Raw genomic sequence first — 57,671 nt, 5'->3', positions numbered from 1 at the left:
ACCGGCGAGGCCGCCTTCGACCGGGCGCACGGCACCGACTACTGGAGCCACCTGGCCGGAAACCCGGACGAGAGCCGGCGGGTGGACCGCTGGATGCACGCGATCACCCGACTGCACCTGCGTACCGTGCTGCCCTGTCACCCGTGGGGAGAGTTGGCCCACGTGGTCGACGTCGGCGGAGGTGACGGCGGGTTCCTCGGCGGCCTGCTCGCGCGGTACCCCGCGATGCGCGGCACCCTCCTGGACCTGCCGCACGTCGTTGCGGCCGCGGAGCGGGTGCTGACCGAGGCAGGGGTGCGCGACAGGTGCGAGATCGTCCCCGGCAGCTTCTTCGACGCGCTGCCCGCCGCCGCTGACGCGTACCTGCTCAAGACCGTGCTGCCCGGGTTCGGCGACGACCAGGTGGTGGAGGTGCTCCGGCGGGTCCGGGAGGCGATGCGACCGGACAGCCGCCTGCTGCTGCTGGAGGCCGTCCTGCCGTCCGGGGACACCTTCGACGTGGCCAAGCTGTACGACGTGCACACGCTTGTGCTCACCGGCGGCACCCACCGTACGGCCGAGGAGACCGCGACCCTGCTCGACCGGGCCGGGCTGCGGCTGGACACCGTCCGGCCGACAGCCACACTCACCATCCTGACCGCCACCCCGGCCTGATCCGGCCCCGCCCGGCGGCCCGGCTGGTCGGAGGATCAGCCGGGAAGCCGGGCCCGCCGGCCATGCCCGTACCGCCCGGCGCGGCGCGCGGCCGTGGGGGCCGGGCCCGCCGGGCGGCCACAGGCGTCAGGCGGGCCGGACGGCCAGCGGCACGTTGGCGAAGGCGCGGAACGGCGTGTCGGTCTCCCGGACCAACTCGCCGGCCTGCTCCACCGAGCGCGTGCGACGCAGCACCCAGTCGAAGGCGACCTGCGCCTCCGTGCGGGCCAGGAACGCGCCCAGGCACAGGTGACCGCCGCCGCCGAAAGTGACGTGCGGGTTCGGGTCGCGGGTGACGTCAAGCGTGCCGGGGGAGCGGAAGACCGCCTCGTCGTGGTTGGCCGAACCGAGCATCAGCACCAGCACCCGCCCGGCCCGTACGGTGCGCGACCCGATCTGCACAGGTTCCCGCACCAGCCGGGCGGTGCCCTGGATGGGCGCCTCGAAGCGGAGGAACTCCTCCACCGCGCTGGGCACCAGGCCGGGGTTGGCGCGCAGGAGGGCGAACTGGTCCGGCGCCCGCAGCAGCGCGGCGAACCCGTTGGTGATGAGGTGGACTGTGGTTTCGAAACCGGCGAAGAACGAGAAGACGGTGTTGTCCACGATCTCGTCGTGGCTGAGCCGGTCCCCGTCGTCCTCGGCCTGCAACAGCGCCGACAGCAGGTCGTCCCCGGGCGCGGCGCGCCGCTCGTCGAGCAGGCCACCGATGTATTTGCGCAGCCACTCGACGGACTCGTGCGCCGCACCCCGGGAGGCCTCGGGAACGATGGCGCTGAAGGCCCGCCCGAGACTCATGGCGTGTTGCCGGACGTCGTCGTGAGCCTCGGGCGGGATGCCCATCAACGTGGACACCACCAACACCGGCAGCGGGTACGCCAGGTCGCGCACCACGTCGCAGGTGCCGGTCTCCAGCGCCGGGGTCAGGAGCTGGTCCACGGTCTGCTCGATGTAGCCGCGCATCCGCCGCACCACGGCCGGGGTGAAGGCGCCACCCATCAGCCGCCGGAGCCGGACGTGGTCCGGCGGGTCGCGGTAGAGCATGATGCGCTGGAAGAACTGGCTGGCCGGGCCCTCGCCAACCGACAGGTGGTGGTAGGGCTCGGGAAACTCGCTGCCGAGGCGGGGGTCACGCTGCAACGCCACGACGTCGGCGTGTCGGGTGACGCCCCAACTGCCGGGGCCGATCCGGCACAGCGGCCCGGCCTCGCGCAGCTGGGCGTAGGTCGGATAGGGGTCTTCCAGGACGGCGGGGTCGAGCGCGTCGAACCTGGGCGGCAGACCAGAGGCAACCATGCCTTCCAGTCTTGGCCCGAACCCGCCACCCGGGCAAGTGTTTACGCGTGTTTGTCGAGAACCCTACGCCGACGCTTCACGGGGCAGGTAGCTTCCGAAGCTCCAGACGTGACCCTCAAGGTCGTAGACCCCGTAGTCGCGGGAGCCGTACGAGGTGTCGTGCAGCTCGTAGACCAGCTTGGCGCCGGCCTGCACCGCCCGCTCGTGGTGCTTGTCGACGTCCGCCGCGTCGCCGACGCAGATGTAGATGCCACCGCTGGTGGCGGGCAGTTCGCGTGGGCTGACCATGCCCAGCGTGTCGTGTGGACCGCCGCCACCGAGCTGGATGGTGGAGGTGCCCCAGCTCAGCTCGGCGTGCACCACCTTGCCGTCGACCTCGGTGACGTCGAAGCGCTCCAAGCCGAACGCGTTGACGAGCCAGTCGACGGCAGCCGTCGGGTCCTGGTAGCGGAGGAAGGGGATGACCGGAGAGAACGAACGTTCCGACATGAAGCCTCTTCTCGCGTGTTGATCAATCCGTGCGATGGGGTTCATCATAGGTGACTCGCCTCTGTACGAGGGTCAACATCACGCTCGACAACCGACAGTGGGCGGCCGAGGGTCGCCAGCGCGCCCCGGTAGTCGTCGCCGACGGCCAGGTCGAGCAGGTGCACGCCGATCTGCGGCGGCGGCCGGTTATCCCAGCTCAGAAGGCGTGCGGGGGCATCCGGGGCGCTGACGGTGAGGTCGGCCGGCGACGGCACGAGGCCGTCCCCGGTCGCCTTGAGGATGGCCTCCTTGCGGGTCCAGTACCTGACGAACGCGGCGAGTCGCCGCGGCTGCGGCAGGTCGGCGAGCACCCGACGCTCGACAGGGGAGAGTGCCGAGACGGGGATCCGGTCACCGCGTAGGGCCACCCGCTCGATGTCCACTCCGCAGACCGTGTCCCGGGCGATCGCCACCAGGATCCGTTCGGCCGAGTGCGACACCGACACGTGCAGCACACCCGCGTGGGTGTGCACCTCCAGCCGGCCGTGTGGGCCGGTGCAGTGTCGGCACGTCGAGGAGAAGACGACCTCACGTGGAGTGGTGTCGGCGTACCTGGCGGCCAGCAGCCGCGCCGCGACACGGCCCGCCACGAAGCGGTTACGTGCCACGTCGTGGCCCAGCCGTCGCGCCCGTGCCCGCTCGGCGTCGTCGAGCAGGGCGTGCAGCCGCTCGGGGACCGGCCCGGCCGGGCATCGCCAGACCAGGCACTCACCGCTGCCGAGCCCTTCGCCCACGCCGTCCCCCGTCCGTCGGCGGTCCCACCCTCGTCTTTGTGACGAGTCTTTCCGAGTCTTAGCGACTATCTCTGGACCCGAGTCGCAAGTCGCTGATAGCTTAGCGCCAGCCGAGCGGAGACGTGGTAGAGGCTTACTGAGGAGACGCGACATTGGACGTTGCCGTCGACACCGATCCGACCCTGACCCTCGACCGGATTCGAGAGGACGTCGCGGAGGCCCTCGGCTGCCCGCCGTCACTTGTGGGGGACGACGACGACCTGCTGATGCTCGGCCTCGACTCGATCGCGCTCATGCGGCTGGCCAGCCGCTGGCACAGTCAGGGCGTCCCGGTCACCTTCAGTGAGCTCATCGAGTGGCGCACCCTCGCACAGTGGTGGCACCTGATCGAGGAGCGCGACGCCGAGGCCCGACCGGCGCAGTTGCCGCCGGTGGTCGTGGACGAGTCCGCGCCGTTCGGCCTGGCCACGATGCAGCACGCGTACTGGGTCGGCCGGGCGGACGGGCAGCCCCTCGGTGGCGTGGGCGCCCACTTCTACAACGAGTTCGACGGTGCCGGTGTCGACCCCGACCGGCTCGACGCCGCCGTCCGCGCGGTCCTGCGTCGGCACGGCATGCTGCGGGCGGAGTTCCACACCGACGGCACCCAGCGGATTCTTCCGGAGAGCCGGTGGCCGGGCCTGACAGTGCACGACCTGCGTGAGCTTTCGCCGCAGCGGTGCGAGGAGGAGTTGGCCCGGCTGCGCCACCTGCTGTCCCACCGGCGGCTGCGGGTGGAGGAGTCGGAGACCTTCGACATCCAACTGTCCCTGCTGCCCGGCGGTGCCACGCGGGTGCACGTACACGTCGAGATGCTTGTCGCCGACGCGCACAGCTTCCGGCTCATCCTGTCGGACCTGGCGGCCTTCTACCGCGACCCGGGCCGGCAGATGGCTCCCGTGAGCCTCAGCTACCCCGCCTACCTGGCGACCGTCGCCTCCCGTCCCGACGAGGCCCGGGATCGGGCCCGCGAGTACTGGCGCGACCGGCTGGACACCCTGCCCGGCCCGCCCCAACTGCCGACCGCCGTGGACCCGGCCACCGTGGAGGGTCACCGCGTGGTCCGCCGCTACCACTGGCTGACCCCCCAGCAGCAGGCGGAGCTGGAACAGCGCTCTGCTGCGGCGGGAGTCACCCTGTCGATGGTGTTCCTCGCCGCCTTCGCCGAGGTGCTGGCCGCGTGGAGCAGCAGCGGCCGATTCGTGCTGAACCTGCCGATGTACGACAGGCGCCCCGTCCATCCCGAGGTCGGCGCGGTCGTCGGCGACTTCACCAACCTGATCCTGCTGGAGATCGACACGACCGGACCGTCCGGCTTCGTCGACCTCGTCCGTCGGCACCAGGGGCGGCTGCGCAGCGACGCCGCCCACTCGGCGTACAGCGGGATCGACGTCATGCGCGACCTGTCCCGCGCCCGGACCGGGCAGCCCGTCGGTGCGCCGGTCGTCTTCACAAGCGCGTTGAGCCTCGGCGAGTTGTTCGACGCCGAGGTCCGGGACTGCTTCGGCCTGCCCGGCTGGACCATGTCGCAGACCCCACAGGTATGGCTCGACTATCAGATCACCGAGCGCGAGGACGGCCTCTACCTCAACTGGGACGTCGTCGACGAGTTGTTCCCCGACGGGTTCGTCGACGACATGTTCGCCGCCTACCTGGGGATCGTCGACTGGCTGCTCGACCCGGCCACGGACTGGTCCGGGCGCGCGCCGATCGCGTTGCCCGCCCACACACTCGCCGCGCGGGCGGCGGCCAACGACACCGCCGGCCCTACCGCCGACGGGCCGCTGCACGGCGACGTGTTCGCCTGGGCTGCCCGTGAGCCCGACCGGCCTGCGGTGCTGGCCGGGCCGGACCAGGCGGGCGTGCTCACCTACGGCGAGCTGGCGGGCCGGGCGCAGGCGCTTGCCGACGAACTGACCGCCCGTGGCCTGGCACCCGGTGACGCCGTCGCCGTCACGCTGCCGAAGGGCCCCGACCAGATCGTGGCGGTGCTCGGCGTGCTGCGGGCCGGCGGCGTGTACGTGCCGATCGGCGTCGACCAGCCCGACGCCCGGCGTGAGCTGATCCAGGCCACCGCGGCGGCCCGGTTCACCGTCACCGCCGCCGCGAACGGGTCGGTCGACTCCTCGACCACGCTCACCGTCCCCACCGTCGGCGTGCCGGTGCGCGACGACGCGCCGCTCGTCGACCCCGAGCAGGACGCCTACCTGCTGTTCACCTCCGGCTCCACAGGCCGGCCGAAGGGGGTGCGGGTGCCCCACCGGGCGGCCCGGAACACCCTCGACGACCTCGTACAACGGTTCGCGATCGGCCCGGACGACCGCGTCCTCGCGGTCTCGGCCCTCGACTTCGACCTGTCCGTGTTCGACATGTTCGCCCTGCTCGGCAGGGGCGGCGCCGTCGTCACCGTCACCGAGGACACCCGCCGCGACCCGGCGGCCTGGCTGCGCCTGGTTAACGAGCACCGGGTGACGATCTGGCAGTCCGTCCCGGCACTGCTCGACCTGCTGCTGACCCAGGCCGAGACCGGGGCGCCGGGTGGGGTCGGGGCGTTGCCGCTGCGGCTCGCCGTGCTCGGCGGCGACCGGGTCGGCCTCGACCTGGCCGGTCGGCTGGCAAGTGTGGCCCCGGGCAGCCGGCTGTACGGCCTCGGCGGCACCACCGAGACGGCGATCCACTCGACGGTGCAGTCCGCCCCGGTCGACCCGCCGCCGCACTGGCGGTCGGTGCCCTACGGCGTGCCGCTGCGCAACCAGCTCATGCGGGTCGTCGACGAGCACGGCCGGGACCGGCCCGACTGGGTGCCCGGCGAGCTGTGGATCGGCGGCCGATCGGTCGCCACCGGCTACGCGGGCGACCCGCAGCGGACCGCCGACCGGTTCGTCGAGCATGCCGGGCAGCGCTGGTACCGCACCGGTGACCTGGCCCGGTACTGGCCCGACGGCACTGTGGACTTCCTCGGGCGTACCGACTTCCAGGTCAAGATCCGGGGACACCGGATCGAGCTGGGCGAGATCGAGGCCGCGCTGGAGCGCGACCCGGACGTCTCCCGCGCGGTGGCACAGGTCGTCGAGGGGGCCACCCTCGCCGTCGCCGTCACCGTCACCCGGGCTGACGCCGACCCCCAGGCGATCCGGCAGCGTGCCGCCGAACAACTGCCGCCGTACATGGTGCCGGCCGTCGTGGTGGTCCTCGACGCGTTCCCGCTGTCGGCCAACGGCAAGATCGACCGTGCCCGGCTGCCGGACCTGGTCGCCGCGCGGCCGGCGGTCGCCGGCACCGCACCCCGGGGCGAGGTCGAGACGGCGGTGGCAGCCCTCTGGTCGGAGCTGCTCGACGTGCCCGAGGTGCACCGGGAGGACAACTTCTTCGCCCTCGGCGGCGACAGCCTTGTCGCCACCCGACTGCTGGCCCGGCTGCGGGAGACCGGCATCGCCGGCGCCGAACTGCACCACCTGTTCCACGCCCGAGACCTCGCCGGCTTCGCGGTGCGGCTGCGAACCACTGACACGGCGGGCGCATCCGCCGAGCGCCGTGCGCTGACCGCCGACCCGGCCCACCGGCACGACCCGTTCCCGCCCACCGACGTGCAGCGCGCCTACTGGATGGGGCGCACCGCGGACTTCGCGCTCGGCGGGGTCGGCTCCCACTGGTACTGGGAGTTCGACGGCGGGGACGTCGACCTCGACCGACTGCGCCGGGCGGTCGACACGCTCATCGCCCGGCACGAGATGCTCCGCGCCGTCTTCGACGACAACGGCGACCAGCGGATCCTGCCCGAGGTGCCGCCGTTCACCATCACCGTGCACGAGGGGCGGGAGAGCCTGGCGACGCTGCGCGAGCAGCTGTCCCACCGGGTCCCGGACCCGTCCCGGTGGCCGCTCATCGACATCCAGGCCGTGCGTCATCCCGGTGGCACCCGCGTCGCGTTCAGCTTCGACTACATAGTGCTCGACGCGCTGAGCATCGTCGTCTTCTTCTCCGAGCTGTCCACCCTCTACCGCGACCCCGACGCCGAACTGCGCCCGCTGGGGGTGTCGTTCCGCGACTACGTGCTCGGCGCGGCGCCGCCGCCGGAGGCAGTCGAGCGGGCGGGGGCGTACTGGCGGGGACGCCTTGACGACATCGCCCCGGCTCCCGCGCTGCCGCTCGCCGTCGACCCCGAAACCCTTGTCGCCCCACGGTTCGTCCGCCGCGAGCGCAGCCTCACCCCGCAGCAGTGGGCGGCGATCAACAGGCGTGCCCGGGACCACCGGCTCACCCCGGCGGCCGTCCTCGCCACCGCGTACGCCGAGGTGCTCAGCGCGTACAGCGGGCAGGACGAGCTGACGCTCAACCTGACCATGTTCCAACGCCACGACGTGCACCCCGACATCGGCGCGATCCTCGGCGACTTCACCTCGCTGATCCTGGTCAGCTACCGAGGGGCCGCGGGGCAGTCGTGGCGGGAGACCACGCACCGGTTCCAGCAGGACATGTGGGCCGGGCTGGAACACAACGACGTCTCCGCCCTGTGGGTGCTGCGGGAGCTGGCGCGCCGGCGCAGCAGCGGCACGGTCAGCATGCCGATCGTGTTCACAAGCGCGCTCGGCGTGGCCGCGGACCTGGTCAACATGCGGTTCCCGTTCGGCGAGCTGACCTGGGGCATCTCGCAGACCCCGCAGGTGTGGCTGGACAACCAGGTGATGGAACGCGACGGCGGGCTGACCTTCAACTGGGACAGCGTCGACGAGCTGTTCCCCGACGGGCTGCTCGACGCCATGTTCGACGCCTATCACCGGCTGCTGTGCTGGCTCGCCGACGGCGACTGGGACCGGCCGCTGCCGGACATGCTGCCGCCGGGCCAGCGCGCGGTCCGGGCCGCCGTCAACGCCACCGACGCCCCGGCGCCCGCACACACCCTGCACGGGCCGTTCTTCGCCCACGCGGCCCGCGACCCCGACCGGCTCGCCGTCGCGTACGGCGAGACGTCGATCAGCTACGGCGAGCTGGCCACCCGCGCGCTGCGGATCGCCGGGGCGCTGCTGCGCGCCGGTGTGGAACCGGGCGACGCCGTCGCCGTAACCGTGCCGCGCGGGCCGGACCAGGTCGCCGCAGTGCTCGGCGTGCTGGCCGCCGGCGCGTCGTACGTGCCCGTAAGTGTCGACCAGCCCGCCGTCCGCCGTAATCGGATCCACGCCAAGGCGCAGGTGACAGCAGTGGTGGGCCGTCACGATGGGCAGCATCTGCCGACCGTGGCGGCCGACGTGAACGGGCCGCGGCTGCGCGGGCCGGTGACTGTCGCCCCAGATTCGCTGGCGTACACGATCTTCACCTCCGGCTCCACGGGCGAGCCCAAGGGGGTGGAGATCACCCACCGGGCCGCCGTCAACACGGTGACCGACATCAACTCCCGGTACGGCGTCGGACCCCAGGATCGGGTGCTCGCGGTGTCGGCGCTGGACTTCGACCTGTCCGTCTACGACATCTTCGGGCTGTTGGCGGCCGGCGGCGCGCTTGTCGTGCTTGCCGACGAGGACCGCCGGGAGGCACGCCGCTGGGCCTGGCTGGCCCACCGATGGGGTGTGACCGTCTGGAACTCGGTGCCCGCGCTGCTGGACATGCTGCTCGTGGCGGCCGGCGACCACCCGCCCGCGAGCCTGCGGCTGGCACTGGTGTCCGGTGACTGGATCGGCCTGGACCTGCCGGACCGGCTGACGCGGGTCGCCCCGCACGCCCGGTTCGTCGCCCTCGGCGGTGCCACCGAGGCCGCGATCTGGTCGAACGCCTGCGAGGTCGCGTCGGTGCCGGAGCACTGGCGCTCCATCCCGTACGGCCGCCCGCTGCGCAACCAGCGCTACCGGGTGACCGACTCACGCGACAGGGACTGCCCGGACTGGGTGCCCGGGGAACTGCGCATCGGCGGCGCCGGGGTGGCACTGGGCTACCGCAACGCCCCCGAGTTGACCGCCCGGCAGTTCGGCGTCGACGACGAGGGCCGCCGCTGGTACCGCACCGGCGACCTCGGCCGGTACTGGCCGGACGGGACGTTGGAGTTCCTCGGCCGGGTCGACTTTCAGGTCAAGGTGCGCGGGCACCGCATCGAATTGGGTGAGATCGAGGCCGTCGCCGAGGCCCACCCGCTCGTCGGGCGGGCGGTGGCGATGGTCGTCGGTCAGGCGCCGACACAGCACATCGGCCTCGCTGTCGTACCCACCACCGGGGGTACGGAACCGGACCTGGCCGGCTGGCTGGCCGAGCGGCTGCCCGCGTACATGGTGCCCGAGTACGTCGTGACCGTGGACCAGTTGCCGCTAACCGCCAACGGCAAGGTCGACCGCCAGCGGCTCGGAACGCTGCTGCGCGCCGACCCGCTCGACGACACTGCCGAGCCGCCCAAGGGGCCCACCGAGGAACTTCTCGCCACGCTCTGGTCGCAACTGCTCGACCACCCGGTCGACGACCGTCGGCACAGCTTCTTCGCCCTGGGCGGGGACAGCATGCTTGCCACCCGCCTGCTGGAGGCGCTGCGCCAGCGGCTCGGCGTGGACATGACATTGCGACAACTGTTCGCCGTACCCGTGCTCGCCCAGCTCGCGGCCGCCGTCGACGAGCAGCTCCGTACGTCGGCCCACGACGACGTCGAGGAAGGTGTCATATGAGCAACGACCCCCGCATCCCCGTCGATCGGCTGGTCAGCGACCTCGAACGGGCCGGTCTGCGGCTGTGGGTCGAGGACGGCGCGCTGAAGTTCCGCGCGCCCGCCGGCTTCATGACCGACGAGCGGCGCACGCTGCTGCGGGCCCGCCGCGACGAGATCCTCGCCCACCTGGCCAACGGCCGGATGCCGCGCGTCGTGCCGGACACGGAGCACCGCCACGACCCGTTCCCGGTCACCGAGGTGCAGTCGGCGTACCTGCTGGGCCGCGGCTCCACATTCGCCTACGGCGGTGTCGCCTGCCACGGCTACGGCGAGCTGCACTACCCGGACCTGGACCCGGAGCGGATGACACGCGCCTGGCGGGCGCTCATCGCCCGGCACGACATGCTCCGCGCGGTGATCGACATCGACGGTTCGCAGCGGGTCCTGCCGCATGTCGACGACTACCACGTCGCCGTACGCGACATGCGCGGGCGCGACCGCGACGAGTTCGACAGCGGCGTGGTCGAGGTGCGGTCCGAGATGGACCACAGGGTGTTCCGCCCCGACACCTGGCCCCTGTTCGAGGCGCGCGTGACCCGTGGCGACGACGAGGCGGTGCTGCACGTCTCGGTGGACTTCCTCATCGCCGACTTCGTCAGCATCCAGATCATCCTCGACGAGCTGCACCGCCTCTACCACGACGACGGGCCGCTGCCCGAGCTGGAGATCGGCTTCCGGGACTACCTGCTGGCCGAGCGGAGCTGGACGGCGGGCCACCGGGAGGCCGACCGTGACTACTGGCTGCGCCGCGTGGACGAGCTGCCGCCCGGCCCGGAGCTGCCACTTACCGGCCGCGCCCGGCAGACCGAGGGCCGGTTCCGCCGGCTGGCCGCCAGCCTGGAACCCGAGCTGTGGGAGGGCCTGCGCAAGCACGCCGGCCAGCACGACGTGAGCCCGTCCTGCGCGGTTCTGGCGGCGTACGCGCACGTCATCGCCGCGTGGAGCCGCCGTCCCACGTTCACCCTCAACGTCACGCTGCTCAACCGGCTGCCCCTGCATCCCCAGGTGCCGGCCGTCGTCGGCGACTTCACAGGTGTGGAACTGCTCGCGGTCGACCAGGGCGAGGCGGACACCTTCGACCGCTGGGCTCGGGGCGTGCAGGCCCAGCTCTGGCAGGACATGGACCACCGGGCGTTCTCCGGCATCGAGGTGATGCGCGAGATCACCCGTCGACGCGGCGCCGACGCGGCGTTGTTCCCCGTCGTCTTCACAAGCGCCATCGGTCTGGGCGAGGCCGGTGCCACGGCATCGGCGTCGCAGGGGCAGATGGGCTACGGGATCAGCCAGACCCCGCAGGTGGCCATCGACTGCCAGAACTCCGAGCGTGACGGCGGGCTGTCGACCAACTGGGACGTGCGTGAGGGTGTGCTGCCCGACGGCGTCGTCGACGACATGTTCGCCGCCTTCGAGCAGTTGCTGCGTCAGCTTGCCACCGACGACCAGGCGTGGCAGCGGGTCCCGTCGAGCCTGCTGCCGCAGCGGCAGCGCCGCCGCCGCGAGGAGATCAACGCCACCGCCGCCCCGCTGACCCGCGCCCGCCTGCACGATGCGGTCTTCGCCCAGGCCCGTCGTACCCCGGACGCCCCTGCGGTCATCCACGGCACGACCACGCTCACCTACGCCGACCTGGCCGCCCGCGCCACAGGCGTCGCCGCCCGGCTCGCCGAATCGGGCTGCGGGTCCGGCGACCTCGTCGGGGTGACCCTGGAACGCGGCCCCGGGCAGGTCGTGGCCGTTCTCGGCGCGCTGCTCGCCGGCGCGGTGTACGTGCCTGTGGACACCGCGCAGCCCGTGGCCCGGCGCGAGACGATCCTCACCGGCGCGGGCGTACGGCACGTGCTGACCTCCCGTGACCTGGCCGGCGGGTCCTGGCCGTCCGGGGTGGTCGTCGTCGCGCTTGACGAGGTGCCGCCGGCCGACCCGCCGAGCGAGCCGGGTGGTTCGCGGCCCGAGGACCTCGCGTACGTCATCCACACCTCGGGCTCCACAGGCACGCCGAAGGGCGTCATGATCACCCACGAGGCGGCGTTGAACACCGTCCTCGACATCAACGCACGGTTCGGCGTCGGTGAGCGGGATCGGGTGCTCGCCCTGTCCCAGCTCGGCTTCGACCTGTCGGTCTATGACATCTTCGGCCCGCTCTCCGTCGGCGGGGCGCTTGTCGTCCCCGACGACGAGCGGCGCGCGGACCCGTCGCACTGGGCCGACCTGGTGGCCGCCCACGGTGTGACGGTGTGGAACTCCGTTCCCGCCCAGCTCCAGATGCTCTCCGGCTATCTCGGGGTGGCCGGCGCCGCGCTGCCCACCCTGCGGCTGGCGATGCTCTCCGGCGACTGGATCCCGGTGGCCCTGCCCGACCAGATCCGTGCCCAGGTGCCCGGCCTCGACGTGGTGAGCCTCGGCGGGGCGACCGAGGCGTCCATCTGGTCGATCCACTACCCCGTCGGGACTGTCGGCGAGGACTGGGCAAGCATCCCGTACGGCCGGCCGCTCGCCAACCAGACCTTCCACGTCCTCGACCCGCTCCTGCGGCCCTGCCCCGACTGGGTGACCGGAGAGCTGTTCATCGGCGGCGTGGGCCTCGCACGCGGCTACCTGCACGACCCCGAGCGCACGGCAGAGCGGTTCATCGTGCACCCCGCCACGGGCGAGCGCCTGTACCGCACGGGCGACCTGGGCCGCTACCTGCCCGACGGCGACATCGAGTTCCTCGGCCGGGAGGACCACCAGGTCAAGATCCGTGGCCACCGGATCGAGCTGGCCGAGATCGAGACGGCGTTGCAGAGCCATCCCGACGTCGCCGCCGCGGCGGTGCTCGTCGCGGGCGACCAGCCGATGGAGCGTACCCTCGTCGCCTTCGCGCAGCCCGCCGCCGCGACGCCGCCGGCCGCTGACGTGGCCGACCTGGACGGCGTCGCGGCACGGGCCGGCGACGCCGCGCTCGACGGCGTCGACCCGGACCGCTACCTGGAGTACGCCCACCGGCTCGACCAGGTGGCCCTGCCCGCCATGCTGGACACCTTCCGCCGCGCGGGAATGTTCGCCACGCCCGACGACCGGCACACCGCCGCCGAGATCGTGGCCGCCACCGACGCCGCGCCCCGGCACCACAGGCTGCTGCGCCGCTGGCTCGCCGCCCTGGTCACCGAGGGCCTGCTGGCCGTCGACGGCGACCACTACCGGCTGGTCGACGTCGTCGCATCCGACGCGCTCGACGTCGCGTGGGCGGCCGTCGACGCGGCGGCGCTGCCGGGTGAGGAACGCCTGCTGGACTACTTCCGGGGGAGCATCCGCCACCTGCCAGCCCTGCTCCGCGGGGACGAGGACCCACTTCAACTGCTCTTCCCCGAGGGCCGGCTCGACGTCTCGCAGCAGCTCTACGAGGAGGCGGTGTTCAACAGGTGGGCCAACCGGGCCGCCGGTGCCGTCGTGGCGGAGCTCGGCAGCCGCCGCCGGCACCCCGGCCCGCTGCGCGTGCTGGAGGTCGGCGCGGGTGGCGGCGGCACCACAGCCGCGGTGCTCGACGCGCTCGCCGGGCACGACATCGACTACCTGTGCACCGACCTGTCGCCCTACTTCGCGGGGCAGTCGCAGGCCCGCTTCGCGGAGGTGCCAGGGGTCCGGTTCGGCCTGTACGACCTGGACGCCGACCCCACCGAGCAGGGCCTCGCGCCGAACTCCTTCGACCTCGTCGTCGCCGGGGACGTGCTGCACGCCACCGCCGACGTCGACCGGGTCCTGGATCGGCTGCGCGGGTTGCTCGCCCCCGGCGGATGGCTTGTGGCCCTGGAGATGACCCGGGACCACTACCAGATCATGACGTCGCTGGAGCTGCTGGTCCGGCTCGACGACGCCACCGGCGACTTCACCGACGACCGCGCCGGGACCGGAACGGTGTTCCTCGCCCGCGACAGGTGGCGGGACATCCTCGACCGGGCGGGTGCCGACACAAGCGTCTGCCTTCCGGCGGAGGACACATTCGTCGGGCGGATGGGCATGTGCGTGCTCGCGGCCCGGTTCAAGGCCGACCGCGCACCCGTGCACCCACGGGCGCTCACCGACCACATGCGTGCCCGGCTGCCCGAGTACATGGTGCCCGGCACCGTGGAGATCCTCGACGAACTGCCGGTCACCGACAACGGCAAGATCGACCGCCGGTCCCTCGCGGGGCGGCTGGGTCGCCGGCAGGGCGGGGCGCGGGCCGGGCTTGCCGGCGCGGCACCCGAGACCGAGCTGGAACGGGACCTGGTCGCGATGTGGAGCGAGGCCCTGGGCACGCCTGTCGGTCGCGACGGCAACCTGTTCGAGCTCGGCGGGGACTCGCTTGTCGCCGCCCAGCTGGCCGGGCGCATCATCGAGGAACTGCCACCGGCACGCGCGCTGTTCTTCGACGAGGTGCTGCGCAACCTGCTCGAACTGGCGACCATCGCTCGGCTCGCGCAGTGGCTGACCACCGCCGCCGACGCCGCCGGGGAGCAGCCGCAGGAGGCCGGCCAGCAACGGTCGGCCGAACTGCTCGTCGCCGTGCACGCCGAGGGCACCGGCGTGCCCCGGATCTTCCTGCCCGACGAGTCGGGATCGTCCGACGGGGTGGGGCCGCTCGCGGCCGCGCTGCACCCGGCCGCCCCCGCCTGGGTGTTCACCGGCGCCGGGCTGGAGCTGCTGCCCTCGGTGGACAACGCCGCAGCCGCGTACGCCCAGGCGGTCGTCGACGCCGACCTGCCCCAGGTGGAACTGCTCGCCCACGGACCGATGGCGGTCCTCGCCGTAGAGGTGGCCCGCAACCTGACCGAACGGGGGGTGCTCGTCGAAGGGCTGCGCCTGTTCGCTGGCCACCGGCCCGGACCGGGCAGCGCGGACGATCCCGCCGCCGGAGTGCGCGACGCCCTCGCACGCCACGAGCCATCCATCTACGCCGGCGACATCACGCTTGTGCAGCCGGCACGGGACGCGGAGATCGAGTTCTGGGAGGACCTCTGCCTCGGCAACCTCGACGTGGTCGACACGGCGCTGCCTGCGGAGCGGCTGCGCTGGTCCGCGGAGCCCGCCGCGCTGGCCGCCGCGCTCGCTGCCGCGCCCGGACCGGCGTGATGAACAGGCCCTCGCCCGACGCCGGGCACGATCGGGGAGGTCTCCGGTGACCGGGCTGGCTCCCGTGGTGGGCGTCGTCGGTGCGGCAGGTGCCGTCGGTGCCGCCGCCGTGGCGGAGCTGCACCGCAGGGGCCGGCACGTGCTGCGCCTCGCCGGCCGCCGCCGCGCACCCCTCGACGCGCTGTGCCACGGGCTCGCCGCCACCGGCGGTCCCCCGCCCACCGTCGAGGTCCTCGACATCAACGACACCGAGGCGCTGCACCGCTTCTGCACCGGCTGCGACGTCGTGCTCAACTGCGCCGGCCCGGCCTACCTCGTCGAGGACCGGGTGGCGCGGGCGGCGCTCGCCAGCGGTGCCGACTACGTCGACGCCGCAGGCGACGACGTCCTGTGGGAGCAGGTGGAGGCACTGGTGGCGCGGGTGCCGGGGCGGATCGCCGTGATCTCCGCCGGCATGATGCCGGGGCTGAGCGCACTGCTGCCCCGCTATCTCGCCGCCACCCTGTCGGACCGGCCGCGCCGGCTGCTCGGCTACCTCGGCGGTCGCGACCGGTTCACCGCCACCGCCGCAGCCGACTACCTCCGCGTGGGAGAGGGATTCGGTACGGCCGGGGCGGCGTTGACAGGGGGCGTACGCGCGCGGCAGCCGCTGCCCACACGTACCGACGCCGAGTTGCCGTTCTTTCCGGAGCTGGCAACTGCCGTGCCGTACCTGAGCACCGAACTGGAACGGGTGGCCCGGTCGCTTGGTGTCACGGACGCCACCTGGCACTCCGTCTTCGCCGGCCCGCACGTCGCGCAGGTGCTGCGCCAGCCGCCGGCCGGTGTGGACGCCCCCGAGGCACTGCGCCGCGCCGCCGAACTCGACGCCTTCGGGCACGCGACCTACCAACTGATCGTCGTCGAGCTGACAACCGTCGCCGGTGACGCACAGACCCTCGTGCTGCGCGGCGACAACGCCAGCGCGCTCACCGGCGCGTTCGCCGCCGTCGCCGTGGCGGCGCTCACCGAGGGAACCCTTGCCGTCGGCCCGCACCACGCGGGGGAGGCGCTCGACCCGCGCGTCGCGGTGGACCTGCTCGCCGGCTCGGCAGCGGTGAGCGACCTGACGGTGTTCGACGGTGAAGCCGCCGACGTCGGCGGCCACGTGGAGGAGGCACTGTGACGCAACGTCCCCGGGTCGTCGTGTGCGGCGCCCGATTCGGCCAGGTCTACCTGGAGGCGTTCCGCAACCCGGACCTGCCCTTCGAGTTGGCCGGCGTGCTCGCCGCCGGCAGCGAACGCTCCCGCGCCTGCGCCCGCCGCTACGGCGCGCCGCTGTACACGGACCCGGAGCAGCTGCCCGACGACATCGACATGGCGTGCGTGGTGATCCGAGGCGGCCTGCTTGGCGGCCGGGGCTCGGATCTGGCCCGCGCGCTCATGGCCCGTGGCATCCACGTGCTCCAGGAACACCCCCTGCACCACGACGAGCTGGCCGAGAACCTGCGCGCGGCCCGCCGGCACGGCGTCGTCTACCACCTGAACCCGTTCTACACCCACGTCGCCCCGGTACGCCGGTTCGTCGCGGCGGCGCAGGAGTTGACGCGGCGGCAGCGCCCGCTCTACATCGACGCGGCGGCCGGGTTCCAGCTCGCCTACTCCCTGCTGGACATCCTCGGGCAGGCCCTCGGCGGGGTGCGCCCCTTCGCCTTCGGTGACCTGCCCGTGTCGGCCCCCACGGTGCGCGCCGCGACGACCCTTGACATCCCGTTCAGCAGCCTCGACGGCGTGCTGGCCGGGGTGCCCACAACCCTGCGCGTGCAGAACCAGATGGACCCCGCCGACCCGGACAACTACGCCCACCTGATGCACCGCATAAGCATCGGCACGGAGGCCGGGAACCTCACACTCGTCAACACCCACGGGCCTGTCGTCTGGTCGGCCCGCCCCGACTTCCCCCGGGAGGTCGCCGACCCCAACGCCGACCCGCACTACGCCACAATGCCGGACGACGCGCAGACGCCCAGCGCCGTCGTGCTCGGGCCGGCCACCGTGCCGTCGTACCGGCACATCTTCCGCAGCCTGTGGCCGGCGGGCATCGCGCACGCCCTCACCGAGCTGCACCAGGCGGCCCAGGAACGGCAGGACCCGCTGCGTCGCGGCCAGTACCACCTGTCGCTGTGCAAGCTGTGGCAGGACCTGACACTGCGGCTCGGGCCTCCGGAGCTGCTGTCCTCCACCCCGCCCCAGCCGCTGACCGACGACGACCTCAAGGCCATCGCCGCCGCCGGTGACGAGGCGGCGCGGCCGTGAGGGCGACCGCGGAGGCCGCGTCCTGGCTGCGCCGATACCGGCCGCGTCCGGCCGCGAGCCTGCGCCTTGTCTGCTTCCCGTTCGCAAGCGGCAACGCGACCTTCTACCGACAGTGGGCCGTGCGGCTGCCCGCCGAGGTCGAGGTCGTGGCGGTGCAGTATCCCGGCCGGCTGGACCGGATCCACGAGCCGTGCGTACGGGACATGGCCTCGATGGTCGACGGGATCGTCGCCGCGCTGCAACCGCTGCTGCACACCGACTTCGCTCTGTTCGGTCACAGCATGGGCGCCTCGGTCGCGTACGAGGTGGCGCACCGGCTCCAGTACGGCCTCGGTGTCACGCCGCGCCGGCTCGTCGTCTCCGGTCGCCCGGCTCCACAGCACCACCGGCCGGGTGTCAAGCACCTGGGCAGCGACGACGAGTTGTGGGACGAGCTGCGACGCCTGGGCGGCACCACCGACGAGGCGTTGGTGCACCCGGAGTTGCGGGCCGCGCTGCTGCCCACGCTGCGGGCCGACTACCGCCTCGTCGAGACGTACCGGCCCACCTTCGGCGCGCCGCTGTCGCTGCCGGTCACCGCGATCACCGGCGACGACGACCCCGAAGCGCTGGTGCCCGAGGTCGCCGACTGGCGGCGGTGCACCACAGGGGATTTCCAGCTCCGGGTGCTCCCCGGGCACCACTTCTATCTGATCGACAAGCAGGCCGAGGTGCTCGATCACCTCCGCGAGGCGCTCGGGCTGCCCGCCGACACGCCCCGCTGACCGGCCGCCTACCTCGTGGCGAGCACCCCTGCCGACCCGTCGGTCGCAGGCCCGTTCGTCGCCGGCTCGCGCGTCGCAGGCCCGTTCGTCGCTGGCTCACCGAGGCCGAGCCGGCCGGCGAGGTAGTCCTGCCACATGAGCCGACGGCGGGGCTTGCCGCTGCTGGTGCGCGCCACCGCGCCCACCGGCACGACAATCGGCTCCACAGGCACCCCCTCCGCCACGACCTCGGCCGCTGCGCACGCCGCCGGTAGCCAGCCCGGCTCGGGCCGGGCCAGCAGCAGCACCACCCGTGGTTCGTCACCGACCTGCCCGAGCAGGGCGGTGATCCGCCCGACCGGGGCGCCGCAGGCCGCCACTGCGGCCGCCTCGACGTCCTCGGCGAGCAGCATCCGGCCGCGCACCTTGACGCCGTCGCCGAGGCGGCCCAGCACGAACAGTTCCCCGTCGGCGACGAAGCCGGCATCGCCGGTGCGCACCTCCCCGTCGACAATCCGTGTCCTGCTTGCGGTGTCGTCCCCGGCCGCCGGCAGGTAGCCAGCGGCCACGGACGGGCCGCGCACCACGATCTCGCCGACCGTCCCGTCGGGAACGGCCCGACAGTCGTCGTCCACCACTGTCACCTGTGCGCCGGCGAGCGGCCGTCCGCAGCCCACCACCTCGGCCTGCTCGACGGTGGCGGTGCGCCAGCCGGTGTCCAGCGGCAGGCCTGTCACCGACAGCGTCGCCTCGGCCAGCCCGTACGCGGGCAGCAGCGCCTCGCGGCGCAGCCCGTGCGGTGCGGTGAAGCGGGCGAACTCCGCCAGCAGCGCCGGCCGGATCCGTTCCGCGCCGACGATCACCGCCCGCCAGGCCGAGAAGTCCAAACCGGTCAGCGCCTCGGGGGGCACCCGCCGGACGATGTGGTCCAGCCCGAAGGCCGGCATCGCGGTCAGCCGGGCGCCCCGCCGGCCGAAGCACTCCAGGTAGCGCAGCGGTCGACGGACGAAGTCGCCCGGCGACATCAGCCACAGGTCCGACCCGGTGGCCACCGGCGCCAGCAGGCAACCCACCAGGCCCATGTCGTGGTGCACGGGCAGCCAGGAGGCGGTCGGATCGTCGGGCGTCATCCGCAGCCACCGCTGGATGCCTGCGACGGTGGCCGCCAGCGCCGCGTGGGGCACGCGCACCCCGCGTACCCGGCCGCTGCTTCCCGAGGTGAACTGCACGAGCGCCAGTCCGTCCGGTCCGGGCGGCGGCGGGGGACCGACGGCGGCGGCTGCGCAGGCGAGCAACCGCTCGCCGTCGTACGCCGGCACGCCCGCCTCGGCGCACACCTCGGCCACCAGCGACAGCGCCGGGTCGTGCACGACCAGTCGTGGCGTGCTGGCCCGCAGCACGCCACGCAGGTGCTCGGCCCAGCGTGCCCGGTCCCCGAAGGGCGGCGGTGGCGCCACCGGCGAGGCGGCGCCACCGGCGAGCATGGTGCCGAACAGCAGTCCCACGAAGCGCGGGCCGGTGGTCTCCACTATCGACACCACGTCGCCCGCGCCCACCCCGGCATCGCGCAGCGCCCCCGCGTACCGGCGCACCAGGTCCGCCAACTCGGCGTACGACCACAGCCGCCACGACCCGTCGGGCTCGGCGAACCGGATGCCGCGCCGCTCGTCGGGGCGGTCCAGCCAACCGAGCGGGCCGGTCACGCGGGCGCTGCCTCGATGATCGGGAACATCGGGGTGGAGACGCTGCGCACCAGCCGTAGCCCGGCCCGGTCCAGCAACTCGCTCTGCTGATCGAGGGTCCGCGCGCCGCCCGCGGTCAGGGTGTGCATGAGCAGGTCCATGCGGCGCGCCAGGGCCGGCACTTCGGCCTCCTGCCGCCCGGCCTCCATGATGAACAGTCGGCTGTGTGGCTTCATCGCGGCGCGGACGCGACCGAGAATGCCCACCACCTCGTCGTCGCTCCAGCTGTAGAGGATGCGCTTGAGCACGTACGCGTCGCCGCCGGGCGGGATGGGCCCCTCCAGGAAGCTGCCGGGCACCACCTCCACCCGGTCGGCGACACCCGCGGCGGCCAGGACCTCGGGGGCGTTGGCCACGACACCCGGCAGGTCGAACAGCACCCCCTGGGCACCCCGGACCCGGCGCAGGAGGCTGGACAGGAAGCCGCCGTTGCCGCCGCCGACGTCCACGATGCTGGCGAAGCGCCCCCAGTCGCAGGACCGCAGCACGGCCAACAACTCCATGCCGGTGACCCCGCTCATCACCCTGTCGAACGCCTCGCCGTCCTCGGGATGGGCGCTCAGGTGCTCCCACATGGACCGGCCGTGCACCACGTCGAACGCGGGCCCGCCGGTGCGGATCGAATCGGCGAGCCCCTCCATCGCCCGGGTGCACGCCACCGGGGAGAGGAAGATGTCGCGCGCCGAGTACGGATGCTCCTCGCGCAGCAGGTCCGACAGCGGGGTCAGCGCCACGCTGTCCGGTTCCACAAGCTCGAACAGGTCCCGGGTCGCCAGGTACTCGAGCGTCTTGCGGAGGGTGGGCTCGTGGGTCCCGGTGACCTGGGCCAGCCGGGACATCGGCACCGGCCCGTCCACCAGGTGGTCGGCCACGCCGAGCAGGCAGGCCGCCCGGATGGTGTACGGCAGAAGGTAGTCGCCGAGTTCGAGGAGCTTGAAAATCGAATCAGCGTCGATGGTGCGCCTGGTGCCCACGTGTGTCTCCGTCCCTTCGCGTGAGGCTCCGGTGGCAGCTGGCCACCGGAGTCGCGTGGCGGGGTGTCAGGAATCGGCCTCGTCCAACTCGGCCTGCAATTTCCTGGACGCGAGCCGGCGCCACGCATCGGTGATCAGCTCTCGCAGCTGTGTCGGGTCGACAGTCGCCAGTTCGACGAACGTCCAACCGCTCTGCCCGTACTTGTTGTTCGGCGCCGAGAAGGTCGCCGGGTCCTCGCTGATGAGCGCCGCCTGCTCGGCGACGTCGATCCGCATCCCCATCACTCCGGGCTTGGGAAGGGTGCAGAAGATCTTGTTGTTGACTCGGAAGTCGGTCACGTCGAAGTGCGCCGCCTGGCGCGCTCCGGGAAGTGCCAGGGCGATGCTGCTGACGGTCTCGGGGCTGACCACTGCGGCCTCCTCGGTTGTCGACGGAAAGCGTCACGCTAACGCCCATCGGGCGTGCCGGGGTTGATTCCGCCTGTGTCACCGGGCCGCAGCAACTGCTCGGCCACCCGACCGTGCGGGTCGTCGCCGAACCCCGGGAAGGCCTCCAGCCAGAGCGCCCGGCGCAGCCACCGGTGCAGCGGGTACTCCCACGTCACACCCATGCCGCCGGTGACCTGGATCGCGGTCTCGCAGGTCCGCACGGCCGCGCCGCGCGCCACAAGCACCGCCTCGTCGACCGCCTGCGCGCACGCCGGTGACCCCTCGGGGTCGTTCTGCACAAGCCAGGCGGCCCGGTACGCAAGCGACCTGGCCAGCTCGGTGTCGACGTACGCCTCCGTCAGTTGGTGCGCCACGGCCTGGAAGCTGCCGATCGGCCGCCCGAACTGCTCCCGCTGGCGGGCGTGCGTGACGGCCATGTCCAGCGCGCCCGCCGCGACCCCGACCGCCTCGGCGGCCAACAGCACGCCGCCACGCAGTTGGGTCCGCCGCGCGGCCTCCGCCGTGCGGGTCGGCTCGACGAGCAGCCGGGCCGGCGTGCCGTCCCACCGGACCAGGGCCATCCGGCGCAGCGTGTCAAGCGTCGTCAACTCCTCCACGACCAGCCCTGGTGACCCGGTGTCGCAGGCGAACACGGCGGGCCCCTCATCGGTGTGGGCGCGTACCACCACGCAGCGCACCGCGCCCGCCTGCGGCACCGCCGGCACCTGCCCGGTGAGGGTCCAGCCCTGCGGCGGGCGGGTGGCCCGCACCGTCCCGGCGCCGGGCGTCGCGGTGCCGTCCGGTGCGCCGTCGGCGAGTGTCGCCGGCACGGTCAGGGCCTCGCCGGCGGCCGACGCGTACGGTGCGGCAAGGGCGACAGTCGTCCACCACGGCGTCGGGTGCAGGCACCGCCCGCTCTCCTCGGCCAACAGCGTCAGCTCGACCATGCCGAGGTCGTCGTCCAGCCAGCCCTGCCGGATCAGCTCGGGCCAGGCGCCCGCCTCGCTCCCGCCGGGGCCCTCCGCCAGAGCGCACACACGCGCCGCCGGATAGTGCCGCTCCAGATGGTCACGGGCAGCCCGACGGATCTCCCGCTGCTCATCGGTGAGGGCAAAGTCCATGGTCTTCTCCGTGTCGTCGCGGGCCGGTGGTCACTGGCGGGATCTGGGCAGGCCCAGCACGCGCTCGGCGACGATCCCGCGAAGGATCTCGGAGGTGCCGCCCTCGATCGTGTTCGCCCGGCTGCGCAGCATCTGCCGCTGCCAGTACCCCTGCCAGACGGCGTCGCCGCCGTCGAGCAGCGCCGTCGGGCCCTGCACGCGCAGCGCGAGCGCGCAGACCCGCTGGTGCAGCAGCGACCATTCGAGCTTGAGGATGGATGCCTCCGCACCGGGCTCGCCGGAGCGGCGCAGCGCGGCCAGCGACCGGTAGCCCGTATACCGCAGCCCCTGCAACCGTGCGTGCAGCGCGGCCAGCTCCCGACGGACGGCCGGGTCACCGTCGGCGCCGACCTCGCACACCAGCCGCAGCAGCCTGTCGAACTGGGCGACCAGCCGGGCGGTGAGGGTGATCCCGAACGTTCCCCGCTCGTGGGCCAACGTGGACAGCGCCACCGACCAGCCCTTGCCGACCTGGCCCACGACGTCCGCGTCGCGAACCTGCGCCTCGGTGAGGATGATCTGGTTGAAGTCGGTGTCGCCGTTGAGCTGCCGCAGGGGCGACACCTTCACCCCCGGCGCCCGCATGTCCAGCAGGAAGCAGGTGAGCCCCTGGTGCTTCGGCTCGCTGGGGCCGGTGCGGGCCAACAGCAGGCAGTGGTCGGCCAGGTGGGCGTAGGAGGACCAGACCTTCTCGCCGTCGAGCAGGTAGCCGTCCGGCTCCGCCCGCCGCGCCGACGTGCGCACCGCCGCCAGGTCGGAGCCGGCCTCCGGCTCCGAGAACCCCTGGCAGAACAGGGTACGACCGGACAGGATGCCGGGGAGGTAGCGCGACTTCTGCTCGTCGGTGCCGTGTGCGATGAGCGTCGGGCCCACCATGTTCATTCCGATGATGTTGATGTGGTCCGGTGCGCCGGCGCGGGCGGTCTCCTCGACGAAGATGGCCTGGTAGGCGGCGGTCAGCCCGCGGCCGCCGTACTCCTTCGGCCAGGTGATGCCGGCGTAGCCGGCCTCGGACAGGTCGCGGCTCCACTCGCGCAGCTGCGTGGTGCTCCACACCCGGGACGGGTCGTCGTCCGGCAGGCGGGAGCGGAGCCACTCGCGCAGCCCGGCGCGGAACGCGGCCTCGGCCGGGTCGTCGTGCAGGTTCAACGCCGTCCTCGCTTCCTGGCGGCCGGGTCCGGGCGCCTCGTGCTGGTCACCGTCACGCCGGACGCACCGCGAGCGGCACCTGGTCGTAGGTGCGGAAGTTGAAGCGCGGCCGGCGTACCGGCTCGCCGTCGAACTCGATGGCGCTCGTACGCCGCAGCAGCCTGTCGAACACGGCGACTCCTTCGGCGCGGGCCAGGGCGGCGCCGAGGCAGTGGTACACGCCGGCGCCGAAGCTGAGGTGCGGGTTGGGCCGGCGGCCGACGTCGAAGCGGTCCGGCTCGTCGAACTGCTCCGGGTCCCGGTTTGCCGACCCGACCAGCAGGTAGAGGACGCGGCCGGGGCGGATGACCCGGCCGGCGACCTCCACCGGCTCCAGCGGGCTGCGCATGGTCACCTGGATCGGCGCCTCGTAGCGCAGCATCTCCTCGACGGCGGTGGCGGTGTCGGCCGTGCCCGCGCGAAGCCGGGCGAGCTGGTCGCGGTGCTCCAGCAGGGCGACCATGCCGTTGGAGATCATGCCCATCGACGTCTCGAAGCCGGCGTAGAAGACAGTTATGGCGTTGTCGACGATCTCCTCGCGGCGCAGCCGCTGCCCGTCGGACTCCGTCCGGGCCATCCGGCTCAGCAGGTTGTCGCCGTCGGGGCCGTTCTCGACGAGGTCGCCGAGGTACGCGCGCAGCCAGCGCAGTGAGCGGACCGCCTCGTCGATGCCGTGGTCGTCGTGGAAGGCCACGTCGCTGAAGGCCCTGACCAACTGCGCCGCGTGCGGCCACAGCAGGGACCTGTCGGCCGCCGGCACCCCGAGCAGGTCGCAGATGACCATCAGGGGGAAGGGCAGCGCGAGGTCGGCGACCAGGTCCATCCGACCGGTCGCGAGAACGGGTTCGAGCAGGTCGTCCACGAGGGAGGTCATGCGTTCGTCGAGCCGTCGGACCAGGCCGGGGCTGAACGAGCTGACCAGGACCCGGCTGGCGAGCCGGTTGCGCTGGCCGAGGTTCTGCCCGGACAGGAAGCCGCTCAACTCCGGGTCACCGACGGTGAAGCGGTAGTACTGCTCCGGCAGGGTCTTGGTGAGCCGCTGGTCCTTGAGCAGGGCGGCGACCTCGCGGTAGCCGGGGACCACCCACTGCCCCGGCCCGTTGCTCAGCACAGCGCCGGTGCGGCGCAGCCGCTCGTACGTGGGGAAGGGGTCGGCAAGCAGTTGCGGGTCCGAGACGTCGAAGGTGACCCGTGGCGCACGAACGGCTGTCATAGGGGCCTCCCGACGGACCGGTACGGCGTGCACGCCCCGCGTCCGCCGCCGATTATTCGGGCTTTCCGAAACTCGTGTCAAGGAGTGTCTTCGGAGACTGTCGAAGTATCTTCAGGACACTCGTAACCACGCGCTTGCTGCGGTAGCGTCGCCGCATGCGAGAGGAACCGGCTTCGGTGGGTCAACGCCTCCTGTGGCTGATGGACCACTATCGAGGACAACAGCACTCACTAAACGAGCAGGTGGTGTGGCACCTGCGCGGGGACTGCGACGTCGCAGCCCTGCGCCGTGCCGTGGACCTGCTGCACGAGCGGCACGAGTCGCTGCGGACGACGTTCGTCGCCCGGCGCCGCCAGCTCGTCCAGGTGATCAATCCGCCGCGACCTGTCGAGTTGCTGCGCGTGGACGTGTCCGGGCACGCCGATCCCCGCCGGGCCGCCCGCGAACACATCGCCACCGAGTTGACCACAGCAGTCCAGTTCGGCGTGTGGCCCACCCGGCCCACGCTGATCACCATCGGCCCCGAGCACCACGTCTTCGTGCTGACCATGCACCACTACGTCAGCGACGACTGGTCCAACGCGCTGCTGTCACGCGACATCCGCGCGCTCTACCAGGGCGAGGAGCTGCCGGAGGTCGGATGGCAGTACGCCACGTGGGCGGCATGGCAGCGGGAGCGGATCTCCGGGCCGGATTCGGGGGCACTGTCCGACCACTGGCGTCGGCAGCTCGACGGCGCGCGGCTGGTGCGCCTGCCCGAGCGCGCCGAGGTCCTTCGGGGCCCCGACGAGCCGGCCTGGGTGTCGGTGGAGCTGACAATCGACCCGCACGTCGCGCACGGGCTGCACCAGCTCGCCCGCCGGCAACGCACCACGCTCTTCCCGGTGATGCTCTCGCTGTTCTACCTGGTGCTGCACCGGGCCACCGGCCAGTCGGACCTGACTGTGGCGTCGCTGTTCGCCAACCGCAGCCGGCCCGAGGTCCGCGACACGGTGGGCTTCTTCGTGTCGATGGTGCTGCTGCGGGGTCAGGTGGTCGCCGCCGAGCCGTTCACCGACCTGCTGCGGCAGGTGCGCAACGTGGTGATGGAGGGCCTGCGCCACCAGGAGCTACCGGCGCAGCTGCTGCCGCCCGGGTCGGTCACCGGGGAGGGCCGCACCGACGACGTCATGTTCCAGTTGCTCGGGTCGTTCGTGCCGAGGGCCGACATGAGCGGCGACGAGCTTGACGACCTTGAGGCGCAGTTGGAGCGCAGCAGGTTCGCGCTGGAGTTCGTCGTCGTACCGCAGGGCGACACGCTCACCGCCGTCCTCATGTGTGAACGCGACAGGTTCACTCCGGCCTGGGCCGGGCAGTTCGTCAAGGACTACGTGGAGTTGGCCGCGGCGGTGGTGACCGACCCGCAGCGGCTGCCGGGCACACAGTCCTGAGCCGCGCAGGCGTCCGTACGGCCTGCGAAGCGGTGGTGCCACGCGTGGAACCAATGGCAGCGCGGCGGCGGCCGGCGGGAAGCCGCCGACCGCCGCCGTCGTGCCCGGACGGCCGGTCACCCGGCCTTGGGCAGCTCCCGTAGGCCGAAGGCGACGCCCTGGCTGTCGCGGCACTCGGCGAACGCGCCGTACTGCGGGCTCGGCGGCCGCAACGGGCCCACCTCGCCGCCCAGCTCCCTGACCCGCTCGACGGCCGCCGCCAGGTCGTCCACGGCGAAGTAGACGATGATGTGCGGAGGGTCGGTGTCCGGGTGGGACCCGGCCTCCATGCCCGGGGCCGCGCCCGGCATCTCGATGTACGACCCGTGGGTGAGCATCGTGAACTTCCAGCCGAACAGCGCCTCGTAGAAGTCCCGGGTGCGTTCGGGAACCGGAACTGCAAATTCGATGAACGAAGGTTCTCCTGCCACGGCGCCCTCCGGTGCGTGATCTATCAGGGGAGATGTCCTAGCATCATAACGGGCATTGTCTCGTCTTCCGCAGACACGCCAGGATACTAGTAAAGACGAGTTTCGGTGGTTGGCGGGCCAGCCACCGTGGCAGCCGACGCGGCCACCCGGCCATGGCCCGCACCACCGGCCCCCCGGGGCCCCGTGAACGGAGGGCACTGCTGTGACTGTCTCCATCGACGAGTCCACAAGCCTGCGGCAGGCGCGCGAGATCGCCGACGAGGTGTTGTTCCCCGCCGCGCTGGCGGTCGACGGCGCCGACCGCGTCCCCATCTCCCACCTGGACCTGCTCGCCGAGCGGGGCTTCTACGGGCTGGCCGCGCCGCCGGAGTTCAACAGCCTCGACCTGCCGAGCTTCCCCGCGGTGTGCCGGGTCATCGAGACCCTCGCCAGCGGCTGCCTCACCACCACGTTCCTCTGGGCCCAGCACCACAACGCGGTGATGGCGGCGGCCAACACCAGCAACGCCGAGCTGCGGGCGGCCTGGCTGGAGCCGCTGGCCACGGGGCAGCGCCGGTCGGGGCTGGCGATCGGCGCGGCGGTGCGGCCCGGTCCGGCGGCGCTGTCGGCGACCCCTGTCGACGGCGGGTTCCGGTTCTCCGGCGCCGCGCCGTGGGTAAGCGGCTGGGGCCTTGTCGACACGATCTACGTTGCCGCCCGGATGCCCGACGACACGCTCGTCTTCGCCCTTGTCGACGCCGCGACGAGTGACACGCTTACCGTCGAGCCGCTGCGGATGTCGGCGGTCAACGCCAGCAGCACCGTGACTGTCACCTTCGACAACCACTTCGTGTCCGCCGACCGTGTCGCCAACCAGATGCCGCTCGAGGCGTGGCGGCAGCGGGACCCGGCGACGCTGCGTTTCAACGGTTCCCTCGCGCTCGGGGTGGCCGACCGGGCCATCGAGCTGGCCGACGAGCCGCTGCTGCGCTCGCAGCTCGACGCCACCCGTGACCGCCTCGACACCGCCGACCCGCAGGCCATGCCCGCCGCCCGCGCCGCCGCCTCGGAGCTGGCGCTGCGGGCCAGCGCGAACCTGGCCGTGGCGGACGGCAGCCGCGCGGTCCTGCTCGATCAGCACGCCCAGCGACTGCTGCGGGAGGCGACCTTCCTGCTTGTCTTCGGCTCCCGCCCGGGCATCCGCGAGGCCCTGCACACCGCGTTCACCACAAACGCAGGCGTCGCCTGACACTCGACGGTGCCACCGGGCACTGCACCGGAAGGGGCCCCGCGACGCCGGTCATACGCGTCGCGGGGCCCCTTCCGGTCCTACCGCATTCCGTCGATGAGCCGAGCCACCGCCTGCGCCTGCTCGTGGTCGACAACCGCGAAGTGGTCGCCCTCCAGCATGTGGAAGCGGGCGTTTAGCACGGCCGCGGCGTGCCGCAGCGGCGACAGGTAGCCCGCCGCCGGGCCGATCAGCCCCCGCGACGCCTCCACCACGTCCACCTCCAGGCCCTGTTCGGCGACGAACGAATACCGCAGCAGCGCCCGGGTGTTGGTCACGAAGACCGCGTACATCTCCTGCAATTCGGCGTACGTCACCGACTTCAGGTCCTTGAGCTGCGGGGGCGGCGCCGCCCACGTCCGGCGTAGCGTCTCCAGGGCGGCGTTCGGTGTGCACGGGTCGCTCGACACCTCCACAGGCGTGCCGGCGAGGTTGTGCAGGAACGCCTTCACGAGGGCGGCGTCGTCGACAGTGGACTTGGCGCCGCAGCCGATCCACGGGTCGATGAGCAGCACCGCGCACTCCCGGCCCTGCCGTCGCAGCTGCCGGGCCATCTCGTACGCCACCACGCCGCCCAGCGACCAGCCGGCAAGCCGGATCACCCGGTCCGGCGGCTCGTCCGTCAGGATCGGCGCGAGTTCGGCCAGGTAGCGGGTTGCCAGGTCCTCGATGGACGCCGTCGGCTGCGCCGGGGACGGCGCGGCCAGGCCGAGCACCCGGTGCCGCTCGCCCAACTCCGCCACCAGTGGGCGGTAACACAGCAGGTCACCGCCGACCGGGTGCACCAGGATCAGCGGGCGGTGCCCGTTGTCGGACAGCGCGACGAGGCTGCGCGCCGGCTCCGTGTCGGCGGCGGCATCGAGCATCGCGGCGATCGCCGCGACGGTGCCCGAGGTGTAGAGCGTGGCCAGCGGCAGCCGCCGTCCGAACTGCTGCTCGATGCGGTTCATCAGGCGTGCCGCCAGGAGCGAACTGCCGCCGTAGGCGAAGAAGTCGACGGAGCGGCCGACCTTCGGCACCTCCAACAGCTCCTGCCACAGCGTGGCCAGGTCCCGCTCGGTGCCGGGCTTTGGCGCGTCGTCGCCGACCTGCCGCGTGGCCCCCACGTTTGCCGCCCGCTCGGCCAGTTGCCGCCTGTCGACCTTGCCGTTGGCGGTCAGCGGCAGCCGCTGCCGTACGTCGATGCTGCGCGGCACCATGTAGTCCGGCAACCGGGCCGCGAGGTGGTCCTTCAACTGCGTGTCCAACTGCTCGGCCGGCGTCTGCGAGGCGACGAAGGCGACAAGCGACACGGCCCTTCCGTCGGTGCGGGTGACGACTGCGGCGTCGGTGACCTCCGGGTGGGCCAGCAGCGCCGCCTCGATCTCGCCGAGTTCCACACGAAAGCCGTTGACCTTGACCTGTGGGTCCTCCCGGCCGAGGAACTCCAGCGTGCCGTCGGGCCAGTAGCGGGCCCAGTCGCCCGTGCGGTAGATCCGTTCCTGCCGCTGTGGATGCACGAGGAACGACGCGGCGGTCAGCTCCCTGTCACCCAGGTAGCCAAGGGCGAGGCCGCGGCCGCCGATGAACAACTCGCCAGGCACCCAGTCGGGGCGGTCCATCAGACGGCCGTCGAGGACCTGGAAGCGCTGGTTGCGTAGCGGGTGCCCGTACGGGATCGAGATCCATTGTGCGGGCACCCGCGCCGGCACCGGGTGGTAGTTGGACCAGATGGACGCCTCCGTCGCGCCCCCGAGGCTCACGCAGGCGGCGTGCGGCGCGATCTCCGCCAGCTCCGCGCCGAGGTTGATCGGCACCCAGTCGCCGCTGACCATGGCCAGCCGCAGCTCGGTGAGCGGGTGCCGGCCGCTCGTCCGCACGAACTCCACGAACATCGCCAGGTAGGCCGGGACGCTGTTCCACACCGTGACCCCGGTGGCCTGGCACAGCTCGTAGAGGTGGGTGACCTCCCGCTCCTGCCCGGCGGTCGGCACGACCACCACCCCGCCGGCGGCGAGCATCCCGAACACGTCCCACACCGACAGGTCGAACGTGTAGTCGGAGACGGCGAGGACCCGGTCGCGAGGGCTCAGGCCGAACCGCTCGTTGATGTCGACGAGCGTGTTGACGACGCTGCTGTGCGAGATCATCACCCCCTTCGGCGTGCCGGAGGTGCCGGAGGTGAAGATGACGTACGCGAGCGACTCCGGGCTGACGTCCACCGCCGGGCACGCCGCGCCGTCCTGCCGGGCGATGGCGGTGGCGATGTCGATGGTCCGCCCGTCGGTGTACGGCTCCTCGCCCTGGATGCTGCGGTCGGCGAGCAGCACACGCAGTCGACAGATCTCGGCCACCTGCTCGCGCCGGCGACGCGGCCACTGCGGGGAGACCGGCACGTACGCGGCCCCGGCCATCAGCACCCCGAGCAACGCGATGATCTGGTGTGCGCCGCGCAGCGCCTGCACGCCCACCACCTCGCCCGGCCGTACCCCGGCAGCGATGAGTTCCGCCGCGACCGCGCTTGCCTGGTCGCGCAGTTGGGCGTAGGTGATCTCCCGGCCGTCGGCGATCACCGCGAGCCGGTCCGGCTGCCGCTCGGCCTGCTCCTCGAAGAGTTGGTGCATGGTGGCCACCCGGGCCGGTGCGGCGGTGTCGTTCACCTGCTCGCGGACCTTGAGCTGAGCCGCCGGGGTGAGATCGAACGATTCCATCCCCCACGCCTCGTCGCCGGTGGCCAGCCGGACCAGCAGCGACCGGTAGGCGGCGAACATGTCGTCGATCATGCCGGCCGGGTAGAGGTCATCCGCGCTGTCCCAGGTGGTGACCAGGGCGTTGCCGGCCACGAACACCTGGTGGTCCAGCGCGACCTGCGGCGTGCGGACCTTGCCCTCCAGCCGCTGCCAGCCGAGGTGTTCCAGGAAGACCCCGGAGTCCGGCTCTCCGACGCCGAGCATGCTTGTGAACACGACAGGCATCAGCGCGTTACGGGCGTTGCCGGTCCGTTGGTTGAGCTGCCGGATGACGGAGACTCCGCCGAACGAGGTGTGTTCCATGTCCTGGAGCAGTTGCCGGCGCCAGGTGCGGGCCCGGTCGAGGAAGGTGTCGCCCGGGCCACCCTGGCGGCACTCCATGAGCAGTGTGCTGCTGAAGTTGCCGATGATCTTGTCGGCCTCCGGGTGAAAGGGCAGCCGGTCGCCGTACATGATGTTGATGGTGAAGTCGGCGTTCTTCGACCAGTGCCGCAACACCTCGCAGAACGCGGCGCCGAGCACCATCGTGCCGGTGAGCCGGCTCTTCCTGATGCGCGCCGCAAGGCTTGTCCACTGCTCGGGGGTGAGCTTGAAGACTCGGCGCACCAGGCGGGGGCTGGGATCGCCGGTCATCCGGCGGCGGGGCAGCTCCGGCGCCGCGGGCAGGGTGTCCAGCCGGTTGAGCCAGTAGCGGCGTGCCCGCTCGTGCTCGTCGCTGTCCTTACGTCGCTCGAACTCGTTGCGGTACTCCCGGAAGGTGTACCGCAGCGGGGGCAGCGACTCACCGTTCAGCAGGGCCTTCAGCTCCTGGGCGAAGATCTCACCCGAGAAGCCGTCGATGGCCAGCAGCCGCGCGCACACCTGCACCACGATGTGGGTGTCCAGGGCGAAGACGAAGACCTCAAACGGGGCGTGCCCGTCGCGCGACGGTCCCTCGTCGTAACATCGTTCGCGATTGCGGGTGAGAAGCCGCCGACAGGCATGTTCCGGCTGGCCGCGAAGCGATCGGTAGGTCAGCGGCACGGGCAGATCGTCCTGGATGTGCAGCAGGCCCGTCTCGTCGAACGACGCCCGGAGCATCTCGTGCCGGGACATGAGCTGGTGCAGAGCCGCGCTCAATGCGCGGACGTCCAGATCCTGGCAGGCGTACTCCTCGAAGAAGAGCGCCGGACCGCCCAGCTGGAAGTCGCCCAGCTCGCCGAGCAGATACGCGTACTGCAGGTCGCTCAACGGCGCCGACTTGCCGCCCGAGGCGTCCGCTCGGCACGGTGCCGGCGGCGAGGCGCTGGCTGGCGATGAGTGGTGCTCCGATCTCACGATGTCCATGACGTTCCCTCGGGATGGCGGGTTGCGAACAAAGTGGTACGAATACCCTGCCGGAAGTGCGCTCCGGACTGTCACTCGAGATGCGATCAACCGGTGCTTCTCCGGCGACCGGGCGAGGAGTGATGCGGGCCGTGCGCCCGCTATCGCGCGGCGGCCCGCAGTTCGTTCACCGCCCCGGTCAGTTCTCCCGGGGTGGGCCGGTCGAAGACCTCGATCATCGGCAGCTGTACGCCGAAGACGATGTTCACCCAATGCACGATGGCCGCTGCCGCCATCGAGTCACCTTCCAGGTCGTCGAAGAAGTCGGTGTCCGGCTCCACCTGGCGACCGAATATGTTTTTCCAGATGTCGAGCATCTGCTGTTCGCTTGTCACGATGCCTCCCCACGACGTGCCCGCCGCTGAACGCGGGCCGGTGCTCACCTCGGTGCAGATGCCGTCCCCCACGGCCGGGTGCCCAGGTCATTGACCAGTGTTTTGGTCTCCAGAAAGGCGTCGACGCCCGCCCTGCCCATCTCCCGTCCCCAACCGGAGCCGCGCATTCCACCGAAGGGCAGCGCCGGATCGAGCACGTGCCAACTGTTGACCCACACGGTGCCGGCGCGCAGCCGGCGGCCGACCTGCTGTGCCAGGCCCAGGTCGCGGGTGAAGACACCGGCGGCGAGCCCGTACGGACTGTCGTTCGCCAGTGCCACCGCCTCCTCCGCCGTGTCGAAGGGCTGCGCCACGAGCACCGGCCCGAAGATTTCCTCGCGGACCACCGGGGCCTGCGGGTCGGCACCTGTCACCACTGCCGGAGTGCAGAAGAAGCCCGGCGAGTCCGGCGCGTGACCGCCGGTGACCTGCGCGCCGCCGGCACGGGCCGAGTGCAGGTAGGACATCACCCGCGCCCGGTGCTCCGCGGAGATCAGCGGCCCCATGTCCGTGTCCCGGTCCAGACCGTCGCCGACCCTGATCGCCGCGGCCCGCTCCCGGATCCCCGCGACTACCTCGTCGAAGACCTGTCGCTGCACATACAGACGGGACCCGGCCACGCAGGTCTCGCCCTGGTTGTAGAAGATCGCGTGGGCCGCGCCGTCCATCGCTTGGGGCAGGTCGGCGTCGCCGAACACGATGTTCGGTGACTTGCCGCCCAGTTCCAGGGTCACCCGGCGGAAGTCGACGGCCGCGGCGCGGACGATGCTGCGCCCGACCTCCGTCGACCCGGTGAAGGTGACCTTGTCGACGCCCGGTTGCGCGGCGAGCGCCGCGCCGGTGGCGGCGTCGCCGGTGACGACGTTCAGCACGCCCGGCGGCAGGCCGGCCTCCTGCGCCAACTGTGCGAGCAGCAGCGCGGACAACGGTGTCTGCTCGGCGGGCTTCAGCACCACGGTGCAGCCGGCCGCCAGTGCGGGCGCCACCTTCGCCGCGGCCATGTAGAGCGGAAAGTTCCACGGGATGATGGCCGCCACCACGCCCACCGGCTCGGGCACTGTCATGGCGAGGTGCCGCTCCGGGTTGCCGGTGAAGATCGAGACGTTCTCGCCGTTGAGCCGGCCGGGCCAGCCGGCCATGTAGTGGAAGACCGCGGCGGCGGCAGGGACGTCGCCCGCCCGGGCCACCCGCAGCGGTTTGCCGTTGTCGAGGCAGTCGAGCAGCGCCAGCCGGTCGGCATGCGCGAGGATCAGGTCGCCGACCCGGTGCAACAGTCGGGACCGGGCGGCCGGTGACATCCGGTGCCATCGGGATCCGGGTCGGCCGGCGGCACCCGCCGCGGCGACGGCCCTGGCGACGTCTGTGGCATCGGCATGCGCGACCGTCGCGAGCGTGTCTCCCGTGGACGGACGCAGAGACGCCAATTGGCGGTGGTCGTTCGCGGGCGACCACTTACCCCCGATGAACAGCTCTCGAGGCAAATCGTCCAGACAGGACAAACATAGCCTGTCGGTGTGTGTGGTCGCCGACATGCACGAGACGCTAGCGCAAATACCAGGCTCGGCATACCCTCGATCGGGCCTAGCTCGCGGCGCAAAAAGGCAGCCAGAGTCGGGCATTCCGGCGAGAGTATCGAGGTACGAGATGAGATATCCGCGGAGTGTTTATCGCGTCTTTGACAGGATGCTTTCCAGAAAGCGTGGTGGCCGCAGTTGGCCCACCAGCTTTGCCGACCGGCTGACCCATCCGGTGCCCGGCTCCCGGGCGGTCCGCAGGCTGATCACCGAGGGTGGAATGCGGCCCGACCTCAGCCGGGTCGACCAGATTCCCGTCCACTCTCCGGCCGACCCACTGCCGCCCGCCGGCGCGGGCGAGTTGGTGGCGACCTGGGTCGGTCACGCCTCGTTCGTGGTCCAGATCGGTGGGCTCGTGGTGCTCACCGACCCGGTGTGGTCACGGCGCATCCCCGGGGTTCGGCCCCGCTTCACCCCGCCCGGTCTGCCCTGGGAGGCGCTGCCCCCGGTGGACGCCGTGGTCATCAGCCACAACCACTTCGACCACCTCGACGCCCCGACCATCCGCCGGCTGCCGCGCCACGTCCTGATGCTCGTGCCCGGAGGGCTGGGCTGGTGGTTCCGCCGGCTGGGGTTCACGGCGGTCACGGAGTTGGACTGGTGGGAGACCGCCCGTCTCGGCGCTGTGGAGTTCCGGTTCGTGCCGGTGCACCACTGGAGTCGCCGGACCCTCTTCGACGGCTGTCGGAGCCTGTGGGGCGGTTGGATGCTGGAGGCCGACGCCGATCCCGCCGTCGGCGCGCCGCCGCAGCGGCTCTTCTTCGCCGGTGACTCCGCCTACGGGCCGTACTTCGCGGAGATCGGGAACCGCTGCGGCCCGGTGGACCTCGCTCTGATGCCTGTCGGCGCCTACCTGCCCCGCTGGTTCATGAAGCCGCTGCACATGAACCCGGCCGAGGCCGTACGCGCCTGTGGCGACCTGGGTGCCAAGCGGATGGCCACAATGCACTGGGGGGCCTTCGCGCTCTCCGCCGAGGCGCCGCTGGAGCCGCTGGAGCAGGCCCGAAAGGCGTGGCAGGCCAGCGGGCGACCCATTGAGGACCTGTGGGACCTGGCGGTGGGGGAGAGCCGGGTCCTGCGTCGCGCGGTGACCGCCCCTGCCGCCGACTGACCTGCGCGGACAGCCCAGCGAGCGCCCGGCGGCGAGGCCGCCGGGCGCGGCTGGGAGTTCGCGGGTCAGTCGCTGCCGCGGCCCGGGTTGGCCCGGCCGGCGGACGCCGTACGGCGCGCGAAGAACCGTTTGGGTGCCAGTGCCGACCGGTACGGCAGCAGGAGCGGCAGTTGGTCGCCCACCCGTTGCCGCCAGATGAAGAACTCGCCGCCCCTGTCGCCGAACGGGGAGGGCAGGAACTTGGGCTGGTTGACGGTCACGAACGCCAGGTCCGTGAACTCCGTCTTGCGATGCAGCACGAGGTCGCGCAGGATCTTCCCGCCGGTGTGGCTCGCCGCGATCCCGCTGCCGGTGTACCCGTGGGCGTAGACCATGCCCGAGTCGGTCCGACCGAACTGCGGAATGAAGCTGTGGCTCCAGCTGATGAGCCCGCCGTTGCCGTGGCTGAACCGCACGTCACGCCACTGCGGGAAGAACTCGCGGAACGACTCGCCGAGCTTGTCGAACGCCTCGTCGTTGCGGCGGTGGCGGGGATCGGTGTCCCGGTTGCCGAACATGTACCACAGGCCGCCCGCCCAGAGCACGCGGTTGTCGGCCGTCAGCCGGGCCGCTGTGGAGAACGAGAGCGAGTTCGCGACGCCTTCCCGCCCGGGCCAGGGCACCCGGCCCAACTGCTCATCCGTCAACGGCTCGGTGACAAGCAGGTAGTTCCACACCGGCATCTGGCGGGCCTGGAGTTCGGGGAACGCGCCCTGCATGGCCTCGGTCGCCATGATCACCTGGTCGGCGGTGATCGTGCCGTGCGGGGTGGTGATCCGCCACTTCCCGTCGACCTTCTCGACAGTCTGCGCAGGGGTCTGCTCGTGCAGCACCACTCCCTGCTCCTGCACCACCCGAGCCAGCCCGCGCACCAGCCGGTACGGGTTGAGCAGCGCGCCGCTGACCTTCAGCGCCCCGAGGACAGTCGGCGATCCGATCCGCTCCTGCGCCTGCGCCTTGTCGAGCAGGCGGAACGACGTCACCCCGGCCCGCTGGGCCCGCTTGATCTGCAACTCCAGCCGCGCGAGCTGCTTGGTGTCGGTGGCGACCTGGAGGATGCCCGTGTTCTCGTACTGGGCGTCGATGCCGTTCTGTCGGCAGAACCGGCCGATCTCCAGGATCGACCGGGCGACCGCCCGGTACACCCCGCCCGCCTTCTCCGCCCCGTAATACCAGAGCATCCGGCGCAGCACCTTGCCGGCGGTCATCTGCACGAACCCGGCGTTCATCCCGGACGCGCCGTCGCCTGCGAACTTCGCCTCCACAATCCGCACCGACAGGCCGGGTTCGGCCTGCTTGAGGAAGTGCGCCGCCCACAGCCCGGTGTAGCCCGCGCCGACGATGCACACGTCGCAGGAGGCATCGCCGTCCAGCGGCGGGCCGATGTCGGCTGGTTCTGTGGAATGCCAGTACATCTCTGTGGACAACTGCGCCATGCGGGTCTCTCCTTAACGGGCTGTCGCGGGGGGTGGGCAGGTGCCGGCATCACGCGGAGCGGACGGCCAGCGGGAGACGCTCGAAGGAGCGCAGGCTCCCGTGCTGTCGGCGCAGAGCGGCACCGTCGGCCGCGATGTCACGGAAGCCTGTGGCGAGCGCGGTGAACGTCAGCTCGCCCATCAGCCGGGCCACAGCGGTGCCCAGGCAGTGGTGCAGGCCGCCGCCGAAGCCCAGATGCGGGTTGGGCGTACGGGACAGGTCCAGCTCGGCCGGCCTGTCGAAGACCGACGGGTCGCGGTTCGCCGCGCCGAGCAGCAGCATCACCGACCGACCTGTCCTGATCTTGTGACCGCCGATCTCGATCGGCTCCCGGGCCACCCGGATCGCGTTCTGGATCGGCGAGTCGAACCGGAGGAACTCGTCGACAGCCGACCGGACCAGTGTCGGGTCCCGGCGTAGCCGTTCCAGTTGGTCGGGGTGCTTCAGCAGCGCCACGCAACCGTTGGAGACCAGCCCCATCGTCGTCTCGAACCCGGCATGGAACAGGAAGAGCAGGTTGTCGACGATCGCGGCGACGTCGCCGCGCTCCTCGGGCAGGGCCGCCGCGAACATGCCGGCCAGGGTCGAGTCGCCGGCGGGCGCGTCGCGCAGCAGGGCTGTGACGTACTCGCGTAGCCAGGCGACGGCGGCGTCCACGCCGTCCCGCTCGTCGGGCTGGAGGTTCGCCGCGTCGAAGACCTGTGCCAGGTCGATCACACGGGTCAGCACGCCGTCCCGGTCGGCGTCGGGAATGCCGATCAGCCGGCAGATCACAGTGACCGGCAGCGGCACCGCCAGTTCCGCGACGAGATCGAGGCGGCCGGTGTCGCGGGCCGGGGCGAGCAGTTCCTCGACAAGCGCGGTCACCGCCGGGGTCATCGCCCGGACCCGTGGCGTGCCGAACGCCTGCCCGAGGAACCGGCGGGCGTGTGTGTGCACAGGCGGGTCCTGGGTGAGCACGATGCGGGAGGGGAACTCGGCGGCGGGTCCGTCGCCCAGGGTCAACCGGATGAACTCCCGGGGGAAGTTGCTGGCCAGCCGGCCGTCGCGGAGCAGGGCGTTGACCGCGGCGTGGTCGACCACAAGCCACTGCCCGAACTCACCCCGCACCACTGGGCCCTGTGCGCGCAGCCGCTCGTACTCCGGGTAGGGGTCGTCGGAGCAGGCCAGGTCGACCGCGGCGATCCGGGGCCGCGCGACGGCGTCGGGAAGTGTCACTGCTGCCCGCCGACGCGCTCGGCCCGTCGGGCCCTGTGGTGCTCCCGCATCCGCTGCATGAAGTAGTCGGCGTTGAGCCAGTACAGCTCCAGCCAGATGTTGTCCGGGTCGCGCAGCCACACGCCGTGCCCGGCCTCCAGGAACAACTCCTGCACCCCGCCGTGTTCGACGCCCACCGAGTCGAGATGGGCCACCCAGGTGTGCAGGTCCTCCCGCTCGGGGACGTGGAACGCCAGATGGTGCAGCCCCACCCGGTGCTCGTCGAACGGCTCCTCGACGGGCTGGTCGGCCTGTCCGAGGACGATGGAGGTCAGGGCTCGGGAGTGCAGCAGTGTCCGGAACGTGAACCCCGACTCGACGGGCCGGGCGTCGCGGACGACTGTGAAGCCCAGCGCGCGGCAGTACCACTCGGTGCTGCGGTCGAGGTCCCGGACCGTCAGGTTGATGTGGGTGCCACCGTTGAGCGGGGGTGCGGAGTCGTTGGACACGGAGTTCCTCTCGCAGAAGACGGTCACAGAACGGTGCGCATGACGGCTCCCGCCAGGGGCGCCCTACGCCGGAGCCGGTCCTCGTAGCGGTCCGCGGCGGTGGCCAGCGCGCTCACCGCGCGGACGCCTATGGTCCGCAACGGTTCCGGCTCCCAGCGGCGCGACAGGTGCCCGGTCCAGAACAGCCGGGTCTCGGGGCGCTTCACGTCGGCCACGAGCGCGGCAAGCGTGCGGCCGGCGAGGTTGCTCAGCGCGATTCCCTCGCCGCCGTAGCCGCCGGCGTGACCGAGACCGCTGTCGCGGTCGTACACAACGGCGGGTTCACCGTCACGGTGCATCCCGTACGCACCGCTCCAGCGGTGACTCACGGGCGCGTCGGCCAGGGCGGGGAAGCTCTCGGCGAGGGATTCACGCAGCCGGGCGAAGACCCGGTCGCCGGAGCGGGCGGTCGGGTCCGGCCGGGAACCGGCGTGGTAGCCGGCCCCCCGACCGCCCACAAGCAGCCGGTCGTCGGCGGTGCGCTGGAAGTAGGCGAACTGGTAGCGGGAGTCGGCGACGGTGACCCGGTCCCGCCAGCCGGCCTCGCGCCAGCGCTCCTCCGGCAGTGGCTCGGTGGCCAGCACCCGGGAGATCACCGGCAGCACCCGGCGGACGTGGCCGGAGAGACCCGACGTGTACGCCTCCGTGGTGCACAGCACGCTGCGGGCTCGGATCGTGCCCCGATCGGTGACGACGACGCCGGGCCGCAACCCGGTCACGCGGGTGCCCTCGACGACTGTCACCCCGCGCCGCTCCACGGCCAGCGCGAGCCCGGCGGCGATGGCGGCGGGCTGCACCACCGCGCACTGTGGCGTGAAGCCGCTCAGCAGCGCCCCGGCGATGCCGACCCGCTCGGTGGTCTCGGAGGCCGACAACATCGCCATGTCGGTGATGCCGAGCTTGAGGCGCATGTCCTGCCAGGCGTGCAACCGGGCGACCTGTGGCGGGGTACGGGCGACGTAGAGCGAGCCGTCGCGCCGCCACCCGCAGTCGATGTCCTCGGCGGCGAGGACCCGCTCGATCTCGTCGAGAGTGCGTTGACCCGCCCGGTAGAAGCGCATGGCGTCCATCGGGCCGTAGCGCTGCACGAGGTTGGCCAGCAGAGCGGGCATCTCAGTGGTGCACCAACCGCCGTTGCGCCCGCTGGCCCCGTACGCCACGTGCTCCGCCTCGACCACGAGCACGGAGATCTGCGGTGCCAGTTCCGTCAGGTAGTAGGCGGTCCACAGGCCGCTGAATCCGGCGCCGATCACGACCACATCGGTGTGTACGTCGCCGGACAGGGCCGGCCGCTGGGCGCGCAGGGACACGGGAAGCGTGTCCAGCCACAGGCTCGTCTGTCGCCGAGGCCGGTCGGGGGAGGCCGTCATGCCGCGCCGCCGCTACCGGCTGGCGGTGGCGGTCAGGTCGCCGAGGACCGTCGCGGCCAGGGTCCGCTTGTCGACCTTGCCGACGTTCGTCAACGGCAACGCCTCGACGACCTCGAGCCGGTCCGGCAGTTTGTAGTCGGCCAGGCCCCGGTCTCGCAGCAGCTTGCGCAGCTCGACCAGGCTGGGTGCCGGGCCGTCGGCGACGACCACCGCGCACGTCTTCTCGCCGAGCCGCCGGTCCGGGAACGGGACCACAGCTGCCGCCCGGACCCGCTCGTGGGTCAGCAGGTGCCCCTCGACCTCGTCGGCCATCACCTTCTCCCCACCCCTGTTGATGACGTCCTTGATCCGCCCGGAGATGACCAGGCGGCCCTCGGAGTCGATCCGGGCCAGGTCGCCGGTCCGCAGGAAGCCGTCCGGGGTGAAGACCGTCCGGTTGTGCTCGGGTACGGCGTAGTAGCCGCGCAGCACGCACGGCCCACGCGCCAGCAGCTCGCCGACCTCGCCGGGGGCAACGGGCTCGCCCGCCTCGTCGACGATCAGGAGTTCGTCGTCGGCGCACATCGGGGTGCCCTGGGTGGTCGCCGCGGCCTCGTCGCCGTCGCCGGGGCGGGTGAAGCAGAGCACGCCCTCGGCCATGCCGAACCAGTGGGTGAGCGTGGCGCCCAGGGCCGGGCGGACCGCGCGGGCGAGGTCGGGATGCAGCACCGCACCGCCGACCTCGATGACCAGCTCGGACAGGTCCACGTCGAACATGGCGGAGGTCTCCGCCCACAGCGACAGCACGGCAGGCATGACTGTGGTGAGGGTGACCCGCTCCTGGACCATGAGCGGGAACACCTCGTCCGGGCTGGGGCTCGACGACAGCACCGCCCGGCCGCCGACCCGCAGCGCGCCGAGCACGCCGGGGCAGCCGAGGGCGGCGTTGTGCGCGACAGGCACCGCGGCGAGGTAGGCGTGCCGGTGGTCGAACGACATCGCCTCGGCGGTGGCGCGCAGCTGGAAGGCGTAGTCGTCGTGAGTGCGGGGGATCAGCTTCGGCAGCCCTGTCGTCCCGCCGGAGAGCAGGAAGAACGCCACGTCCTGCGGGTCGGGTCGGGGCATCTCCCGGGCCGGGGCGCGCACGTCCGACCAGGCCAGGAACGGCCCAGGCTCACCGACCACCAGGACGTGCCGCAGTGTGGGGCAGGCGTCGCGTACCTCCTGCGCCACCGCGCGGTTGTCCACTCCGGGCGCCCGGTCGCTTGTCACCAGGGCGACGGCCCCGACGTACTGGGTCAGGTAGGTCAGCTCGGCCCGCCGGTGTGCCGGCAGGGCCAGCACCGGCAGCGCGCCCACGCGGAACAGCGCCACGCATGTGACGAGGAACTCGACGGTGTTGGGCAGTTGGACGACCACGCCGTCGCCGGGGCGTACGCCCAGCTCGACAAGGCCCGCGGCCAGTTCGTCGGCGCGTGCGTCGAGCTCGCCGTACGTGTGCCTGCCGTGCCGGGTGACGACAGCGGTGCGCCCGGGGTCGCGGGCCTCGGCGTCCCAGTCGGCCCAGGGGCGGAGCAGATCGCCGAGCACGTCGCCGCGCCAGTAACCGGCAGCGCGGTATCGGGCGGCGAACTCTGCCGGCCAGGGGGTGAAGCCTTCACGAACAGCCACGGGGCCTCCCGTACGCCGATCACCGGCTGGAGCCGGCCATGGGATATCCGTACGCACGGTATCGACGGCTCAGAAGACACACAAGGGTCTGCGCAAAGACGATGCTTGTATTTCCCAGATACGAGTACTCCACTACCGTGGAACACGAGTGCCGGGACCGAGAGAGGGCAGCCGCGATGCGGGTACGCGTGGACTTTGACAGGTGCGACAGCAACGGCCTCTGCGCGCTCGCCGCGCCGACGGTCTTCGAGGTGCGGGACGACGACTACCTCTATGTGCTTCAGGAAAACCCGCCGCAGGAGCTGTGGCCCGACGTGACGCAGGCCGCCAAGGCCTGTCCGAAGCTCGCCATCACGGTGGAGGACCAGTGACTGCGGACGACCGCGAGCCGGTCATCGTCGCGGCGGTCCGCACTCCCATCGGCAAGCGCGGTGGTGCGCTCGCCGGGCTGAAGGGTGTCGAGCTGCTTCGACACGTGTTGGGTGCGGTCATCGACGCCGCGGGCATCACCCCCGACACCGTGGAGCAGGTGGTGGGCGGGTGCGTCACCCAGGCGGGCGAGCAGAGTCTGAACGTCACCCGCAACGCGTGGCTCAGCACCGGATGGGACCCGGCGGTCGGCTGCACGACCGTGGACGCCTCGTGCGGCTCCGCCCAGCAGGCGAACCACCTCGTCGCCGCGCTGATCGGCAGCGGCGCGATAAGCGTGGGCATCGCCTGCGGGGTGGAGTCGATGAGCCGGGTCCCGATCGGTGTCAATCTCTACAACGGGCCGGGTCACTACAAGACCGCGGACTACCCGTGGGACGACCCGCCGCGGGCGCAGTTCGGCGGCGTCGAGCGGATCGCCGCCCGGCAGGGCCACACACGCGCCGACGTCGACGCGTACGGCGTCCTGTCCCAGGAGCGCGCCGCGGCGGCCTGGGCGGCCGGGCACTTCGACCGTGAGGTGGTAGGCCTCGACGTGCCGGGCGACGACGGCCAGGCCGGGCGTCGCCGGGTCGACAGGGACGAAGGGCTGCGCGAGACCACGCTGGAGGGTCTGGCCAAGCTCACGCCGAACGTGCCCGACGGGGTGCACACCCCAGGCACCACCTCGCAGGTCTCCGACGGCGCGTCGGCGATCCTGTGGATGTCCCGCGGCCAGGCCCGGGCCCTCGGGCTGCGGCCCCGGGCGCGGATGGTCGCCCAGGTGGTCACCGGAGCGGATCCGTACTACCTGCTGGACGGGCCGGTAGCGGCGACCGGCCGGGCGCTCGAGCGCGCCGGTATGACGCTCGCCGACCTCGACCTGGTCGAGGTCAACGAGGCGTTCGCGGGCGTGGTGCTCAACTGGGCGCAGCAGCACGACACCGACCTGGAACGGGTGAACGTCAACGGCGGGGCGATCGCGTTGGGTCACCCCCTCGGCTCCAGCGGCACCCGGCTGCTCGTCACCGCGCTGCACGAGTTGGAGCGTCGGGACGCGCAGACGGCGCTCGTCACGATGTGCTGCGGGGGATCACTTGGCACCGCGACGATCCTGGCCCGGGTGTGACGTGCGGCGCGAGGAGTTCTATCGGGAGGCCCGCGACGACGTCGACGGACCCCTGCACGGCCTGTCCGTCCTGGACGTGACGAAGGTGTGGTCCGGACCGCTGACCACGAGCCTGCTCGGCGACATGGGCGCGGACGTGGTCCGGGTCGAGTTGCCGTACGGCCGCGACGGCGAGGTGCCGCCGGAGATCCCCGGCACGGGCCTGTCGTGGTTCCGCGAGACGGTCAACCGGAACAAGCGCAGTGTGGGGCTGGACCTGCGGCAGCCCGCCGATCGGGAGGCGTTCCTGGGGCTTGTGCGCGACGCGGACCTCGTGGTGGAGAACTACAAGCCCGGCACGCTCGACGCTTGGGGTGTCGGCTACGCCGACTGCCGCCGCGTCCGGCCGGACATCGTGTTCGTGTCGATCACCGGCTGGGGGCAGTACGGCCCGGACATCGACCGGCCGGCGTACGACCCGGTGGTGCAGGCCGCGAGCGGGTGGATGTCGCTCAACGGAGACCCGGCGGGCCGACCGGTCCGGGCGCCGACGTTCCTCGCCGACGAACTGGCCGGCCTGCACGCGGCTGTCGGCGCGCTGGCCGCCCTGGCGCACCGCGACCGCACAGGCGAGGGTCAGCACGTCGACGTGGCGATGCTCGACAGCCTGCTCGCCAGCAGCTGTGGCCTGTTGACGCTTGCCGCGACCGGCGCGCCGTCAGCGCGGTGGGGCAACCAGACCGACTTCGCGGTCCCGTCGAACGTCTACGGCTGTCTCGACGGCGAGGTCTACCTGTCCGTAGCCCTGGACAAGCACTGGCGGGCGCTTGCCGAGACGATCGGCCGCCCGGAGTTGGCCCGCGCGCCCGGCTACGGGCGGGGCGCGCAGCGCCGGCAGAACCGTGTAGCTGTCGACGGCCTGGTGGTCGACTGGTGCCGGGCCCGCACGGTCGGCGAGGTCATGGCGGCGTTCCGCGCCGTGGGCCTGGTGGCCGAGCGGGTGCGCACGCTTACCGAGGTCGCGGCCGATCCGCAGGTGTCGGAGCGGGACATGCTCCAGCCGACGGTGCTGCACAACGGCGCCACCGCGCCACTCACCGGTCCGGCGGTGAAGTTCTCCCGCACACCGACGCGGATCCGTCGTGGCGCGTCGGCCGCCGGCGCGGACAGCTCTGACGTGCTGGGGGACGCCGCTCCGCGCCCCGACGAGCCGTAGGGTCCGGCCAGTGTCTGCATAGTATCTGTGTGTGCTTTACGTGTGTCCTGCTACTTCTATTGATGTCAGGCCCAAGATGCTTCAACATAGGAGTACGAGATACGAGTTCCGGTCGCCGATCGGGGGCACCCGGTGTGGGTGCGACGGACAAAGGAGGCGTCTGTGACCGAGCGACCGCTGGCACTGGTGACCGGCGCCTCACGGGGCATCGGCCGTGCGGTGGCCGTCCGGCTCGCCGAGCAGGGGTACGGGCTCGCGTGCTGCTACAGCAAGCCGAGTGAAGCCGCCGAGAAGACCGAGGCGCAGGTCGCCGCCGCCGGGGTGCCTAGTTACTTCGCCCCCTGCGACGTCGCCGACGACGCGGCGGTGGACGCGTTCATCGCCGAAGCCGAGCGGCGGCTGGGCCCGATCGGCCAGCTGGTCAACAACGCGGGCATCACCCGGGACAGCCCGCTGGTGCTGGCTCGCCGCCCCGACTGGGAGGCGGTCATCGACGTCAACCTCGGCGGCACCTGGAACTTCTGCCGAGCCATGGCCTTCCGCTTCATGAAGCGCCGCGCCGGGGCCATCGTCAACCTCTCCTCGATCGCCGGCATCCACGGCAACGTGGGCCAGACCGCGTACGCGGCAAGTAAGGCGGGCATCATCGGGCTGAGCCGTTCGCTGGCCAAGGAACTCGCCCCCTACGGCGTACGCGTCAACGTGGTCGCTCCCGGTTTCATCGAGACCGACATGACCGACGCGCTGGACGCGAAGGCCCGGGACCGGGCACTGGGCATGATCGGTCTGCGCCGGTTCGGCCGCCCCGAGGACGTCGCGGCGATTGTGGACTTTCTCCTCTCCGACCAGGCCGGCTACGTCACCGGCCAGGTGTTCCAGGTGGACGGGGGGATGACCCTGTGACCGCCGCGACTGTCGCGCCGGCCTGGCGACCCGCTTCCCCCGTCTCCTACGCCGCACCGCTGCGGGCCGTCGACCGACTTCGGGTGGCTCCCCGCGACGGTGGCTGGACGATCACCGCCCGGGTCGCCGTCGATCCCGCCGACCCGAACCTCGCCGGTCACTTCCCCGGCCAGCCGATCTACCCGGGTGTGTTCGTGGTCGAGACCCTGTGCCAGGCGATTACCCAGGCCGTGCCCGGCGCCCCGCGGCTGCGCGCGGTCACCTCGATCCGGTTCCTCGCGGCGCTGCTCGGCGGCGACGAGATGGAGCTCACCCTCGACGTGGATCCGGCGGACCCCGGTGCCCCGACACCGTCCGGCTGGGCGGTGCGCGGCACCGGCCGGCGCAACGACGGCACTGTCACCGCCCGACTGCGCGCCGTCTTCGACACCGGAGCGGGCGCGTGAACGCCGTCGAGATTCGGGCCGTCCTGCCGCAGCGCCACCCGCTGCTGCTCGTCGACCGGGTGACCAGTCTGCAAGCCGGTGACGTCATCGAGACGGTCAAGGCGATCACCGTCACCGAGCCCTGCTACGCCCACCTCGGTGACGACGCCACCGCCGAGGACTACGCCTACCCGGCGTCGCTGCTCATCGAGTCGTTCGGGCAGAGCGCCGCGCTGCTCTGGCTGGCCGGCTCTGCCCCGTCGGACCGGCTCACCGACGACTCCCTGCTGCTCTTCGTGGGCGCACGGGAGTACACAGTCCAGGGCCACGCCTACCCGGGCGATGTCGTCCGGCACGTCGTACGCCTCGAACGCGTCGTCGCCGACACCGCATTCGCCACGGGCGAGAGCTGGGTCGGTGAGCGGTGCATCGCCACCGTCGGCTCGCTCATGGCCGCCCGCCGCCCCCGCGCCGCAGTCGCCGAACCCACGGCCGGCTCGACAGGCGTCGACCGCACCATCCCCGCTAACACCAGTGCCCAAGGAGGCCAACATGTCCGGTGAAAACGAGCGGTACGAGCAGCTCCGGGAGATCATCGCCGAGGTGTTGGAGATCGAGACCGACGAGCTGACCGACACCGGGGACTTCGCCGAGGAATACCAGGCGGACTCGCTGCGCGCCATCGAGATCCTGGCCCGCATCGACAAGGCGTTCAAGGTGGAGATCCCGCAGTCGGAGCTGCCCGAGCTGCGCAACCTCAAGGCCACCTACGAGGCCGTCACCCGGCACGCCGGCTGGCAGGACTGACACCGTGCGGCGCGTGGTCGTGACCGGCCTCGGCCCGGTGTCGAGCATCGGGACGGGGGTGACGGCGTTCGGTGCGGCCCTGCGGGCGGGCCGCTCCGGCATCTCCCAGATCACCAGCTTCGACCCGTCCGGGTTCCCGTACCGCAACGGCGGTGAGGTCCGCGACTTCGACCCCGCCGCCTGGCTGCGCCGGCTACCGCCGGAGCGGTGGGGCCGGTCCAGCCAGTTCGCGGCCGCCGCCGCTCGGCTCGCGGCGGACGACGCCAAACTGGACCTCGACACGGTGGACCGCTCTCGGGCCCATGCCGTGATCGGCACGACAAGCGGCGAGTCCGTCGTCCTGGAGGCGCTCACGGCGCACCTGGTCGAAGCGGGCTTCGACGCGGTGCCACCGCAGCTGATCGAGCAACTGCCCGCGGGGCGGCTGGCGCACGCGGTGAGCGAGGAGCTGGGCCTGCGTGGCGAATCGCTCACCCTCGCCACCGCGTGCTCCGCGAGCAACTACGCCATCGGGTACGCCTACGACCTGCTCGTCACCGGCGAGTCAGACGTGGTGTTCGCCGGTGGCGCCGACTCGGTCTGCCGCTGGGCCCACGCGGGGTTCTACCGGCTGGGCGCCCTCACCGAGACCGCCTGCACGCCGTTCGACAGGGACCGCTCCGGCATCCTCACCGGAGAGGGCGGCGCGGTGCTGGCGTTGGAGACCCGGGAGCACGCCGAGGCACGCGGCGCGTACATCTACGCGGAGGTGCTCGGCTACGGCCTCAACTGCGACGCCAACCATCCGGTGGCCCCGGACCGGGACAGCATCGCCGAGTGCATCCGCATCGCCCACCGCAACGCGGGCGTCACACCGGACCAGGTCGACTACATCTGCGCCCACGGCACCGGCACCCCCGCCAACGACCTGGTCGAGGCACAGGCCGTGCTTGAGGTGTTCGGCTCGAAACCGCCTCCCATCAGCTCGATCAAGTCGATGATCGGGCACACCATGGGCGCTGCCAGCGGGTTCGGCGCCATCGCCTCCACGCTCGCCATCGAACAGGGCTTCCTGCCACCCACCGTCAACTGGTCGCACCCGGACCCGCAGCTGGCCGACATCGACCCGGTGCCGAACGAGGCCAGGCCGGCCACCGTACGGCTCGTGCAGAACAACGGGTTCGCCTTCGGCGGAAACAACGCGATCGTCCTGCTCGGAGCCGCCCAATGACGCCACTGACAATCAACGGCTTCGCGGCGCTGAGCGCCGCCGGTGACCGGCCGGAGGCGCTCGCCCGACGGGTCGCCACCCTCGCCGGTGAGATTCATCCGGGCGAACCCGTCGGTGGCCTCGTCACCGAGCCGCTGCCGCGCGCCGACGGTCACACCGTCAGGGACTTCGACGTGCGTGCCCGGCTCGGGCGGCGCGGCACGAGCTTCTACGACCGGGCCACAGCCCTGGCCGTGGTGGCCTGCGGCGAGGCCCTCAGCGACAGCGGACTGACAGTGGACGACACCAACCGGGCCCGGATCGGCATGGTGTTGGGCACGACCGTCGGCAGCCTGAAGTCCACAAGTGACTACAGCCGCGAGACCCTCGTCCAGGAGAAGCCGTACCTGGTCAACCCGATGCTGTTTCCCAACACGGTGATGAACTGCGCCGCCGGCCAGGCGGCCATCCGACACGGGCTCAAGGGAATCAACGCCACTGTCACCGGTGGATCCCTGGCCTTCTTCCACGCGCTGCGGTACGCCGGCAACGCCATCCGCCGCGGCTATGTCGACACCATGCTCGTCGGCGCGGTGGAGGAGTTCTCGGCGCACCGGGCCTGGGCTTCCGCGCTGGGTCCGGCGGGCGGCGAGGTTCTACCGGGCGAGGGTGTCGCGGTGTTCGTGATCGGTGGCGACACCGACCCGGCCGGGCGTCCTGCGGTCTGTGCCGTGACCACCGGGTACGGCCCGGACGGCACGGCGGAGCAGGCTCTCACCGACTGCGTCGCACGGGCCCTGCACGTCGCCGGAGTCACCCCTGCCGACGTCACGCTCCTGGCCACAAGCGAAACGGCCACCTCCGGCCGCCGCCCGCAGCGCGACGCGGCCCTGCGGGCGCTTGGTGGACGCCGGCCGGCCGAACTCGTGGTCAGCCGGGCGGCGGGGGACTGCGGGGCCGCCACCCCCGCGCTCGCCCTTGTGGCAGCGCTGGGCCTGACCGATGACGGCGACCGGCCATCGTCCGGCCTGACCCTGCTCACGGCCCACGGCACCGACGGCGGCGTCGGCGCCGCCCTGGTCCGGCGGTAGCCCATGGCGACGCTGATCGCGGCGAGCAGCCTGCGTACCTGTCTCGGCGACGGCGCGGGCACCTTCGCCGCGCTGCTGGACGGACGTACCGGAGTTGGCGAGCTGCGGCACCCGCTGACCGGCCGGCTCAACGTGACGGCCGGCTACCAGATCGACGAGCCCGCGCCGGGGGTCGCGCTGCGGGCCGGCACCTGGCTGCGGGAGTGCGTCGCCGAGGCGCTGGCGCGGGCCGCCGTCGACCCCCTGCGGAGCCGGGTCGTGGCGCTCGTCGGCACCGGGCTGCGGGAACTCGCGGCGGTCGAGGACCTGGCGCTCACCGGCACCGCCACCACCCCGTCCCGCCTGCACTTCGGGCCCGCCGTCCGGGACGCCGTGCCCGGCCTGGCGGAGGTGGTGACAATCGCCAACGCGTGCAGCGCGGGCGGGCACGCCCTCGCGCTCGCCCAGGATCTGATCGACACCGGCGAGGCCGACGCGGTAGTCGTCGGCGCCGCCGACACGATGACCGCCTCCATGCTCGCGATGATCGGCAAGGTCGCACCGGAGCCCACCGACCAGATCCGCCCGTTCGACCGGGACCGCACCGGGGTGCTGCTCGGCGAGGGGGCCGCCGCGCTCGTCGTGGTCGGCGAGGACTGGACCGGGCCGGCCGTCGGCCGACTGCTCGCCACCGGGCTTTCCTGCGATGCCGTGCACGAGACCGCCCCCGATGTGGACGGCATCTGCCGGGCGATGAACGACGCCTGGACACGGGCCGGCCGCAGCCCGGAAGAGGCGGACCTGGTGGTTGCCCACGGCACCGGCACGGCCCTTAACGACTCCACGGAGTGCGCCGCGTTGCTGCGGTGCCTGCCCCGGCCCCAAGCGCCCCTGATCACCGCCGTCAAGGGCGCTGTCGGCCACCTGTCGGGCGCCGCAGCCCTCGCCAACCTCGACGTGGCGCTGCGGTGCCTGGCGAGCGGCACGGTGCCGCCCGTCGTCGGGCTGGTGAACCCCCTGCCGGAGGGCGAGGGGCTCACCTTCGTCCGGGACGTCCGCGCCCGCCGGGACCTCACCCTGGCCCAGGTCAACGCCTTCGGCTTCGGCGGCGTCAACGCGGTGACACTTGTGGAGGCGCTGTGACAGGCACGCCGGCCCCGCCGGCCGTCGACGTGGCGCCGGCCCCGGGCGCACGCCGTCGCGCACCGGGATCCACAGCGGTCACCGCCGTGGCCGTCACCTCCTACAGCATCCACCTGCCCGCAGACGACCGCTTCGGTACGACCGTCGCAGGCCTGCCGCGGGTGGACCCCGCCTGTTCTTCCGACAGTGCCAACACGCTGCTGGGCCGGAAAGGGCTGCTGTACAAGGAACCGGCCACCCGGCTCGCGCTGTGCGCCGTGCACCGCGCCCTGGGGCTGCCCGACGGCGTTCGCCCCGACGCCACACTCGATCCCGGCACCGCTGTCGTGGCCGCCAGCAACCTCGGCAACGTCGCCACCGTCGTCGACGTGACCCGTACCGTCGCCCGCGAGGGCAGCCGGGGGGTCAGCCCGATGGCGGCGCCGAACGCGTCAAGCAACGTCATCGCCAGCAGCATCGCGCTGTGGTTCCGGTTCGGTGGCCCGAACCTGATGGTCTGCTCCGGCGAGACCGCGGGCCTGGACGCGCTCGCTCTGGGCGTCCTGCTGCTGCGTGCCCGCCGGGCCGACCGGGTGCTTGTCGTCGGCGCGGAAGCCGACGACGAGACCGCTGTCGCGGTGCGCCGTGGCCCCACCGCCGACGTCGCGGCCCCGCCGCTGCGCGCCGGTGCCGCCTGCGTGGTCCTGGAACCCGTCGCCCGGGCAGCCGCCCCGCTGGCCACCCTGACTGTCGGGCCGACCGTGCGCCGCCGCGACGACGTACCCCCGTGGCCCGCCCGGGTCGTGGTCGGCCCCGGCCACCTCGACCCCGCAGCGGCCTGGGGTGACTGCTACGGCGCCCAGGGGGTGCTCCAGACGGCGCTGGCCGCGCGGCTCGTCGCCGAGGGTGCGGACGGCGTCGCGGTGCTCTGCGGCGGCGACGACGACGGCTGGCGTACCGCAGTGCTCACTCCTGCCGCCACCGGGAGGCAGCCGTGACGCCGCCGATGGTCCGGGAGTTGCGCTCGCCGACGGCCGGTGGACCGCTCGCGGTCTTCGCCCACGGGCTGGAGGACTCCTGGGAGAGTTGGCTGCCGTTGAGCAACGTGCTGCCGCCCGAGTGGTCCCCGGTCGCCCTCGACCTGCCGTGGCGGCCTGGCAACGACTACCAGTGGCGTCGTCGCCCCTCACCGCAGTGGCTGGCCGACGGCCTCGACCAACTGGACCGGCGCCCCGACCTCATCGTGGCCCACTCCTACGGCGGCAACGCTCTGCTCGAACTGCTCTGCGCCCGCGACCAGCGGTTGCCGGGCACCGTCATGCTGGTCTGCCCGCTGTACCGGCCGCCGGACGTCGCCGTGACCTGGCGGGTGTTCGAACGCGCGCGGCGGTCCTTCGAACAGCACATCCACGACTCGCTGCGCAGCCGGCTCGGCGCGCGGTTGCGGGCCATGGACGCGGACGTGGTGGAGCGAATGATCGCCAAGGCCGTCGACCGGGTCGGCCCGTCCGGTTTCCTGGCCGTGTTCGACCAGTTCTGCGCCAGCGCGTCACTGCGGCTGGACCAGGTGACCGCCCGGGTGCTTGTGCTCGCCGGAGGGTCTGATCCGACCCTCTCCCCGGAGGCCGCACGGACCCTCGCCGACGGCATGCCGCACGCGGTGCTGTCGATCGGCGACAGCTACGACCACTTCTGCTACGCCCGCCAGCCGGAGGATGTCGCGGCCCGCCTGCGAGCCTTCGTCGACGTGGCTCCCATCGTCACCGGTCATCCCGAAGGAGTAGCCACGTGACCACCCTCGCCCCCCACGCTCCGACCCCGAGCGTTCTGGTCAGCCGGCCGCGCTACGAAGGCGCCAACATCCGCACCTGGATCGGGTTCAAGCACTTCATGTACCTGGTGGAGGAGGCGGTCCTGCAGTGGCTGCGCGACCAGGGCCACGGGGCCCGCGAACTCTTCCACGAGTACGGCCTCGGCACCGAGATCATCGACTGTTCGGTGCAGTTGCCGGCCGTGCTGGAGGTCGACGACGAGGTCCGCGCGGAGGTCGTCGCCGGCACCGGGAAGCGGCTTCGGGTGCAGTTGTCGGTTAACCGCGGCGGCCAGGACGTCGTGGTGCTGCGGGGACACCTCACTGTCGCCCTGGTGCCCGAGGCCGACGGGCCTGTGCACCGGCCCGCCCCGGCCGCCCTCTCGACCTGGGAGACCCCCGGACTCGACACGGCGACCGGCCTGAGCGCGGAGCTCGCGCTGCCGGCCGGCGCCGACCCCGCCTCCGTGTTGACCCCACAGGGCTCGGCGGCCTACCTGTGGTCCTGGCGGGCGCCGTACTTCTACTGCCACTACTCCGACCGGGTGCAGCACTCCGGTTTCGTGCGCGCCCTGGAGGAGGTCGTCGACAGGTTCCTCGACGACAGGGGCATCTCCGTGGGACGCATGCTTTCCGAACGCGCGTGGATCCCGGTGGTCTCCCGGGCACGGGTACGCCTCGCCGAGCCGGCCCACATGGAGGAGACGGTGCACACCGTCTTCCACGTCGACGACGTGCTGCGGGAGATGATGTTCAGCGGCCGGATGGACTGCTGGGTCAACCGGGGCGACCGGCTGACGCTCGTCGCCACGGCGACGATCCTGCACGGGTACGCGATCAGCCGGGGCCCGGACGCCGGTCAGCTCGCCCGGCTCGACCCCGAGGTGTGCGCGATCCTCACCGGGAGCCGGTCGTGACCCGCGCGCCCGCCCGCCCCCGACTGTTCTTCTCCTTCCGCAGCCCGTACAGCTGGTTGACGATCCGGCGCCTGCGCGCCGCGGTGCCGACGGCGTTCGCGGAGCTGGACTGGTTCCCCTACTGGGATCCGGACGCGCGGACCTCGGAGGCGCTTGAGGCGCGCGGCGCGGAGTTCCACTACGTGCAGATGAGCCGGGCCAAGCACCTCTACCTGCTGATGGACACCAAACGTCTTGTGCAGCGCGAAGACGTGCCGATGGCGTGGCCGATCGACATCGACCCGCACTGGGAGGTGCCGCACCTGGGCTGGCTGGCCGCCCGCCACGCCGGCCGTGCCGAGCCGTTCTACGACGAGGTGGTCGCCGCCCGCTGGGAACGGGGGGAGAACATCTGCGACCCCGAGGTGGTGGCCGGCTGCGCGGAGCGGGCCGGCCTGGATCCGGCCGTGGTCACCGCAGCTGTCGACGACCCGCGGCTGCGGGCGGAGGGGGCGGACTGCCTCGAACGCGCCTACCTCGACGACATCTTCGGGATCCCGTACGTGAAGTGGGGGCGGCACCGGTTCTGGGGGCTGGACCGGCTCGACGGCTTTCTGAGCCTGTGGCGGCCGGACGCGGCTGGTGCCGCCGTCCCCGTCCTGGCTGCCGCCCCGGCCACGACGCGGCTCCCCGACCGGGCGGAGGCAATCGTGGCTTCCGGTGGTTACGACACCGACACGACGGGTGGATGCGGATGATGTTCCCTCCTGACACACCGGCGCTCCGGCAGCGGCGCATGCGGCGACTGGCCGCCACGCTGCGGTTGTTCGCGGAACTCGGCTACGACGAGGGCGCGGGCGGGCACATCACCGTCCGCGACCCGGAGCGGCCCGACTGCTTCTGGATCAACCCGTTCGGCATGTACTTCGGCCACGTGAAGGTCAGCGACCTGCTGCTGGTCGGCGCCGACGGGCAGGTGCTGGGCGGCAAGGGCCGGATCAACCCCGCCGGCTTCGTCATCCACTCGGCGGTGCACGCGGCCCGACCCGACGTCATCTGCGCCGTGCACACCCACTCCCTGTACGGGAGGGCGTTCTCCACACTGGGCCGGCTCCTCGACCCGATCACGCAGGACGCCTGCGCGTTCTACGGCGACCACACCGTCTTCGACGACTACACGGGCGTGGTGCTCGAGGAGGAGGAGGGCAAGCGGATCGCCTCCGCGCTGGGCTCCGGCAAGGCCGCCATCCTCCGCAACCACGGCCTGTTGACCGTCGGCGGGTCGGTGGAGGAGGCGGCCTGGTGGTTCGTCGCCATGGAGCGGTCCTGCCAGGTGCAGCTCACCGCCGAGGCGGCCGGCAAGCCGGTGCTCATCGACCACGAGGACGCCGAACGGACTCGCGACGTGATCGGCTCGCCCGGCATCGGCCGGTTCAACTTCAAGCCGCTCTACGAGGGTGTCCTGCGCCGCCACCCGGACCTGCTGGACTGATGATGCCCCGTCCTCAGGACCCGCCCGTTCTGCTGGCCGCCCGGCTCGCCGAGGCCCCCGACGCGCCGGCGCTCGCCGACGAGGGCGGTGTCCTCACCTGGGCGCAGTTGGTGGAGCGGGTGCACCGGTGGCGGGGGCTGCTCGCCGACGCGGGCGTCACCCCCGGCGACGCGGTGGCGCTGATGCTCGGCAACCGCAGAGAGGCGCTGGAAGCGCTGCTGGCCTGCCTGCACGCTGGCGTCACGGCGGTGCCGGTGAACTGGCACCTCACCGCGCCGGAGGTCGCCTACGTGCTTGCCGACGCCGACGTCCGGCTGCTCGTCGTCGACCCCGCGCGTGCGCTTGTGGGTGCCAAGGCGGCGGCCGAGGCGGGCACGGTCCGGGCGATCGTCACCGGCGACAGCGCCGTACACGCCCTCCCGCCGGCGGAGCCGCTGCTCGCCGCGACCGACGGGCACACCTCCCCCTCCGAGCAGGAGTGCGGGCAGTTGATGATCTACACCTCGGGCACGACAGGCCGACCCAAGGGAGTGCTCAACGGCCTGTTCGTCACTGGAGCGCCGTTCTCCCGGGCCACCCGGCTGCTCGAATACGCAAGCGAGACGCTTGGCGTGCCCGCCGACGGGCGGGTGCTGCTGGTCGGGCCGTGGTACCACTCCGCGCAACTGTTCTTCGCGCTCCTGCCCCTGCTCAACGGCGCGACACTTGTGATCCGGGAGCGGTTCGACCCCGCCGAAGCGCTTGCGACTATCGACGCGGAGCGGATCACCGAGTGCCACCTCGTGCCGACCCAGTTCGTACGCCTGCTGCGCCTCGACCCGGCCGTCCGAGCCGCGTTCTCCGGAACCAGCCTGCGCCGGATCTGGCACGGCGGCGGCGCCTGCCCGCCGGACGTCAAGCACCGCATGATCGAGTGGTGGGGTCCGGTGCTCGTCGAGTACTACGCGGCCACCGAGGGGGGAGTGGTCACCCTCATCGACTCGGCCGACTGGCTCGCCCACCCCGGCAGCGTGGGGCGTGCCGTACCGCCGAACCGGATCCTCGTCGTCGACGACGACGGCCGTGAGCTCGGCCCCCACCAGCAGGGCCGGATCTTCATCCGTCGGCCCGGCCGCGGTTTCCGCTACCACAACGCCGCGGAGAAGACCCGCGCCGCGCACCTCGCGCCCGGCGTCTTCACGTACGGCGAGGTGGGTCACCTCGACGACGACGGCTACCTGTACCTGACCGGCCGCGCCCAGAACATGATCGTTTCCGGCGGCGTGAACGTCTATCCCGCCGAGATCGAGCAGGTGTTGCTGCGGCACCCGGACGTGCGCGACGCCGTCGCGCTCGGCGTCCCCGACGAGGAGTACGGCGAGCGGGTGGCCGCTGTCGTCGAGTGGGAGCCCGGCGGTGGGCAGCGGTCCTGGTCGGCACTCGACGCCCACTGCCGGAGTCACCTCGCCGGGTTCAAGGTGCCTCGCTCCTGGCGGTCGGTCGACGTCGTCCCCCGCGAGCCGACCGGCAAGGTCCGCCTCGACCAGTTGCGCACGCTCTGCGGAGACGACCGATGGGAACGATGAGCGGGATGCCAGCGACGCGAACGACGTCCCTTGCGGACATCGCCCACCCGGCGACCTACGCAGGCGGGGTGCCACACGCCGAGTTCGAAAGGCGTCGCCGCGAGGAACCGGTCGGGTGGGTGCCGGAGCCGGCGCTGTGGCGGCACAGCTCGGCCGGCCGGATACAGCAGCAGGGCTCCGGGTTCTGGGCGGCGACGACCCACGACGCGGTAATGGAGGCGTCCCGGCAGCCGCAGGTGTTCTCCTCCGCGCTGCGCGGGGCGTTCCTGCACGACCCCCGCACCCCCGCGGACCTGGACTTCATGCGGCAGTTGCTCGTGAACATGGACGCACCGCAGCACGTGCGGATCCGCCGCATCGTCAGCTCGGTGTTCACCCCCCGCGCCGTGCGCTCGCTCGGCGACACCGTCACCCGGCACGCCAAGGAAATCGTCGAGGCGGTGCGTCAGCGGGACACGTTCGACGCGGTCACCGACCTGGCGGCGGAACTGCCCCTGCTCGTGCTCGCCGACCTGCTGGGCCTGCCCCGCGGCGACAGGCATCTGCTCTATCGCTGGAGCAACAACCTGGTCGGCTTCGACGACCCGGAGTACGGCGGCGGTGACGTCGAGGTCTACCGGCAGACTTTCGCGGAGGCGTTCCAGTACGCGATGGCAGTGGCCATACGGCGGCGGGCCGCGCCTCGCGACGACCTGATCAGCCTGCTCGCCACCGCGGAGGTCGACGGGCGGCGGATGACCGACCGGGAGTTCTGCCAGTTCTGGTTGCTGCTTGTGGTCGCCGGCAACGAGACGACCCGTCACCTGATCTCCGGCGCCCTGCACCTGCTGCTGAACGACGAAGCGCTACGCCGACGCTGGCTCGGCGCGCCGCTGCCCACAGCCACAGCCGTCGACGAGTTCCTCCGGGTGGTCACCCCGATCATGCAGTTCCGCCGGACCGCCACCCAGGACACGACCCTGGCCGGGACGAGGATCGCCGAGGGCGACAAAGTCGTCATGTTCTACGTCTCCGCCAACCGGGACGCCGCGGTCTTCGCCGACCCCCACCGGGTGGATCTGGAGCGGGAGTCCAACCCGCACCTCAGCTTCGGCGTCGGCCCGCACTTCTGCCTGGGCGCCCACCTGGCGCGGATGGAGATGGCCGCGTTGCTCGACGCCATCAGCCCGCATCTTCCTCGACTTGCCACCACGGGCCCGGTCGTCCGACTGGAGTCCAACTTTGTCAACGGCATCAAGTCGATGCCTGTGGGCTGGACCTGAGACCAGGGCCAGGCCGCTGGAAAGGAGATCGATGTCCCTCAACGAACGGCTTCGGGAGTACAAGGCCCGTCAGGAGTCAGGCGAGGTGCCACCGATCACGCCGGCCCACCTTGAGGTGATCTATCGGGAGGCGAACGCACTGGCCGCCTCGGGCGCCGAAGACCGGGTGCTGAAAGCGGGAGCGCCGTTCCCGTCCTTCGAGATGCCCGATGAGAACGGCGACGTCGTCTCTTCCGCCGACCTGCTGTCCCGGGGGCCGCTCGCTCTCGTGTTCTACCGCGGCGCCTGGTGTGACTACTGCAACTTCGAGCTGGAGGCGCTGGAGGAGGTCTACCCACGGATCAGGGAACTCGGAGCCGACCTGGTGGCCATCTCGCCAGTCACCATGCCCCACCTCCGGGCGGCCATCCGCCGCAACAAGCTCTCGTACCGGATCCTCAGCGACCGGGGCAACGCCTACGCCGAGCGGTTCAACCTGACCTACACGATGAACCAGGACCTGCTCGACGTGTGGGGCAGCTTCGGCATGAACTTCTCGCAGATCAACGGCGACGACAGCAACCGCATGACGATGCCCGGGGTGTTCCTCGCCGACACCGACGGCGTCCTGCGCTTCGCCTCGGCGTACGCGCGCCACTGGGAGCGGACGGAGCCGGCCGACCTGCTCGCCGCCATCGAAGGCCTGGCTCCGGATCGCTCGGCCCGGTCCTGACAAGCGTCGCCTGTCGCGGGGGGGCCCCCCCCCGGGGGGGGCGGCCCCCCCGGGGGGGGGGCGCCCCGCCCCGGGCGCGTGGCCCCGCCGATACGCCGGCCCCCCCAACGGGGGCGCGTGGTGTCGGGCCCCCGCCCCCCCCCCCCCGGCGGCGGCCGCCCCCCCCCCGCCGCCCCCCCCCCCCCCGCGGCGGCCCGCGGGGCCCCCCCCCCCCCCCCCCCAAAACCCCCCCCCCCCCCCACCCCGGGCGGGAGCATCGGGCTGCCGGTGTCGAGCACCCAG

45 protein-coding genes (1 of these 45 running past the window's edge) are annotated in these 57,671 nt (G+C 72.1%); 27 read left to right on the top strand and 18 right to left on the bottom strand.

Features of this window, described 5'->3' with window-relative positions:
• A protein-coding gene (locus tag ACFY2Q_RS00225; RefSeq protein ID WP_387127508.1) for a methyltransferase crosses the window boundary here: on the top strand, nt 1-654 show its 3' portion. The gene continues 342 nt to the left of window position 1, outside the view; the window shows 654 of its 996 coding nt (coding positions 343-996); its start codon lies beyond the left edge, outside the window; the stop codon is at nt 652-654.
• Between the two features lie 126 nt (nt 655-780).
• Here ACFY2Q_RS00225 and ACFY2Q_RS00220 read toward each other — a convergent pair whose 3' ends face one another.
• From ACFY2Q_RS00220 to ACFY2Q_RS00210, 3 genes are all read right to left on the bottom strand, one after another.
• Complete coding sequence (locus tag ACFY2Q_RS00220) at nt 781-1,986, bottom strand: cytochrome P450 (protein ID WP_387126009.1); 1,206 nt, start codon at nt 1,984-1,986, stop codon at nt 781-783.
• A 63-nt stretch (nt 1,987-2,049) separates the two neighbouring features.
• The gene (locus tag ACFY2Q_RS00215; protein WP_387126006.1) at nt 2,050-2,475 is read right to left on the bottom strand and encodes a VOC family protein; all 426 of its coding nucleotides are present in this window, start codon (nt 2,473-2,475) and stop codon (nt 2,050-2,052) included.
• 44 nt (nt 2,476-2,519) lie between these two features.
• Nucleotides 2,520-3,248, bottom strand: coding sequence for a 4'-phosphopantetheinyl transferase family protein (locus ACFY2Q_RS00210; protein WP_387126003.1), 729 nt, complete (start codon nt 3,246-3,248; stop codon nt 2,520-2,522).
• Nucleotides 3,249-3,400: 152 nt separating this feature from the next.
• On the opposite strand from ACFY2Q_RS00210, the gene ACFY2Q_RS00205 reads away from it, so the two are divergent.
• From ACFY2Q_RS00205 to ACFY2Q_RS00185, 5 genes are read left to right on the top strand one after another with little or no spacing between them, the layout of a single operon-like run.
• The gene (locus ACFY2Q_RS00205; RefSeq protein ID WP_387126001.1) at nt 3,401-9,928 is read left to right on the top strand and encodes an amino acid adenylation domain-containing protein; all 6,528 of its coding nucleotides are present in this window, start codon (nt 3,401-3,403) and stop codon (nt 9,926-9,928) included.
• Entirely contained in the window at nt 9,925-15,060 is a 5,136-nt protein-coding gene (locus ACFY2Q_RS00200) for an amino acid adenylation domain-containing protein (RefSeq protein WP_387125999.1), read from the top strand. The genes ACFY2Q_RS00205 and ACFY2Q_RS00200 overlap by 4 nt, the downstream gene beginning before the upstream one ends.
• Nucleotides 15,061-15,106: 46 nt before the next feature.
• Complete coding sequence (locus ACFY2Q_RS00195) at nt 15,107-16,225, top strand: saccharopine dehydrogenase NADP-binding domain-containing protein (RefSeq protein WP_387125997.1); 1,119 nt, start codon at nt 15,107-15,109, stop codon at nt 16,223-16,225.
• Nucleotides 16,222-17,355, top strand: coding sequence for a Gfo/Idh/MocA family oxidoreductase (locus ACFY2Q_RS00190; RefSeq protein ID WP_387125995.1), 1,134 nt, complete (start codon nt 16,222-16,224; stop codon nt 17,353-17,355). Before ACFY2Q_RS00195 ends, ACFY2Q_RS00190 begins: the two co-directional genes overlap by 4 nt.
• Nucleotides 17,352-18,119 (top strand): thioesterase II family protein, encoded by a 768-nt coding sequence (locus tag ACFY2Q_RS00185; RefSeq protein ID WP_387125993.1) that lies wholly within the window; start codon nt 17,352-17,354, stop codon nt 18,117-18,119. The genes ACFY2Q_RS00190 and ACFY2Q_RS00185 overlap by 4 nt, the downstream gene beginning before the upstream one ends.
• Nucleotides 18,120-18,127: 8 nt before the next feature.
• Here the strand turns inward: ACFY2Q_RS00185 and ACFY2Q_RS00180 are convergent, their stop codons facing one another.
• From ACFY2Q_RS00180 to ACFY2Q_RS00155, 6 genes are all read right to left on the bottom strand, one after another.
• Nucleotides 18,128-19,801 carry an AMP-binding protein gene (locus tag ACFY2Q_RS00180; RefSeq protein WP_387125991.1) on the bottom strand — a complete coding sequence of 558 codons (1,674 nt, stop codon included), beginning with the start codon at nt 19,799-19,801 and terminating at the stop codon, nt 18,128-18,130.
• Nucleotides 19,798-20,814, bottom strand: a complete 1,017-nt coding sequence (locus ACFY2Q_RS00175) for a methyltransferase (protein WP_387125989.1) — start codon at nt 20,812-20,814, stop codon at nt 19,798-19,800. Before ACFY2Q_RS00175 ends, ACFY2Q_RS00180 begins: the two co-directional genes overlap by 4 nt.
• Before the next feature lie 66 nt (nt 20,815-20,880).
• Nucleotides 20,881-21,225: an MmcQ/YjbR family DNA-binding protein gene (locus ACFY2Q_RS00170; protein ID WP_387125987.1), complete on the bottom strand. Its 345-nt coding sequence runs from the start codon at nt 21,223-21,225 to the stop codon at nt 20,881-20,883.
• 35 nt (nt 21,226-21,260) lie between these two features.
• Nucleotides 21,261-22,364 carry an acyl-CoA dehydrogenase family protein gene (locus ACFY2Q_RS00165; protein ID WP_387125985.1) on the bottom strand — a complete coding sequence of 368 codons (1,104 nt, stop codon included), beginning with the start codon at nt 22,362-22,364 and terminating at the stop codon, nt 21,261-21,263.
• A 30-nt stretch (nt 22,365-22,394) separates the two neighbouring features.
• Nucleotides 22,395-23,552, bottom strand: a complete 1,158-nt coding sequence (locus tag ACFY2Q_RS00160) for an acyl-CoA dehydrogenase family protein (RefSeq protein WP_387125983.1) — start codon at nt 23,550-23,552, stop codon at nt 22,395-22,397.
• 52 nt (nt 23,553-23,604) lie between these two features.
• Nucleotides 23,605-24,804 carry a cytochrome P450 gene (locus ACFY2Q_RS00155; protein ID WP_387125980.1) on the bottom strand — a complete coding sequence of 400 codons (1,200 nt, stop codon included), beginning with the start codon at nt 24,802-24,804 and terminating at the stop codon, nt 23,605-23,607.
• Between the two features lie 155 nt (nt 24,805-24,959).
• Between ACFY2Q_RS00155 and ACFY2Q_RS00150 the strand changes: the two genes are divergently transcribed.
• Nucleotides 24,960-26,234 carry a condensation domain-containing protein gene (locus tag ACFY2Q_RS00150; protein WP_387125978.1) on the top strand — a complete coding sequence of 425 codons (1,275 nt, stop codon included), beginning with the start codon at nt 24,960-24,962 and terminating at the stop codon, nt 26,232-26,234.
• A 116-nt stretch (nt 26,235-26,350) separates the two neighbouring features.
• Here the strand turns inward: ACFY2Q_RS00150 and ACFY2Q_RS00145 are convergent, their stop codons facing one another.
• Nucleotides 26,351-26,704, bottom strand: a complete 354-nt coding sequence (locus ACFY2Q_RS00145) for a VOC family protein (protein WP_387125976.1) — start codon at nt 26,702-26,704, stop codon at nt 26,351-26,353.
• A gap of 202 nt (nt 26,705-26,906) precedes the next feature.
• On the opposite strand from ACFY2Q_RS00145, the gene ACFY2Q_RS00140 reads away from it, so the two are divergent.
• A complete protein-coding gene (locus ACFY2Q_RS00140) occupies nt 26,907-27,932 on the top strand; it encodes an acyl-CoA dehydrogenase family protein (protein ID WP_387125974.1) in 1,026 nt (341 codons plus the stop codon).
• A gap of 80 nt (nt 27,933-28,012) precedes the next feature.
• On the opposite strand, the gene ACFY2Q_RS00135 is transcribed toward ACFY2Q_RS00140, so the two are convergent.
• The 3 genes from ACFY2Q_RS00135 to ACFY2Q_RS00125 all read right to left on the bottom strand — a co-directional run bounded on the left by ACFY2Q_RS00135 (nt 28,013) and on the right by ACFY2Q_RS00125 (nt 33,971).
• A complete protein-coding gene (locus tag ACFY2Q_RS00135) occupies nt 28,013-32,026 on the bottom strand; it encodes an amino acid adenylation domain-containing protein (protein ID WP_387125972.1) in 4,014 nt (1,337 codons plus the stop codon).
• A gap of 140 nt (nt 32,027-32,166) precedes the next feature.
• Nucleotides 32,167-32,400: an acyl carrier protein gene (locus tag ACFY2Q_RS00130; protein WP_387125970.1), complete on the bottom strand. Its 234-nt coding sequence runs from the start codon at nt 32,398-32,400 to the stop codon at nt 32,167-32,169.
• A gap of 44 nt (nt 32,401-32,444) precedes the next feature.
• The gene (locus ACFY2Q_RS00125; RefSeq protein WP_387125968.1) at nt 32,445-33,971 is read right to left on the bottom strand and encodes an aldehyde dehydrogenase family protein; all 1,527 of its coding nucleotides are present in this window, start codon (nt 33,969-33,971) and stop codon (nt 32,445-32,447) included.
• 151 nt (nt 33,972-34,122) lie between these two features.
• Here ACFY2Q_RS00125 and ACFY2Q_RS00120 point away from each other — a divergent pair, with 151 nt between their 5' ends.
• On the top strand, nt 34,123-35,124 hold the full coding sequence (locus ACFY2Q_RS00120) for an MBL fold metallo-hydrolase (protein WP_387125966.1): 1,002 nt from the start codon (nt 34,123-34,125) through the stop codon (nt 35,122-35,124).
• A 65-nt stretch (nt 35,125-35,189) separates the two neighbouring features.
• On the opposite strand, the gene ACFY2Q_RS00115 is transcribed toward ACFY2Q_RS00120, so the two are convergent.
• From ACFY2Q_RS00115 to ACFY2Q_RS00095, 5 genes are read right to left on the bottom strand one after another with little or no spacing between them, the layout of a single operon-like run.
• Nucleotides 35,190-36,599, bottom strand: a complete 1,410-nt coding sequence (locus tag ACFY2Q_RS00115; RefSeq protein ID WP_387125964.1) for an NAD(P)/FAD-dependent oxidoreductase — start codon at nt 36,597-36,599, stop codon at nt 35,190-35,192.
• 49 nt (nt 36,600-36,648) lie between these two features.
• Nucleotides 36,649-37,857 carry a cytochrome P450 gene (locus tag ACFY2Q_RS00110; RefSeq protein WP_387125962.1) on the bottom strand — a complete coding sequence of 403 codons (1,209 nt, stop codon included), beginning with the start codon at nt 37,855-37,857 and terminating at the stop codon, nt 36,649-36,651.
• The gene (locus ACFY2Q_RS00105) at nt 37,854-38,345 is read right to left on the bottom strand and encodes a VOC family protein (protein ID WP_387125960.1); all 492 of its coding nucleotides are present in this window, start codon (nt 38,343-38,345) and stop codon (nt 37,854-37,856) included. The genes ACFY2Q_RS00110 and ACFY2Q_RS00105 overlap by 4 nt, the downstream gene beginning before the upstream one ends.
• 23 nt (nt 38,346-38,368) lie before the next feature.
• The gene (locus ACFY2Q_RS00100) at nt 38,369-39,754 is read right to left on the bottom strand and encodes an NAD(P)/FAD-dependent oxidoreductase (protein WP_387125958.1); all 1,386 of its coding nucleotides are present in this window, start codon (nt 39,752-39,754) and stop codon (nt 38,369-38,371) included.
• A 12-nt stretch (nt 39,755-39,766) separates the two neighbouring features.
• Entirely contained in the window at nt 39,767-41,404 is a 1,638-nt protein-coding gene (locus ACFY2Q_RS00095; protein WP_387125956.1) for a (2,3-dihydroxybenzoyl)adenylate synthase, read from the bottom strand.
• A 176-nt stretch (nt 41,405-41,580) separates the two neighbouring features.
• Here ACFY2Q_RS00095 and ACFY2Q_RS00090 point away from each other — a divergent pair, with 176 nt between their 5' ends.
• From ACFY2Q_RS00090 to ACFY2Q_RS00005, 18 genes are all read left to right on the top strand, one after another.
• Nucleotides 41,581-41,775, top strand: coding sequence for a ferredoxin (locus tag ACFY2Q_RS00090; RefSeq protein ID WP_387125954.1), 195 nt, complete (start codon nt 41,581-41,583; stop codon nt 41,773-41,775).
• Complete coding sequence (locus tag ACFY2Q_RS00085; protein WP_387125952.1) at nt 41,772-42,941, top strand: steroid 3-ketoacyl-CoA thiolase; 1,170 nt, start codon at nt 41,772-41,774, stop codon at nt 42,939-42,941. The genes ACFY2Q_RS00090 and ACFY2Q_RS00085 overlap by 4 nt, the downstream gene beginning before the upstream one ends.
• Nucleotide 42,942: 1 nt before the next feature.
• Nucleotides 42,943-44,136: a CaiB/BaiF CoA transferase family protein gene (locus ACFY2Q_RS00080; protein ID WP_387125950.1), complete on the top strand. Its 1,194-nt coding sequence runs from the start codon at nt 42,943-42,945 to the stop codon at nt 44,134-44,136.
• A gap of 162 nt (nt 44,137-44,298) precedes the next feature.
• Nucleotides 44,299-45,039: a 3-oxoacyl-[acyl-carrier-protein] reductase gene (gene fabG, locus ACFY2Q_RS00075; RefSeq protein ID WP_387125948.1), complete on the top strand. Its 741-nt coding sequence runs from the start codon at nt 44,299-44,301 to the stop codon at nt 45,037-45,039.
• Nucleotides 45,036-45,485 (top strand): hypothetical protein, encoded by a 450-nt coding sequence (locus ACFY2Q_RS00070; RefSeq protein WP_387125946.1) that lies wholly within the window; start codon nt 45,036-45,038, stop codon nt 45,483-45,485. The genes fabG and ACFY2Q_RS00070 overlap by 4 nt, the downstream gene beginning before the upstream one ends.
• A complete protein-coding gene (locus ACFY2Q_RS00065) occupies nt 45,482-46,027 on the top strand; it encodes a 3-hydroxyacyl-ACP dehydratase FabZ family protein (RefSeq protein WP_387125944.1) in 546 nt (181 codons plus the stop codon). The genes ACFY2Q_RS00070 and ACFY2Q_RS00065 overlap by 4 nt, the downstream gene beginning before the upstream one ends.
• Nucleotides 46,017-46,271: an acyl carrier protein gene (locus ACFY2Q_RS00060; protein ID WP_357004665.1), complete on the top strand. Its 255-nt coding sequence runs from the start codon at nt 46,017-46,019 to the stop codon at nt 46,269-46,271. The genes ACFY2Q_RS00065 and ACFY2Q_RS00060 overlap by 11 nt, the downstream gene beginning before the upstream one ends.
• A gap of 4 nt (nt 46,272-46,275) precedes the next feature.
• Nucleotides 46,276-47,481: a beta-ketoacyl-[acyl-carrier-protein] synthase family protein gene (locus ACFY2Q_RS00055; protein WP_387125942.1), complete on the top strand. Its 1,206-nt coding sequence runs from the start codon at nt 46,276-46,278 to the stop codon at nt 47,479-47,481.
• The gene (locus ACFY2Q_RS00050) at nt 47,478-48,551 is read left to right on the top strand and encodes a beta-ketoacyl synthase N-terminal-like domain-containing protein (protein WP_387125940.1); all 1,074 of its coding nucleotides are present in this window, start codon (nt 47,478-47,480) and stop codon (nt 48,549-48,551) included. Before ACFY2Q_RS00055 ends, ACFY2Q_RS00050 begins: the two co-directional genes overlap by 4 nt.
• Nucleotides 48,552-48,554: 3 nt before the next feature.
• The gene (locus tag ACFY2Q_RS00045; RefSeq protein ID WP_387125938.1) at nt 48,555-49,673 is read left to right on the top strand and encodes a beta-ketoacyl synthase N-terminal-like domain-containing protein; all 1,119 of its coding nucleotides are present in this window, start codon (nt 48,555-48,557) and stop codon (nt 49,671-49,673) included.
• Complete coding sequence (locus tag ACFY2Q_RS00040; protein WP_387125936.1) at nt 49,670-50,650, top strand: beta-ketoacyl synthase N-terminal-like domain-containing protein; 981 nt, start codon at nt 49,670-49,672, stop codon at nt 50,648-50,650. The genes ACFY2Q_RS00045 and ACFY2Q_RS00040 overlap by 4 nt, the downstream gene beginning before the upstream one ends.
• An 8-nt stretch (nt 50,651-50,658) precedes the next feature.
• On the top strand, nt 50,659-51,444 hold the full coding sequence (locus ACFY2Q_RS00035; RefSeq protein ID WP_387127506.1) for an alpha/beta fold hydrolase: 786 nt from the start codon (nt 50,659-50,661) through the stop codon (nt 51,442-51,444).
• Nucleotides 51,441-52,379, top strand: coding sequence for a thioesterase (locus tag ACFY2Q_RS00030; protein ID WP_387125934.1), 939 nt, complete (start codon nt 51,441-51,443; stop codon nt 52,377-52,379). Before ACFY2Q_RS00035 ends, ACFY2Q_RS00030 begins: the two co-directional genes overlap by 4 nt.
• Complete coding sequence (locus ACFY2Q_RS00025) at nt 52,376-53,116, top strand: 2-hydroxychromene-2-carboxylate isomerase (protein ID WP_387125932.1); 741 nt, start codon at nt 52,376-52,378, stop codon at nt 53,114-53,116. The genes ACFY2Q_RS00030 and ACFY2Q_RS00025 overlap by 4 nt, the downstream gene beginning before the upstream one ends.
• Complete coding sequence (locus tag ACFY2Q_RS00020) at nt 53,113-53,850, top strand: class II aldolase/adducin family protein (RefSeq protein ID WP_387125929.1); 738 nt, start codon at nt 53,113-53,115, stop codon at nt 53,848-53,850. Before ACFY2Q_RS00025 ends, ACFY2Q_RS00020 begins: the two co-directional genes overlap by 4 nt.
• Complete coding sequence (locus ACFY2Q_RS00015; RefSeq protein WP_387125927.1) at nt 53,850-55,415, top strand: AMP-binding protein; 1,566 nt, start codon at nt 53,850-53,852, stop codon at nt 55,413-55,415. Before ACFY2Q_RS00020 ends, ACFY2Q_RS00015 begins: the two co-directional genes overlap by 1 nt.
• A complete protein-coding gene (locus ACFY2Q_RS00010; protein ID WP_387125925.1) occupies nt 55,412-56,677 on the top strand; it encodes a cytochrome P450 in 1,266 nt (421 codons plus the stop codon). The genes ACFY2Q_RS00015 and ACFY2Q_RS00010 overlap by 4 nt, the downstream gene beginning before the upstream one ends.
• A gap of 31 nt (nt 56,678-56,708) precedes the next feature.
• Nucleotides 56,709-57,389 (top strand): peroxiredoxin-like family protein, encoded by a 681-nt coding sequence (locus ACFY2Q_RS00005; protein WP_387125923.1) that lies wholly within the window; start codon nt 56,709-56,711, stop codon nt 57,387-57,389.
• The last annotated feature ends 282 nt before the right edge of the window (nt 57,390-57,671 follow it).

Source organism: Micromonospora sp. NPDC000316, from assembly GCF_042898885.1.
Taxonomy (GTDB): Bacteria; Actinomycetota; Actinomycetes; order Mycobacteriales; family Micromonosporaceae; genus Micromonospora.
The sequence above is the reverse complement of the archived record's forward strand: the minus strand, read 5'-3'. Positions and strand labels throughout refer to the sequence as shown.

Bases quoted from the DNA above. Each gene is read 5' to 3' on its own strand.
- ACFY2Q_RS00045 (WP_387125938.1), top strand. From the start codon at position 48,555: ATGGCGACGCTGATCGCGGCGAGCAGCCTGCGTACCTGTCTCGGCGAC.
- ACFY2Q_RS00155 (WP_387125980.1), bottom strand. From the start codon at position 24,804: ATGACAGCCGTTCGTGCGCCACGGGTCACCTTCGACGTCTCGGACCCG.
- ACFY2Q_RS00005 (WP_387125923.1), top strand. From the start codon at position 56,709: ATGTCCCTCAACGAACGGCTTCGGGAGTACAAGGCCCGTCAGGAGTCA.
- ACFY2Q_RS00215 (WP_387126006.1), bottom strand. From the start codon at position 2,475: ATGTCGGAACGTTCGTTCTCTCCGGTCATCCCCTTCCTCCGCTACCAG.
- ACFY2Q_RS00100 (WP_387125958.1), bottom strand. From the start codon at position 39,754: ATGACGGCCTCCCCCGACCGGCCTCGGCGACAGACGAGCCTGTGGCTG.
- ACFY2Q_RS00035 (WP_387127506.1), top strand. From the start codon at position 50,659: ATGGTCCGGGAGTTGCGCTCGCCGACGGCCGGTGGACCGCTCGCGGTC.
- ACFY2Q_RS00015 (WP_387125927.1), top strand. From the start codon at position 53,850: ATGATGCCCCGTCCTCAGGACCCGCCCGTTCTGCTGGCCGCCCGGCTC.
- ACFY2Q_RS00120 (WP_387125966.1), top strand. From the start codon at position 34,123: ATGCTTTCCAGAAAGCGTGGTGGCCGCAGTTGGCCCACCAGCTTTGCC.
- ACFY2Q_RS00050 (WP_387125940.1), top strand. From the start codon at position 47,478: ATGACGCCACTGACAATCAACGGCTTCGCGGCGCTGAGCGCCGCCGGT.
- ACFY2Q_RS00125 (WP_387125968.1), bottom strand. From the start codon at position 33,971: ATGTCGGCGACCACACACACCGACAGGCTATGTTTGTCCTGTCTGGAC.
- ACFY2Q_RS00135 (WP_387125972.1), bottom strand. From the start codon at position 32,026: ATGGACATCGTGAGATCGGAGCACCACTCATCGCCAGCCAGCGCCTCG.
- ACFY2Q_RS00010 (WP_387125925.1), top strand. From the start codon at position 55,412: ATGAGCGGGATGCCAGCGACGCGAACGACGTCCCTTGCGGACATCGCC.
- ACFY2Q_RS00150 (WP_387125978.1), top strand. From the start codon at position 24,960: ATGCGAGAGGAACCGGCTTCGGTGGGTCAACGCCTCCTGTGGCTGATG.
- ACFY2Q_RS00090 (WP_387125954.1), top strand. From the start codon at position 41,581: ATGCGGGTACGCGTGGACTTTGACAGGTGCGACAGCAACGGCCTCTGC.
- ACFY2Q_RS00060 (WP_357004665.1), top strand. From the start codon at position 46,017: ATGTCCGGTGAAAACGAGCGGTACGAGCAGCTCCGGGAGATCATCGCC.
- ACFY2Q_RS00220 (WP_387126009.1), bottom strand. From the start codon at position 1,986: ATGGTTGCCTCTGGTCTGCCGCCCAGGTTCGACGCGCTCGACCCCGCC.
- ACFY2Q_RS00115 (WP_387125964.1), bottom strand. From the start codon at position 36,599: ATGGCGCAGTTGTCCACAGAGATGTACTGGCATTCCACAGAACCAGCC.
- ACFY2Q_RS00200 (WP_387125999.1), top strand. From the start codon at position 9,925: ATGAGCAACGACCCCCGCATCCCCGTCGATCGGCTGGTCAGCGACCTC.
- ACFY2Q_RS00165 (WP_387125985.1), bottom strand. From the start codon at position 22,364: ATGGACTTTGCCCTCACCGATGAGCAGCGGGAGATCCGTCGGGCTGCC.
- ACFY2Q_RS00020 (WP_387125929.1), top strand. From the start codon at position 53,113: ATGATGTTCCCTCCTGACACACCGGCGCTCCGGCAGCGGCGCATGCGG.